Genomic DNA, 50,259 nt, shown 5'->3' on the forward strand with positions numbered 1-50,259 from the left:
CAACTGGTGGTCGATCGCGGACTTCACCGTGTACGACTGATCCCGGATTCTCATGGCCGGAGTGACACGCCTCGCCGAAGGTGTCCTCCGGCCATAAGCCGGTCTCCGTGACGCGGAAGCGCTACTTCTGGACCGGTTGAAGCGGCTGCGGAGTCGGGCTGCCCGTGCCCGTCCGGTCGGCGAAGGCCAGGTCCGTCACCGCCAGGGGGGCCTGGGCGGAGAGGTGGGGGCGGGGCAGGGCGATGGGCGGGTCGGCGCCCAGGCGTTCACAGGTCAGCGCGGAGACGAGGACCGCGTCGTCCACAACGATCGTCAGCACCTCCGGGTCGGCCGCGGCCAAGGCCCCCGGCGTGTCCAGCCCGTGGCGCAGTAGCGCGCCGAGCAGCCCGGCGGTGAAAGCGTCGCCTGCGCCGACGGTGTCCACCACGGCGACTTTGCGGCCGGCGCGGCTGAAAGCTCCCGCGCTGCCCGGGAACACGTGGGCTCCGTCGGGGCCGTCGGTGATGACGACGAGCAGTGCGCCGAGGTCCAGCCAGTGGGCGGCGATCTTCTCGATCTGCATGCCCGGGTAGAGCCACTCGACGTCCTCACGGCTGGCCTTGACCAGGTGGGCGAGGCCGACGCTGCGCTCGACCGCCTGCCTTCCGTGTTCCGGATCGCCCAGCAGGAGGGGGCGGATGTTGGGGTCGTAGCTGATCAGGGTTGTGCCGGCGGTGCGCAGTCGTTGGACGGCGGAGTGGATGTGGCCGTCGGCCGGCGGGGTCCAAGAGGCGACCGAGCCGAAGTGGAGCACGGCGGTGTCCGGCGGGACGAGAGCGGTCTCCGCCTCGGTCCACTGCCAGTCGGCGGTGCCGTCGAGGTAGAAGTCGTAACTCGCCCGCCCCTCCGCGTCCATGGAGACCACGGCGAGCGTGGTGGGTTCGGCGGCCGACGGGGCGTACGCCAGGTCGATGCCCTCCGCGGCGGCGTGGGTGCTCAGCATGCGGCCGAAGGAGTTGTCGGCCAGCCGGGCCATGAGCGCGGTGCGGTGGCCGAGGCGGGCCAGGCCGACGGCGACGTTGAAGGGGCTGCCGCCGGGCCGGGCGCGGTAGTCGCCGGGGGTGTCGAGCTGGACCAGGTCGATGAGTGCTTCGCCGATCACGGTCACGGCCGGGGGCTGCCCGAGGGCACGTATCGCTTCAGTCATGGCGCGGTCCTTCGGGGGCTATCTCGCCGGAGCCCCGCTCGATGAGCCGGGTCGGCACGGTGACGGTGTGGGTGGGGGAGTCGTCGCCGTCCAGTCTGCGGAAGAGTTTCTTGGCGGCTGTCCTGCCCAGTTGCTCGACGTCCTGGGCGATGACGGAGATCCCCGGGTCGAGGATGTCGGCCAGCGGAAAGTCGTCGAAGCCCACCTGGGCGACGCTGTCCTGCAGGCCGAGGGCACGCAGCGCGCGCAGGACCCCTATGGTCACGAAGTTCTGGCTGGTGAACAGCGCCGTCGGCGGGTCCGGCAGCGCGAGGAGCTGTTCGGTGGCGGCGACCGCGGCCAGTTCACTGGACCCGACATGGCAGACGATCCCGTCGTCGTACTCGATGTGCGCGACTTCCAGGGCGTGCCGGTAGCCGTCGAAGCGCTGGGCGGCGGTCGGGATGGACGCCTGGTCGCCGAGGTAGGCGATCCGGCGGTGACCGGCCTTGAGCAGGTGGTTGACGGCAGTGACGGCACCCTGCCGGTTGTCGGAGACGACGGCGTCCGCGTCCAGCAGGCCGGCCTCGCGGTCGACGAAGACCAGGCGGGTGCCGGAGCGCTGCTCGCTGATCAGGTAGCTCTGGTCACGTCCCGCGGGCACGATCACCAGCCCGTCGACCCGGCGGTCGATGAGCGCCTGGGCCAACTCCCGTTCCCGGGCGGGGTCCTCGTCCAGGCTGCCGACCAGCACCAGCACACCGCGGGCCCGGGCCACGTTCTCGACGGTGCGGGTCAGGGCGGCGGAGAAGGGGTTCGCGGCGTCCTCGACGAGCATTCCGATGGTGGCGGTACGGCCGTCGCCGCGGCGCAGGCTGCTGGCCGTGAGGTTGGGACGGTAACCCAGCTGGTCCGCGGCCTCGCGGACCCTGGCGACGATCGCCGGGTCGACGGAGGGGACCCCGTTGAACACGCGCGAGACCGTCTTGATGGCCACTCCGGCCAGCGCCGCGACCTCACGCATGGTGGGGCGGCTGCGGGTGGGCCGGGGCGCCGGCTCGCCCTGAGTCATCGTTGTCTCCAACCGATCGCACGTTACCTACTCGTTGCCCGCGCATGTCTATCAGCGTCTTGACGGCCTCGTCCATACGGGCCCAGTATCTCGCCCAGTCAACGTTGTCTCAACGTCGACCAAGGGACGGCTCCGAAAGGGATCACGCCATGAACATCTCCATCAGCCAGATGTCGAGCCGCCGCAGTCGGCGTACCCGGGCGGCGGCGATCGGCGTCACGGTGTGCCTCGGCGCCACGCTCGCGGCCTGCGGTTCTTCCGGTTCGAGTTCTTCTTCGTCTGCCTCGGGCAGCGGCGGGAAGGTGGGCGTCGCGCTGATCCTGAAGACGCTCACCAACCCGTACTTCGTGAGCATGGAGAAGGACGCCAAGGCCCAGGCCGCCAAGGACAACGTGGGTCTCACGGTGGCTGCGGGCAACAGCGACGGCGACACCCAGACCCAGATCACCGCCATCGACAACGCCATATCGCGTGGCGACAAGGGCATCCTCATCACCACCAACGGTGACGCCGTGAATGCCGCCCTCGGCCGCGCCAAGCAGGCCGGCCTCTTCGTGATCGCCCTGGACACCGCGCCGAACCCGGCCAGCACCGCGGATATCACCTACGCCACGGACAACGAGCAGGCGGGCAAGCTCATCGGCCAGTACGCCGCCGCCGCCCTGAACGGCAAGCCGGCGGTCATCGCCATGCTCGACCTGTTCAACAACCAGGTCGTCTCCGTCGACATCAACCGCGACCACGGCTTCCTGGAGGGCATGGGCATCGACCCGGGGAGCAAGACCGAGAACGGCAAGGAAGCCAAGTCCGGCAAGTACAGCGGCGGCAAGGGCGGCACGTACAAGGTCGTCTGTCACCAGCCCACCCAGGGCGCCATCGACGGCGGCCGCACCGCGATGGAGAACTGCCTGTCGGCCAACCCGGACATCAATGTGGTCTACGCCATCAACGAGCCCGCGGGCGAGGGCGCGTACAACGCGCTGAAGGCGGCCGGCAAGGAGAAGCAGGCCGCGATCTACGCGATCGACGGCAGCTGCTCCGGCCTGAAGAACGTCACCAGCGGCGAGTTCGCCGCCGACGCGGTGCAGTACCCGGGCAAGATGGCGGCCCTCGGTGTCACCTCGATCGCCAAGCTGGCCCGCGGCGGCAGCAAGCCCAGCGTGACCAACGGCAAGTCCTTCTACGACACCGGTACCGCCCTCGTCGCCGCCAAGGCCCTGGACGGCCTGACCGTGCAGTCCCCGACGCAGGCCGCCTCCGCCTGCTGGGGCAGCTGACACCGAGCCGGGTGCGGCGCGGGTGACCGCTGTGACGGCACCGGCGGCGCACCCGCACCCGCACCCCACGAGCCCGTACCAGGGAAAACACCGGAAGGACCCCCTGTGACCACCCACGTGGACAGTCAAGCCACACCGGCACCGGCGGAGGAGTTCCTCAACAGGCCCGCCACCCTCAGCCAGCGCATCCACTCGGTGCTGCACCGCCAGCCGGCCCTCAGCCCGGCCATCGTCCTGGTGCTCGCCGCCGTCGTGTTCTCCCTGGTGAACGAACGCTTCTACGCGTTGCAGAACCTCTCGCTCGTCGCCCAGCAGACGGCCGTCATCGGTTCGCTCGCCGTCGGGCAGACGGTCATCATCCTTACCGCCGGCATCGACCTGTCGATCGGCGCGGTGATGGTGCTCTCCTCGCTTCTCATGTCGAAGCTGGTCGCGGACAACCACTGGCCCGGCGTGTTCGCCTTGCTGGCCGGGGCGGTCGTCGCGATAGCCGCGCAGGCCGTCAACGGCCTGCTGGTGACCAGGATCAAGCTGCCGCCGTTTATCGTCACCCTCGGCACCCTCAGCGTCTTCACCGCGATCACCCTCATCTACGCCAAGGGCCAGACGGTGTCGCTGCAGCCGGGCAACATCCTGCTGTGGAGCGGCCAGACGGTCTCCCTCGGCCAGCTGAACCTGACCTACGGCGTCCTCCTCATGATCGCCCTGTACGCGGTGGTCGGCTACGCCCTGCGCTACACCGCCTGGGGACGTCATCTCTACGCGGTCGGCGACGACTTGGAGGCCGCCCGGCTGGCAGGCATCTCCGTCAACCGCGTGCTGCTCAGCGCCTACATGGTGGGCGGTTTCGCCATCGCCGTGGGCGCCTGGATCCTGGTCGGCCGGGTCGGCGGCGGCGACCCGAACAGCGGCCTCAACGCCAACCTGCAGTCCATCACCGCCGTCGTCATCGGCGGCACCAGCCTGTTCGGCGGACGCGGCGTGGTCTTCGGCTCGCTGATCGGCGCGCTGATCGTCCAGGTCTTCGTCAACGGCCTCGCGCTGGCCGGCATCGACCCCAACTACCAAGTCCTCGCAGTCGGCATCCTGGTGATCGCGGCTGTCTCCGTCGACCAGTGGATCCGGAGTGTGAAGTCGTGACGACCGCCACCGCCCCCGTTCTCGAAGCCAAGGGCCTGGTCAAGCTCTTCGGCAGGGTCGTCGGCCTGAACAGCGTCGACCTCACCCTCCACGCCGGCGAGGTCCTCGCCGTCATCGGCGACAACGGCGCCGGCAAGTCCACCCTGATCAAGTGCCTCTCGGGAGCCCTCGTCCCCGACCAGGGCAGCATTCTGGTCGACGGCAAGGAGGTGCACTTCAAGCGCCCCCAGGACGCCCGCGACGCCGGCATAGAAACCGTCTACCAGACCCTCGCCGTCGCCCCCGCCCTGGACATCGCCAGCAACCTCTTCCTCGCCCGCGAGATCCGCCGCAAGGGCATCCTCGGCTCGGTGTTCCGCATGCTCGACACCGGCGAGATGCGGAAGCAGGCCGCCGACCACATCAAGCGACTCGGCATCGGCACGCTGCAGAACATCAACCAGGCCGTGGAGACCCTCTCCGGGGGCCAGCGCCAGTCCGTGGCCGTCGCCCGCACCGCGGCCTTCGGCGGCCGGGTGGTGATCCTCGACGAACCCACCGCCGCCCTCGGCGTCCGCGAGACCGGCCAGGTCCTGAAACTCGTCCGCGACCTGCGCGAGCAGGGCCTTGGCGTCATCCTCATCAGCCACAACATGCCCAACGTCTTCGAGGTCGCCGACCGTATCCACATCCAGCGCCTCGGCGCCTGCGCCGGCGTCATCACCCCGCAGTCGCACTCCATGGAGGACGCGGTGGCCATCATGACGGGCGCGAAGAAACTCGCCCCCGAAGCGAGCTGAAAGGAACGGCAGGGCAGTGACCGCCGAGTACCGGATCGCCGAGGACCGCCTCGGCGGCGAGCCCACCCTTGTCGTCTCCGCACCGGACGGCTCGGCACGCGCCGTCCTCTCCCTGCGCGGGGCGACCCTGCTGAGCTGGCAGGTCAGAAACGAAGTGACCGGCCGGCTCACAGAGCTGACGGACGGCTACCGTGACGAGAAGGAACTCCTGTCCCAGGACGGCGTGCGCGCCGGCCTGCTGGCCCCCTTCCCCAACCGCGTGGCCGACGGCCGCTACCGCTACGCCGACCAGGACCACGACCTGCTCCCCGGCGACCACGGGGACAGACTGATCTACCACGGCTTCGCCCGCGAGGCCCCCTTCGAACTCGCCCACGCCACCACGGCAGCCGACTCCGCCCGACTGCTGCTGCACACCACGAGCATCCGACCGGGCCGCTACCCCGGCTACCCCTTCGCCCTCGACCTCACCGTCGAATACGTCCTCAGCGGAAGCGAGTTGGGCATCGAGATCCGCGCGACGAACGTGGGCGACACCACCGCCCCCTACGCGGCGGGCTGGCACCCTTACTTCACTCTGTCCCGCCCCATCGACGCGCTGACCCTGCAGATCCCCGCGCACACTCTGATCCGCACCGACGCAGCCCTCATCCCACTGGCCGGCGAGAACGCCCTGCTCTCCCTGGACGACTGCCCGGACATGGACTTCCGGACACCGAAACAGCTGGGTGACGCGGTCATCGACGCCTGCTACGCGGACCTGACCCACGGCGCCGTCGGCCAGATCGACACGGTGCTCACCGACCCGGCGACCGGTGAGGCACTGCGGGTGTGGCAGCACAGCGGCTACCTGCACGTCTTCACCGGCGACACGCTGGCCCGCGGCCGCCGCACCTCCATCGCCCTCGAACCCGTCGAGACGATGACCAACGCCTTCAACCGTCCGGAACACGCCGCCGTCCGCGCCCTCGAACCCGGCCGAACCCGCGCATTCGCCTTCGGCGTCGAGTACGTGGTCTCGTAAACCTGCGGTGCCGACGCGGCGTGCTGCGTTGTCTCTCCCCGGCGGTGGAGGTCACGGCGACAGCTTTCGCGTACATCCAGCGGCGACGTCGAGGTCCTGGCTGGGGCGGTTCACGAGGCGGTGTGCCCGCACGGCGTATCCACCGGTGAGAACCAGTGGATATGGGGAACCGAGCGCGATCACATCTGCCAGGAGCCGCGTGTGCAGCTCCGGCATGTCCGTCACGCGGCTGATCGGGTGCGGGAGGCGAGCTGGGGGAAGGTGTCTTCCCATACGGCGCGCACGGTGCGGCCGACGAGGGTGCGCAGCACTGGCCACATCTGGAGGAGCAGGTCAGGTCCTGGTTGAGGAAGCGGGGGAGGTCGTCGTGCAGGACGGTGCGGTACAGGCCCATGCGATGGCGAGGCTTGGCCATGTCGTACGAGGTCATCCCGGACCAGGCCATGTGCGGCGGAAGCTCCACGACCCCCTGTGCGGGGCCCTGCAGTTCGTCCAGCGACTCCGGCAGACGGCGGCGGTACAGCGCGAGATCCTCGGTGCCCGCGCCCGAGACGTCCCTCGGGGTGGGTGCGGGGTGCTGTGGGCTGGAAGGCATGAGTTCGTTATGGCGGCCGGAGAGGTGGTGCGGGTCATGATCGGGGGTCGGCGTCGGAGCGAGCAGGGGTGGATCTCTCGGGGGATCGGTTGCCGTAGTCTGTTCCGCCCTGAGCCGGATGGGCTGTCGGCCGTGACGCTCGTTTGACGCTCTGGGCGTCCGTACGCTGCGCGGCGAGCCGAGAAAGCCGCTCTGACCTGGTCTTTTCCGGGACTCGCTCAGGCCGACAACTTTCCGATGACGCACCATGTGGAGTGCGTTATGTGCGCTGTCGGCGTTACGGGCGATATCTTGACGCATGTTCGACGCACGTGACGCACGTTTCACGCACGTTCTGACGGGGCGTCACCCGGCTGATCGTGCAGGTCATGTGGGGCGGGATGGGCTTGATCCGCTTTGACGGACATCCGAGATCAGGGGTTCAGCCCCGGGAGGATGTCCATCATGGAGAGCATGGGGAAGAAGAAGCCTCGCCCTCGTCGCTTGTTCACGCCGGAGTTCAAGGCGGAGATCGTCGAGCTGTGCCGACGCGGTGACCGCTCGGTCGGCCAGATCGCCAAGGACTTCGAACTGACCGAGACCGCGGTGCGTGACTGGGTGAAGCAGGCCCAGGTCGATGCGGGCGAGCGGGACGGCCTGACCAGCAGCGAACGCGAGGAACTGGCCGCACTACGGCGGGAGAACCGCCGTCTGCGTGAGGACGTCGACATCCTCAAGCGGGCCACGGCTTTCTTCGCGAAGGAGACCCGGTGACGGTGCACCCGTTCATCGAGGCGGAGAAGCGTGCAGGTCACAGCATCAAACGAGCGTGTGAGCTGTTGAAGGTCTCCCGGACCGCCTTCTATGCCCGCCGCGGTGCCAAGCCTGGACCCCGCGCGGTCCGTGACGCCGAGCTGACGGAACAGATCGCCGACGGCCACACGAGATCGCGGGGGACCTACGGCGCCCCGCGCGTCCATGCCGTGCTCAAGCGGGCAGGCTCCGGATGCGGCCGCCGACGTGTCGCACGGCTGATGCGGGCTGCCGGCCTGCAAGGCCGACGCCGCAGACGACGGCACCTGACGACGATCCCCGATCCACGAGCTGCCCTGCGGCCCGACCTCGTCGTCCGGGACTTCCAGCCCGACCCCGCCGGCCTGGATGCCCGCTGGTGCGGCGACATCACCTACATCGCCACGGAGGAGGGCTGGCTCTATCTGGCCACCGTCATCGACATCGCCTCCCGTCGCGTGGTCGGCTGGGCGACGGCCGACCACCTGCGCACCGATCTGGTCGCCGATGCCCTCACCGCCGCCTGTCGCGAGCGCCGTCCCACCCGGCCGGTGATCTTTCACTCGGATCGTGGCTGTCAGTACACCAGCCAGCAATTCGCCATGCTGGCAGACCAGTTGGGGGTGCGTCTGTCGGTCGGCCGCACCGGACAGTGCTGGGACAACGCACTCGCCGAGTCGTTCTTCGCCACCATCAAGAGGGAGCTGCCCGGCGCCGTCTCCTGGCCCAGCCGGGCCGCCGCCCGCACCGCGATCTTCGACTTCATCGAGGGCTGGTACAACTTGCACCGTCTGCACAGCAGCCTCGGCTATCGCAGTCCCACCGAATACGAGACCGCACTCGCAGCCTGACCACCACACCGGTGGTGTCCGTCAAAGCGGAACAAGCTCAGATCAGGCTGCCCTCAGCTTCACCCGACCGCTGCGACGGCCAGGAGTCGAAGGTCTCTCACCCCCGCTCGACTTCAAGCGCCTCGTGGCGCACGGTGCGTTCTGCCCAGTCGATTCCGCAGTAGATCAAAGTGTTCCCTCCCCTACGTGCCGGGTGTTTGCGCTGGTCACGAGCGCATGCGGGCCACGCGAGCGACCCAATCCCAGGCCTCGACCGCAAGAGGGTCGGGCCGACACCTCACTAGCCGTTCGTGGCACCAGCGCACCTCACGGGCCTCGGTCTGCGCGGGAGCTCGACTGGCTCGGGCGTCACAAGGGGTCACCGTGCGGTTGGCTCGCACCACCAACACCAACGAGTGATCAAGCGGCGGGTGTTGACGCATGACGGTGTCGGATGGCACCCGGTCTCAGCCGAGGCCTGCTTGACCGTGCTGGCTTCAGATGTCCGCCCGGCACCGACGAACGTCGACACCCGCCTACTGAGTGGTGGCGGTCACGAGAGAGCCGGAGGTTGCGCGATCTCGCGCGAGGTACGGATTAGGAGCGGCCGAGACGTGGGCACGCGCCTCACGGACCTCCTGCGGTTGATGTGAACCAGCGGGCCCCGGACGACGGAGTACCGACCCGCGTGGGCCGGCCTTCAGGCCGCCATCAACTCGACGCTGCGCGAACAGTTCGTCGGGAGGCGCCATGACCGGACACTGATCTGGGACCAGCGCCATCTCCTTCACGCCCTGCGCGAATTCGAGATTTTCTACAACGAACACAGGCCGCACCAGGGCCTCGCGAACGCCCGCCCTCTGCGTCCGTTGCCCGAACCAATCGACGATCCACAGCGGATCGCGCGCCTCGACATTCGACGACGCGCGCGGCTCGGCGGCACCCTGCATGATTACGCGCATGCGGCCTGACCGGCATGGATGAGGTATTCGGCAAGAGCAGGGCGGCAGGATGCGGAGCATGACAACACCTGCAGCAGTGATCGTGGATGCCGCCGGGTCGACCTGCCCGCGCTAGGATGCCTTCGCCCTGGGGCCGGGCGGTATCGCCGCGGCGATCACTCTGAGCCTTTGAGCTGCGACCTGGAAACGGTGGCCGAAACACCAATCCAAAAGAGCGCCGTCGACGTACTGCATATAGGGCCGCAGCCTGGGGACGCACCCCCGGTGGGCTTGTTCCCGTGCGGCGGGGATCCCGGATGTGAGAAGAACTCCCCGCCGGTTGCGCAGGGCGACACCTTGTGGTTGCGGCCGTCCGTCTCGCGCCGCCGAGAGCCGCGCGAGACGATGGAAGGAAAGGTGTATCCATCATGCAAGCACAACGCGCGAGGCGCCTGGCCGCCGCATCCGCGGCCTGCGTTCTGATGTCTGGCGGCGCCGCGATCGGCGCGGCAGGTACGGCCGCGGCATCGGCTCCGGCCGCACACACCCAGGTGACCGACAACTGGTGCTTCCGCGGTGACTGGCGCTGCTTCGACCACGGCGGGTTCCGCTTCGACCACGGCGGGTTCCGCTTCGACCACAACGGGTTCGGCTTCGACCACCGCTTCGACGACGGCTTCAACAACGGTTTTATCGTGGTCATCGTGCGCTAGCGGCACCAAGCCCTCTGCCGGCGAGGAACCGCCGGCAGAGGGCTTGGTCGTGCGGGGCTCAGCAAACGCAAACAGAAGTACCTCCCCGCTCAGCAAGATCGCCAAGAGGGCCGTGATCAAAGTGGGTCTTCAAAGTTGAGCGGCGCGGAGGTGTCCGCGGGCTCGGCGGGTGGTGACGCAGCGTGTCCGCAGCCGCTGGTCGTCAGCGTTGCGGAAGCCGAACGCGTTGCGGGGAGGTGCCCTCACTGAGCGTAACGAAACGTCAGAGGCCCTGAGGAGACGCACCGCTCAAGATCGAGGACCCACCAATCGACGATCCACAGCGGATCGCGCGCCTCGACATACGACGACGCGCGCGGCTCGGCGGCACCTGCATGAGTACGGCGGTGACGCCGGTGATGTGCAGGCGCCTCGTGCCGTGCTCGAGGAGGGCCAGCGTGTACAGCCGTCTGCCGAGCACCGTCTCGACAGGGAAGAAATCGACTGCGACAGGTCGCCCACCTGCGCCTGTCGGGCGGAGGGGCCGTTGACGCCGATCACGCCGGATCCGCGCGGGCCTTCGATGACGTAGGTCGACAGCCGTGCGCCGTTGTTCAGGTTGACCAGGTTGACCTTCTCATGGCGTCGTATCCCGGCGGCCTCCAGCAGGTCGGCGTCGATGGTGATCGACCGACGTAGTTGAGGTGCGACTGGGTGACTGTGGCGCGGTGGATCTCACCGAGGCCGACCTGCCCGGCACGCTCACCCTGGCCGACCTGGCAGCTCGCGACACCGCCGAGATCACCGGAGACCCCGGCGAACTCACCGAACTCTTCGGCCAACTTGGCACACCCGACCCGGACTTCGCCATCGTCACACCGTGAACCGAGGCCCGGCGGCGGACCGACGAGCCGGCACGGGACCCGGCTTCATGTGGCGACCGCTTCCAGGGCTGGGTAGGCCGAAGCGTTCGCACGTCGGCGCGGGTCTGGTCACCGGGCTCTTCTCCATCCCGCAGGGCATGGCATACGCGTCGATCGCGGGGTTCAACCCGGTCGCCGGTCTGTACACGGGTGTCGTCCCCGCGATCGTCGGTTCGCTCACCGCCCGTACCGTCCTCATGGTCACCAAGCTGACCAGCGCCATCGTGCTCACCTCGACGGCAGACGGCACCCGCTCAACGGGCGGTGCCGAAGTCCTGGGTCCAGTAGCTGCCCGGCTGTGCCAGACCGACGCCGATCTCCTTGAACGTGCAGTTGAGGATGTTGGCCTTGTGGCCAGGGCTGGCCATCCAGCCCGCCATGACCTGCTCGGGAGAGGCGTAACCGTAGGCCACGTTCTCGCCGTAGGCGCTCCAGGTGTATCCGGCACTGGTGAGCCGGTCTCCGGGGGAGGAGCCGTCGGACCCGGAGTGCGACATGTTCTGGTGAAGCGCCATGTCCTTACTGTGTGCCTGTGCGACCTTGGCCAGTGTCGTGTTCAGGGTCAGGGCCGAACAGCCGACCTTGCTGCGCTCGGCATTGACGAGTCCCACGATGCGAGCGACGACTCCGGAGGCCGTGGCGGTGGCCTTCGGGGTGGTCGACGGCTTGGGGGCCGCGGAAGCGGCGGTGGTGGTGCTCCGGGGGCTGGGCGACGCGGTGGTGCTGGGCTTGGGAGCGGTGGTCGGTGCGGTGTGCCGAGGCGCTGTGGCCTTCGGCCTCGGCGCGGTGGTCTTTCCGGCGCTCGCAGGGGCGTGAGGAGTGCCGGCGCTCGCAGGGGCGTGAGGAGTGTTCGTGGCGCTCGGCGCCGCCGATGCCGTCCACGAGGGCTCGCCGGCCTGGTTGGCGTTCCAGGGGCGGCCCCAGTTCGCGTCGTTCCACCAGTCCTTCTTGTTCCACGAGTCCTTCGTTGCGCTGCTCTCGGCGCTCGTGGACCGGTGTCCGCCGCTGTCGGGCCAGTTGGTACAGGCCATGGCGGCGGACGGTATGCCCACGGTGCCCACGGCGACGGCAGCGATGACTATCCGCCGGTAATGCGTGTTCTTACGATGTTTACCCATGCGTAACCCGCTCCTGAGCTGCGACAGCGTCCTGCGGGTCGTCATTCTTAGGAAGCCTTCACATGGAGCGCAAAGGGCCTCGCTACTAGCTCGCTTCGTAGGATCGGGCGGCCCTTGTCATGGGAGTGCGGCGCGCTGGTCCGGGTTCCGGGGCCTCTGTGGAATTCTGTCGCCCCGTCAGAATCCCTACGTGTGCGCAGAACGGATGAAGGTGGCTCGCGGTCGGAAAGCCGTGAATCCAGGCGCGAGGCATGCGCGCCTCAAGCCGGACAAATCCCATATGTCGCCAGAGCGACCTCTACTATCCGGCACCCCTAGGTCCCGGATCCGCTGTGACGGATGTCACGGAACCATGTACGAGCGCGGGGCTCGAGGGATGAGCAGGGGGACGCCGGGACGAGGAAACGTGACTTCGACGAGAACGGGCCCGAGGTACCCAGCACCAGCAGGACGAGGGCGCCGGCGAAGATCACCAGTGGCAGAGGTGCACGGTCCAGGCACAGCAGACAGAGCAGCAGGAGGCTGACCACGATGATCGCCATATTCGTCGGATAGACGAAGCGGCCGCCGTGGAGGGGCGGGGCCTGCTCCGCAGCCTGCCACGACACATCTCCTCGGTCTGGGGCGCTAAATACGGACGGATTGCCGCACATCTGCTCCATCCGTCCACCGGTCGTACCGCTCTCGGCGCCTCCGCGCGTCCGGCGCGGAACCGCCGCCCCTCCCTCGGTACTTGGCTTGGTTCGCGCAGGTGCGCGTGCTTTCGGAAACACGCTTTCACCTCTACGTTCATCTGGACGTTCATCTCCAGGAGGTCTAGACCCTTACCGTCGCCCCCCATGAACGACCACCAGAACAACGGCGTAGCGGGTCTCTCCCGCCGCGGGCTCATCGTCGGCGCGGTCGCCGCGGGCCTCGCGGCCACCGGCGGCACCGCGACCGCCTACGCGAGCCCGCAGACCGGATCCGGGTGGCCCGGCAGCGAGTCCGGCACCCCGACCGTCACGCCTTCGCACTTCCCCGCCTTCCACGTGCCGCAGTACCAGCTCACCGTGTCCGGCGAGTCCGTCGTCGCGGGCCGTGTCGACTACCCGGTGGCGCCCGGGATCGTGCTCACCTCCTTCGACACCTTCGGCCGCACCGGCTGGACCCGGGTTCACGTCCTCAACGCCGACCTGGGCAACGAGTCCGTCGGCGTGGATCTGATCGCCGACAAGGTGAGCGAGGCGCGCCCGCTCACGCAGACCACGAACGCCCAGCACGCCGTCGCGGCCGTGAACGGCGACTACTTCGACATCACCGAGACCTTCGCGGCCGAGGGCCCGGAGATCCAGGACGGGCACCTGCGCAAGGGCACGAACCAGCACGCGACGGTCGCGGCCATCGGCGCCGACCGGGTCGCGCGGTTCGCCGACCTCGTCCTCACCGGCACCGTCACCGTCGCCGGCACCCAGCGGCCGCTGGCCGCCCTCAACTCCGCCTCCGTACCCGCCGACGGCATCGCCGTCTACACCCCGCTGTGGGGCACCGCGGACCGCACGCTCATCCAGGACGCCGGGCCGTTCACCGAACTCGTCGTCAAGGGCAGCACGGTGAACACGGTCAACAACCAGATCACCGCCACCCCGGTGCCCGACGGCGGCATGATCGTCCTGGGCCGGGGCGCCGCCGCTGCCCAGCTGGCCTCCGTCAAGCCCGGCGACACCGTCGCCGTGGCGTTCGCCCCGCAGACCGACGCGCCCGCCGCCCTCACCATGGCGCTCGGCAGCGGCGCGGTGCTGGTCAAGAACGGTGCGGCCGTCGACTTCCCGCCCAACAGCGGCAACGACGCGCTCAAGCCCCGCACCGCCATCGCCTGGCTGGACGGTGGACACCGCCTGCTGCTGGTCGCCGTCGACGGATCGGCCAACTTCTCCGCCGGCCTCAGCTTCGACGATATGGCCAAACTCCTGGTGCGCCTCGGCGCCACCGAGGCGTTCATGCTCGACGGCGGCGGCTCTACCGAGATCGTCGCACGCCACCCGGGTGACGCCGCCGTCAGCGTCGTCAACACCCCGTCCGACGGCAACGAGCGGCCCGTGCCCAACGGCGTCGGCCTGTTCGGCCCCAAGGGATCGGGCCGGCTGCGCGGTATCGACGTCCGCCCGCGGGCCGACCGTGTGATCACCGGACTGACGCTCGACCTCGCGGCCGCCGGTTACGACGAGACCTGGGCGCCCGTCGCCCTGCACCACGACACGGTCAGGTGGAGCGCCCACCCCGGCTCGCTGGGCAAGGTGCGCGACGGCGTCTTCCGCGCCGGCCGTCCCGGCGCGGGCACGCTGCACGCCCGCAGTGGTTCGACCGAGGGCCGGCACGAGGTGCGCGTGCTGGGCGACCTGCACCGGCTCACGTTCACCCAGCGTGCGGTCACCATCGACCCCGGGGCCGCCGCGAGCGTCCACCTGATCGGCTACGACGCCGACGGGTTCGACGCCCCGGTCGCGCCGCGCGACGTCGAACTCGACTACGACAAGACCGTGCTCACCGTGAAGGCCGACGCCGACGGCAGCATCCAGATCACCGGCGACGCAGACGCCGGCGGACGGGCCGCGAGCATCACCGCCACCGTGCAGGGAGTGACCGCCAAGCTCCCGGTGACGGTCGGCCTGATCGACGTGTCCCTGGCCGAGTTCGAGCCGAACGAGCAGTGGACGGCCCTGGCCGCGAGAGGCACCGCGTCCGTCGGGTTCGTCCCCGCCGCGGACCGCCCCGGCGCAACCGCGGACAACCATGCCCTGCGGCTGACCTACGACTTCACCGGTCAGACCAGCACCTCCGCGGCCTACGCCGTGGCAGGCGGCGGCCCGATCACGCTGCCCGCCGGAACCCGGCGGCTGGCCCTGTGGGTCAACGGCGACGGCCGCAACCACTGGCTGCGCGCCATGATCTCCTCGCAGGGCACCACGAACGTGCCGTTCACGTTCACCACCGTCGTGGACTGGACCGGCTGGCGCCGCGTCGTCGGCGACATCCCCGCCGGCTACTCCGAGCCCCTGACCCTGGTGCGCGTCTACATCGCCGAGACGTCGCAGACCAACAAGAACGCCGGTCAGCTCGACTTCGACGGACTCGCCGCGCAGGTCGGCCAGCAGCCGGACAACTCCGAGCGGCCGATGTCCGACCCGTACGTGGTCGAACAGGGCGGGCTGCCCGACCACCGCTGGACCTTTGCGGTCCTGTCCGACCTGCACGTCAGCGCCGCCGCGGGCCTGAACTCCTTCTCCGGACGGCAGGCCGCGATCGCGCTCGAGCAGGCGGTCGACAGCAAACCCGACTTCATCCTCATCAACGGCGACTTCGTCGACAACAACAACCCCGCCGACTTCGACCTGGCCAACGGGCTGCTGCACGAGCACGTACCGGCGGACCTGCCGGTGTACTGGACGCCGGGCAACCACGAGGCGGGTCTGTCGGCGACCGGCGGACTCGACGCGTTCCTCGCCGCGACCGGCCGTCCCAACAAGCAGATTCTCGATCACAAGGGCACCCGCTTCATCCTGCTCGACTCCCACACCGGTGACATGCGCACCTCGGACTGGGACCAGGTGCCGCTGCTCCAGGCCGAGCTTGCCAAGGCAGCGGCCGACCGCTCGGTGACGGGCGTGGTGCTCTCCTTCCACCACCCGCTGCACGACCCGACCGGAACCGGCGCCTCGCAGCTCTCGGACCAGTTGGAGGCCGCGCTGCTCCAGCGCTGGCTCGCCGACTTCCGTGAGAAGTCCGGCAAGCCGATCGCCCTCTTCAACGGCCACGCGCACATGGCGGCCGTCACCCGCACCGACGGCGTGCTGGAGGTCAACACCCCGGCCGTCGGCAAGACCCCCTACAGCTCGCCCGACCAGGGCGGCTTCTTCGGGTGGATGCACGTCGCCGTCGACCCGCGGCCGGCCCGGGTCAAGGCCGGTGAGCCCAGCCCGCAGACCCGGGAGTGGTTGCAGGCCGAGAGCGTGCCGCTGATCGACGGCATCGAGCTGTCGGCACCGCCGCGGATCGCCGTGGGCGCCAAGGGCCAGCTCGCCGCGACAGGCATCACCAGCGAGTTCGGTCTGCGGTTCCCGCTGCGGTTCCCGGCGAGCGTCACCTGGGAGGGCGGCGACGGCGTCGTCGTGCGGTCGGAGTCCGAGGCAGAGACCCTCGGCCGGGGCTCGTACACCCGGGCCCTGCTCGACCCGGAGGCCGGAACCCTCACGGCGGTCCGGTCCGGCACGGTCACCGTCAAGGTGACCGCCGGGGGACTGACCGCCTCGGCGACCGTCACCCTCGGCTGACCGTCAGGCCGGGAGACGACCCCACCGGTCGACTCCCGGCCGCTCCACACCGACCCGGGGGCTGCACATGGCGGCCGCGTCGGCCGATCAGCCGTGCACTGCACCCCTGCACTCAGTACGGCGTTGGAATGCCGTGCCGCTCCAGCGCGTCCTCGTAGCGCTTGAGCAGGGCGTCGAGGCCCGTCAGCAGGAGACCGGCGGAGTCCTGGACGTCGGCCATGTCGCCCCGCTCGCACGCCTCCATCAGCTCGGCCGCGTCACTGCGCAGGATGTGCAGCGAGTCGCCCTGGACCAGTACCCCCGGGAACCGCCGGCCCGGAAGGCGAACGACAGCGTCGTTGCCACCGTCGGTGAACAGCTCTGCCTCGATGTGTTCCATCACGTCATCCAACCCGACATCAGCGTCTCGCATCAACGATGTTGTGAGGAGGCGACCTTGAGTGATGGTGAAAGTGGTCCGGGACGGGCGCCGGGACGGTACGTGACCCTGCGGCGCCACCTCCTGGGCGGCGAGGGCGATCGCTCACGCCGGGGCGAGGGCTTCGTTGGGGGTGAGGCGGGAGGGGGCAGTTGACCAGGCCGAAACTGCATGAGCCCGACCAGGGTTCCCAATGATCAAAGATCCGACGTCCCGGCTGTCGGCGGGCTCCGGCATACTCCGCGGCATGTCGACTGCCGACATCACCCTCGACGAGTGGCTCCACTTCGACCAGAAGGTGGCCGCAGCCACCGCCGAGGCAACCGCTCGACAGGTAGGCGGTGTCGTCACATCCGTCCGTCTCCACGAATTAGCCGGACGAACCGCCTACAACGCGATCGTCGAGATCGACGGGAGACCATTCGCCTTCGTCCCCGGCGGACACACCCAGCTCCGCTTCGACCCCGAATCCTGGACGCCGACCGACGAAGAGGCTCTGTCCTGTCTCGGTAGCTACCGAGCGTTGGACCTGTTCCCCGAGCACGCCGACCTGGAGCCGAGTGACCGCGCTGAGGCCCGCCTCCACCAGACCGACAGCACGGTCGAGGAGGTCCGCGAGCACGTCGCCGCGATCACCACCGATGCGGGCCGCCACCAGGCCGCCTTGCTGGGGGAGCGGCTCCGTGGGGTTCCGCTGGCGGCAATCCACCACGGGCCTCTCGCCCGTGCTGAACAGACCGCCCGGTTGGTTGGTGAACGGCTCGACGGCGTTCCCCACCGTCGCTCCGAAGCGGCTGGCGACTACCTCCCCTACCTGCCGACACGCGAAGAGCTGCTGCCGGAGGCAGCCGACGCCTGGCACAAGTTCCTGGACCAGTTCACGGCTGAGGAACGCGAGCAGGGCCCTGGGCTCGCGGCGGCGGCGCTCGCAGATTTCACCGGACCTGTCGTCGGCGACGAACCGCGCCACGAGCTTGTCGTCACCCACAACTTCCTTGTCGGCTGGCTCGTTCGAGCCGCTCTCGACGCGCCGAAGTGGCGGTGGTTGGGCATCAACCATGCCAACGCGGCGCTGACCGTCATCCGCTACACACCCGACCGCCCCCCGGCGGTCCTCCTCTTCAACGACACCGGCCACCTCCCCACCGAGCTCCGCTGGACCGGCTTCCCGCCAGAGCTCCACATCTGACATAGCTGAAGGCCCAGTTGGACGCGGGTTTCCGCGGCCGTCCGGCGGTGCTCATCGGCAATCTGCACTGCCTTTGTTTCCGGCACGCAGTCGCTGTCAAGGCCGCAGGTGCATCGCACGACTGCGCGCCCGGTGGGGTCATGCTCGATCCATCCTCCCCGGTGGGTTCTGTCCGGGTGAGGGTGTGCACGCTTGTCGTGTGTTCCACCATGCGCCCATGCTGACGGCCGGGGCTCTGCCTGCCAGCATGACGCCTGCCGAGTGGGCGACCGCTGTGGGCCGGCCAAACGGGCATGCTCGCCGAGCCTGATGGAGGGGCAGACGGGCGTGTCGGCGACCAACTCGCCTGCGTGTTCGCCTATGACCAGGTAGACCACGCGCTGGGCCACCGACACCGGGTGGTCGGCGAACCGCTCGTGGTGGCGGCCGACCAGTGTGACGTCCACGGCGGCTTCCACGCCGTGCTGCCACCGGTCGTCCATGAGGTGCTGGAAGATCGTGCGGTGCAGCTCGTCCATGCGGTCGTCGTCCTTTTCCAGCTGGAGCGCGGCATCGACGTCCCGGGTCATGATCACTTCGGTGCCTGCGCCATCAGGCGCTGGGCGAGCCGGCCCATCTCCAGAATCGTGCGGAGTAGATCGCGCGGAACCGCCCGGTCGGCGTATCGCATCCGGGCCGGCTTGGCCACATGCTGGGCCAGGTCACCAGATCGTTCCAGGTCTGCGCTCATGCCGCAGCGAGGTGACTACGACCCGCAGATCCGTGGCTACCGGCTGCTGCCGTGCCAGCACCGCGATCGCTCGGTCGTTCGTCACCTGGAACGAAGTCGACGCCCATGTTGCCGGGCTTGCCGTGGCTCTTCGTGATCGAGCGTGTCGAGCTGACTTGCGCGACCTGGCGGCTACCCGGATCCGGGGGACCATGGAAGCACCGCGAGGTGTGTGGGACAGACCGCAGCCTTTGGCGGGGCAGGGCCGCGCGTCGCGCCGGGCAGGTGGAGGGAGTGCCTGGGATGAGGACAGCCGGCCTCTTCGGAGGCGAGGGCGACCAGGCTGGCGCCGGGCCGCCGCAGCGCAGTGGGCTGCTGGATCTGCTGAGTGTCGCGGCGGTGCTGCTGGATGCCGAGGGACGAATCGTGTTGTGGAGCCCGCAGGCCGAGGAGGTGTTCGGCTACACCGCGCCGGAGGCGCTGGGCCAGTACGCGGCACGGCTGCTGGTCGACGAGCAGAACCTGGAAATGATGATCAGGCTGTTCACCGAGGTCATGAGGACGGGCCAGGGATGGGCCGGCGCCTTCCCTGTCCGGCACAAAGACGGCACTACCCGGCTGGTGGAGTTCCGCAACATGCGACTGTCGGACGACCGGGGTGACTTCTATGCCCTGGGCATCGCCACCGACGAGGCGATCCTGCGCCAGGTGGAACGTGACCTGGCCCTGTCCACGCGTCTGGTGTCGCAGTCCCCGATCGGGCTGGCCGTCCTGGACACCGACCTGCGGTACGTGGCCGTCAACCCGGCGCTGGCGCGGATCAACGGCGTCCGAGCCGAAGACCACCTCGGGCGACCAGTCCGAGAGGCCCTGCCTTTCCTGGAGGTCGATGCGATCGAGGCCGCGCTGCGGCATGTCCTCACGTCCGGAGAGCCCCTGATCGACCAGCAGAGCGTGGGACGCACACCCGCCGACCCCGACAACGATCACGCGTGGTCAGCCTCCTACTACCGGCTCGATGGTCCCGGCGGGCGAGTACTGGGGGTAGCCGTCGTGCTGGTGGATGTCACTGATCGGCACCGTGCCCGGCAGCGCTTGGCTCTGATCGCCGATGGCTCCGCCCGTATCGGCACCACTTTGGATGTGGAACAGACCGCCCGCGAGCTGGCCGACGTCGCCGTCCCCGAGCTCGCCGACATCGCGGCCGTTGACGTCCTGGACTCCGTCCTGGACGACCGCCAGCCGACGGCACCCGGCGCCGGCCGGGCACTCTTCCGTGCCCTGGCCGTGAAAGCCGCGTACCCCACCGAGGCCGTCCGCGCCGCCGACCCTGCCGGCCACCTCGCCAGCTACGGCGCGGAGCGCCTGGCCACTCTATGCGTACGGACCGGCCGCCCCATTCTGATACCCCACGTCGGCGAGCGGGACCTGGCCCGCATCGCCCGTGACGCCGAGGCCGCCGTCATCCTGGCCCGCGCCGGCATCCACAGCTATCTCTTGACGCCCCTGATCGCCCGCGGTGAGGTGCTCGGCACCCTGGGCCTCACCCGTGCCCGCAACCCGCTGCCCTTCGACAACGACGACCTCACCCTGGCCGGTGAACTGGCCGATCGAACCGCGGTGTGCATCGACAATGCCCGCCTGTACCAAGGTGCACGCAACATCGCTGTGACCCTCCAGCGCAGCCTGCTGCCGGACCTCCCACCGCAGCAGGCAGGCCTGGAGGTCGCCTCCCGATATCGGCCCGCCGGAACGACCATCGAGGTCGGTGGCGACTGGTTCGATGTCATCCCCCTCAAGGAAGACAAGACCGCGCTGGTCGTCGGCGATGTGATGGGCAGCGGCATAGGCGCCGCCACCACCATGGGACGCCTGCGCACCGCCACCTCCACCCTGGCCGACCTCGACCTCCCACCCACCGAGCTGCTGCGCCACCTCGACAAGATCACCGCGGACCTGGAGCAGTACGCCACCTGCGCCTACGCGGTCTATGACCCGCACCGTGCCCTGTGCCGCATCGCTGTCGCCGGACACCTTCCCCCGGTGCTGATGCGTGACGGCGAGCCCCCCGAACTGCTCGACCTGCCCACCGGCGCACCCCTCGGGGTCGGCGGTGTCGCCTTCGAAGTCACCACCTTCGGCCTGGCCCCCGGCGACCAACTGGTCCTCTACACCGACGGCTTGGTCGAGACCCGCCACCACGCCATCGACGAGCGCCTGGACCTCCTCCTCCAACTGCTCCACAGACCCGACCGATCCTCGGAAGAAACCTGCGACCGGCTCCTGGAGGCACTGCGCGATCCGGACGACCACGACGACGTCGCCATACTCATCGCCCGAGCCCGACGCTGGCCCCGGCCCTAGATGATCGATTCCAAGGTTTGGTCGACGCCCGCTGCATGTGTTCGCGCTTCCGGTGCGAGTCGATCACCCGATGAGGGGCCAGCCGATGACCTGTTCCAGTTGGAGGTCGCGGAGGACAGCTTTGTCGAGCTTCGCGTCGGTGGCATTCGTCAGCCCGTGGGGTGGGGCACCGGTGAGGACCGGGCCGAAGCGGGCGCCGGTCAGGTCCGCGGCGCGCAGGTCGGCGCCAGTCAGATCGCAGCCCGCCAGGGTGACCCCCCGCATGGAGGCGCCGCTCAGATTCGCTCCGCGAAGATCGCATAGTTTGAAATGGCAGCCATCGAGAGTGGCTTGGCGGAGATCCGTCTCGCGAAATGTGCACCGCGTGAACCACAACGACTGCAAGCGCACCGAAGCGAGATCCGCGCCGTCAAAGGACTCCCGCTGGAGAGTCGCGTACTGACGGCGGGATGCGAGGTTCTCCTTCAGCGTTACCAGTCGGCTCATGCTGGACATCGTGCCAGCCCTTGAACGGGGCTGTCGTTGCTGGACAGGTCGGATGAACCTCCCCTCGGTGTAGGACAGTTCATGGCGACGTATTGCCCGTCCGTGATCCAACAGGCAGGGTCACTTGATGACAGGCTCTAGGTGTGACTGCCGCCACCGGGCTCGTTCAGGGTGATGTCGTCGGCGTAGTAGCTGCCCTGTGCGTACCAGCCGTGCACGTAGATCGTCGCGCTGGTCTGGGAGGCGCCTGTGGTGAAGGAGACGGTCAGGAGGCTGTATCTGGTGGGGGAAGTGGTCCAGGTGGATGCGCCGCCGTTCACGCCCAGGTAGACGTAGGAGCCGCGGACCCAGGCGCTGAGTGAGTAGGTGGTGTTCGGCCGTACCGTGACGGTCTGGTTGCACTGCGCGGTGTCGCTCGAACTCACCGTCCCCTGGAGGGCTTTGGAGCCCGCGTGGACGGGGGAGGAAACGATCGAGCCGGGGTTGCCGGCGCAGCTCCACGGCGAGAGGCCGCCCGACTCGAAGCCGGGGTTGGTCAGGGCGTCGGCGACCCCGACCGCGCCCGGGGCGGCCGATGTCGGGTCGGCTGACGCGCTCGCCGCGGGTGCGGTCGGGGTGGCTTCGGTAGGGCTGCGGATCAGGAGAGAGCAGCCGAAGCCCACGACGGCCGCCGCGGCGATCGAGATCACCACGGCCGCCCGGCGCTGTCCGGGCCCCAGGCGCGGGCGGTCCACGGCACGCGGCGGGCGGGTGTCGCCGTCGAGTGTGGGGAGTTCCTCCGTCTTGCCGCCGGGGGCACGCGGGAGTTCCTCTGTCTCGCCGTCGGTCGGGGTGTGGGGGATGGGTGCCACGGTTGCGCGGCCGCGGTAGTCCTTGTCCTGGCGTATGTCGTCGAGCAGTTGGGCCAGCGCGTCGGTGCGGCGCGGGCGCAGCACGCGGATGGGCTCCAGCGCGGTGTGGTCGTCCGGTGCGTCGGACGCGGACGGTGTGGACATGGTGCTCTCCTTCCGGCCCGTGGCATAGACCAGAGTTGTCCCTCGGAATTCATACGTAACGCCCGCTCCGGAGGTTCAGCCGGCACCGCATCCGGGGAAGCCACGCTCGACGCCCGTGAGATCAGGGACAGCCGTACGCCGACCGGGCGTTGACACGGGCGGGGCTGAAGTCCTGGCGTATCGCGAACGCCGTCCGGTTGTCCACGGCGAGCACATGGTCCTTGTCCCGCGTCGACATGACGCCCGCACCGAGCTGCCCGGCACGCGGCGGAGGCTGTGCCCGATCGGCCGGCGCATCGACACCCACTTGCCGAGACCACCAGTCCGCGGCAGGACTACCGGGTGACATCCTGCTCTGGCTCGCGGACAGTGGATACGCCTGTGCCGCCTCCTTCGAGGAGTTCGCCGGCCTGCCTCTCCTGGTCTCGGCCGCCAGCGAGGCCGACCAGTCGGGCTTCGTTGCGAAGCGCCAGACCGCCCCGCCCCCGCCGGCCAGCGGGCCATGGCGACCGCCTGGCGACTCCGGACGGCCGAGCTCCGTACCGCCAGCGCAGCGCCCTGGTCGAACCGGGCTTTGCCCAGCTCTTCCAGCGGTTCGGCCGACGCCTCGACAACCGAGGCCATCGAGCCGTCGATGCGGAGATCAAGCTTCTCGGCACCGTCCACAACCTCAGCAAACTCATCACGAGCACCACCCGATTCCGCTTTTGACTCGCGGCCGGGCGAAGTCGTGCGACAGCCTTCGAAGCTTGCTGCGAGCTGCGCGAAACTCCCGACCGTAACGTGGTCGGGTCCACGCTCTTCGGGGCGTGCTGACCGCAGGGCGGGTGACGTCACCGGGCTCACAAGTGCGCGAAGCTCCTGGCAGAGAAGGTTGTTCCTGTTTGATACCCCATCTACCAGGAGCTTCGCCGTTCTGAATTGCCAACCCACCATAATCAGGTTGAAAATCCACATTGATTCGGTACTGGGGAGGTGGCTATTCGGTTGGTGAGAAGGCTTGATGGCCGGTCGTTCCCATGGGTGGCGGTCAGCAGGTGAGGTTGGAGCCTGCGGGGACGCCGAGGACAGAGGTGAAGGAGAGGTAGTCGTTGACGCGGTCCTGCATCTCGGCGGTGTTGCCGCCGTTGCACTCGATGCTGCCGTTGATGCTGCGGATGGTCTCGCCGAAGCCCGCGCCGTTGACCATGGCGTTGTGTCCGGTCATCGTGCCGGGGCCGGTCTGGGTGTTCCAGTACCACAGGCCGGTCTTCCAGGAGATCGCCGAGTCGGAGGCAACCAGGCCGGGGTTGTCCAGCAGGTCGACGCCGAGGGCGTCGCCGGCGGCCTTGTAGTTGAAGTTCCAGCTGAGCTGCATCGGGCCGCGTCCGTAGTAGGCGTAGGTGCCGGCGGGGCAGCCGTAGGGCTCGCTCGCGCAGTAGTTCCCGGACTGGTCGACCTCGTTGATGTAGACGAGGCCGCCGGTCTCGTGGTCGACGTTGGCCAGGAACGCCGCGGCCTCCTGCTTCTGCACGGTGGCGCTGCCGGTGGTGGCGAAGCCGGGGTAGGCGCTGAGCGCGGCCACCAGGCCGCTGTAGCTGTAGAAGGAGTTCCGGTTAGGGAACATCTGGTTGAACTGGGCTTCGCTGACCACGAATCCGCCGGTGCCGCCGCCCGTGCCTCCTCCACCGGAGCCTCCGGTGCAGGTGTAGGGGGACCAGTACCAGGTGCTGATGGTGGGGTCGTATCCAGGGTTGTCGTGGGTGGCGATGTAGTACTGGCCATTGGGGGTGTACTGCACGATGGCGCCGGTCGCATAGGACTGTCCGGCCACCCAGGCGGGGTAGTTGCAGCTGCCGCCGCCGGTGCCTCCTCCGCTGGAGCCACCGCAGGCTCCTTGGTCGGCCCAGACTGCGGCGACGCCGGGCGTCTCGCCCTGTGTCCACCACTTGGCCTGCCAGTTGTCGCCGTTGTAGGAGGCAGTCATGCCGCCGGTGTAGACCGCGCCGGAGCTCCAGGCCGCGGCGCAGTCCGCTGCCGCCGCGGGGCTCGCGACGCCGAGGACGGTGAACGCGCTGAGGAGGCCGGCCAGGACGGCCAGCAGTGCTGTCATGTACCTGCCATAGGCGGGTCTGCGATGCTCGCTGGGCATGGTTGTGCTCATCTGCCACTCCAGAGGTAGGGGGTGAGTGGGGGACCCCAGCAGCAAAGCCTGATTGGTCCAGACCAGTCAACGGCTAGGTAAGGAGTTTTGTCATGTCATGGGCGATAGTTGCTTCCCTTGCCCCGTGGCGGGGCCGCAGGCGGATCGTGGCTCTTGTCTCACGGTCTCCGTACGGAGGGACCGCGCAGGTTTCGGATGGAGAGCGACGTCAGAGTAGAGAGTTGTCCGATCGGGCAAGTTCGTTCATCGGGCCGTACCTGCCGATCGGCGAGTAAGGCCCGTATCCCGAGTGGCTGAGGCAGCAGTTCGAGGGTGTGATCTGGCCCGGCCGATACGGTGGCCTGGACGGTGACCCGGCCCTCGCATGTCAACATCGACCTGCTCGTCGTCCGCCCGCGCGCCCAGGCCGCCCAGCACAAGGTGTACCGCGAACTCCGAGCCGCGGCCGGTGCGCGGTTCCCGGGGCTGGGCGAGGGCCGGTCTGCACGCGTGGCTACCGTGGGTCCGGCATCCACCGGCCCTACTCCTGGAGACCCCTGTGCCCGTATCCCTCGGCGAGAACGTGGTGGCGATGCTGCGACGCCCCAGCACCTGCTACATCGCCACGACGATGCCCGACGGCTCGCCCCAGCTCACCCAGACATGGGTCGACACCGACGGCGAGCACGTCCTGATCAACAGCGTGGAGTCGCATCAGAAGACCCGGAACATCGCGCGCGACCCGCGGGTGGCCCTAGCGGTCTCCGACCCCTCGGAACCGTCCTCCTACGTCCAGATCCGCGGCCGTGTGGTGCGGGTGACCACCGAGGGAGCGGGCGAGCACATCGAGGCGCTCGCGCAGAAGTACCTCGGCGGGCCCTACCCGTGGTTCGGCGGCCGCGACCAGGTCCGGGTGATCTACGTGATCCAGCCCGAACGGATCACCAGCCCCCGCGGCTGAGCTCGTGTCACGAGGCCGGGGTCCGCGGCACGTCGGGGGACCGCCGCGTCGCGTGGCCTCACACCTGGACCGGCTCCACCTCGGTGGCCGCCGGTACGGCGGCGTTCGCGGCGCGGCGGCGGGCGGGGACGCCGGAGTACCAGTAGCCGGCGACCATCAGGGCGATGACGACGACGGTCTCGGCGGTGCCCCACACCCAGATAATTCGGCTCTGTCTGGGATCTTGTGACGATCAGGGCGCCGAAGGTCTACTGATTCGCTTCGATATGAGCACTGGCACCGACTTCGCGGAGTTCGGCCACCATGGCGATGGCGACTTCTTCCGGCACGTTCTCGAGGACGCTCGCCGGCAGTTCACTGATGAGGGACTTGCAGCGCCACAAACTCAGCCCGGTTCGCCTGTGAAGCAGCTTCATGATCTCGGTGGCCTGGGGGCCGAAGTCAGACAGAACTACCGTGTGCGGCAGGTCGTCGCAGACGAGCAAGAACGATTCGCTCACCGTGTCTGACCCTCCATCAGTCCGCGGATGTCCTGCAGCATATGGCGAGGCTCGGCGATCACGTCCCGAGGAGAATGCGTCTGCGGAGCAGTTCAAGGTTGGCCCAGGCCGGCGGTGACGGCGTCCAGGTCTCGCTTCATACCGTTGACCAGGGAGTGGAGGGCGGGCACCGGGGGCGGCCTCGATCTCGACGGCACGGGCGTCATCCGGCGCCTTGGCGCACCCGGCTTTACTCCTTTGCCGTGCCGGTTCAGGCCCGGTGGAGACCGACACCATGCCCGACCCCAGAGCGCTGCAGGACTGGCCACGCGCGTTGGTGTCTGACACTTCGTCCAGGTCGCCGAATTCGTCAGCGGCCGGGGCGGGCTGGAGCGGCGCCTGCGGCCAGGCCCTGACGGCGGCGCGGGCGGGGGTACATGACGCGGCAGCACAGGGTCAGGCCGCGCAGTGCGAACGCGATAGGCAGGGTCCGGGCATGGACGGTGAGGGCGGCAGCGACTGGTCGGTTGCTGGGCTCGATGGCCTACTGGTGAAGAGGAGTTGTTCTGACCGTGCGCTGTTCGGTATCGCTGAAAGCGTGTCCGTGAACCCCTCTCGTGGTGTCAGCGGAGCGGTTGACGTATAAGGAAAACGAGTTGGGCACATGCGGGCTCTGCCCACAGCAGAAGCCTCTTGGCGTGATCGGGCCGCGCTGATTGAGTTCCGCCATGGAGCGCATGGAGATCCTGGTTCTCGGCGGTACGGCTTGGCTGGGCCGTGAAGTGTCCCGGCAGGCCCTCGACCGCGGCCACCACGTGACGTGCGTGGCTCGTGGCGACAGCGGGCCCGTGGCGGAAGGCGCGCGGCTGGTGGCCGCGGATCGGCGCAACCCCACCGCGTACGCGTCCCTGCCCAGCCGGGAATGGGACGCTGTGCTTGAAGTGTCCTGGCAACCCGGCTTCGTACGGAACGCAGTTGCGGCCCTGGGCGCGCGGGCACGTCACTGGATCTACGTCTCCTCGGTCAGCGCATACGCCTCCCACGGTGAGCCCGGCGCGGGCGAGTCCGCCGCCCTGCTGCCCGCCACAGACCACGAAGAGGTCGACCGTGACCAGTACGGCGAGGCCAAGTCCGCCTGCGAAACGCTCACCCAGACGGCCCTGGCCGACCGCCTCCTGATCGCACGCGCCGGACTCATCGGCGGGCCCGGCGACCACAGCGACCGCTCCGGCTATTGGGTCGCCCGTGCCGCCCGTGCCCCCCAGGCGCCGCTGCTCGTCCCCGACACCCCCAAAGCCTCGACGCAGACCGTCGACGTGCGCGACCTGGCGTCCTGGCTCCTCGACGCTGCAGAACACCGAACCACGGGCACGTACAACGCGGTTGGCCCGACTATGCCCTTCGCCGAGTGGATCGAGTTGTCCCGCAGCGTCGGCGGACACACCGGACCAGTCGTCACGGTGGCGTCCCAGCAGCTCCTCGCGCACGGAGTGGCCCAGTACATGGGCCCCGACTCACTGCCCATGTGGTTGGTCGAACCAGGATGGGAGGGCTGGGCAGCGCGTGACGGATCTGCCGCCACTACCGCGGGCCTGCGCCACCGCTCCCGCGCCGACCTCCTTGCCGACACACTGCGCTGGGAACGCAAGCAGGGACTGCATCGGCCACGCCGCGCGGGACTCGCCCCGGACAGAGAGCGTGAAATCCTGGCGTCCCTCGGATGAGAACCCGTCCCTATTGACGCGCCGAAGTCAGTACTGCAGGGGTGGCCGACGAGACCGTCGTGGCCGGATGTCGGACTGTGCCGCTGGAAGGTGTCACGGCACAGTCGTTCGATGAGGCCGGTGAGCGACTGTACGTGCCCATGGGTGGCGCTGCTCAGCCTTCGCGCGCGTCCCCGAGGGACACGGTGTCCCTTGCGGCGGGGGCCTTGACGGTGAGGGGCTGGTTGAAGTCGAGGAAGGTGACGGTCAGGTCCAGCGGACTGCGCCCGGTCTCGGGAAAGAACTTCTCGTTGTGCGTGCCCCTGAGGCGGAACTGCTTGGTGCGGCCGCTGCCGTCGATCCACAGGTCCATGGCGAGCGGTTCGGTGATCTCCAGCCCGACGAGCTGGTCCAGCCGGTCACCGGTCAGGTCGTCCGTCGTGACGGTCCCCGTGTAGTGGGCGCTGCTGGTGCCGGCGACCGTCTCGGTCCCGACCAGCTTGAGGTCCTTGGACCCGGTCAGCATCGCGGACTGCTTGATCGGGCTCTCCTCCAGTTCGCTCGGCAGCAGGCCGAACGCCTGGTTCTGGGAACTGCCACGTCCCCAGACGGCCGGAGCGGCACTGAGCCAGCCCTTGCCGTCGGCCCGGCGGGCGCGCAGCGCGCTGCCGCCGGCGTACATCGTGTCCTTGACGAACCGGAACTCCATCGGCCCGTGCCATGCCGTGCCGGACTCGGCCGTCACCTTCATGCTCATGGCCCAGGGTTTCGTGGTCATGGAGGCCTCGCCTTCCACGTGCCCCATCGACGGGACGGTCCCGGCGATCCGGTAGCGGAGCGAGGTGAAGGTCTCGGTGTGCTTGGCTGCCTTCGCCACCGCTGCAACGGGCTTCTCTCCGGCAAGGGCGTCGGTCCCCGTGGAGGTGGTGGAGACGGCCGCCGCCCGGGGCGAGGAACTGTCCGCGGAAGCGGCCGCGGAGTCCTTCGCGTCGGTGGCGCCGCAGGCGACGCTTCCTCCGGCGAGCAGCACGCCCACGCATGCGGCGCGCGTCACTCGTCGCGGCAGCATGCCGCGCGTCCAGAGCCGTACAAGTCCCCCATAGGGCAGAAGGTCCACATCAAGGCCACGAGGGAGTTCCGTGCTGTTCGGTGTGTCCTGCGGTCTGCTGGACGTATGTTCACCTCACATGAATCCGCTGGTCAAGTGGCTGCAAGGGCGTTGCCGCCGGCCAGGGAGCCTCGGAGGTGACTTCTTCGGGCCGGCACGGTGTGCAGGGGTGCGAGCCGGCCGGGGATCGGGCGGAGGCCATGGTGGGAAGTGTCCGCGGCGCAAAGACACCATCCCCGCCGTCAGTTAGCCACCGCAGCTGGAACCCAAACCGTGGGGCAGGTCAAAGATGTCACCCGATCGTGCAGCAGACCCCCTTGCCGGTCGTGGCGTGCTGTGGGGGCCTGCTGTTGTGCGGGCACCGGTGGTCGCAGTGCGACCGAAGCTCCTGAGCGTCTTCGGACCGTGGTGGCGAAGAAGGCTGATTGAGGTGTTGTCCTAGTCGTGATCGGTGGCAAGGGCAACCTGCCGCCAGGTGTCCATCTCTTTGCGGAAGGTGTCCAGCTTGGCGTCGAAGGCTTGCAGGGTGTCGGCTCCGAGCGGGAGGCGCAGGGGTGGTTCGGGGGCGGCGGCCATTTCGACGATGGCGCGGGCGGCTTTGACCGGGTCGCCGGGCTGGGCGTGGTTCAGGCTCGTGGCGGCTGCACGCATCGCGCCGACGGTGGGCGCGTACTCGTCGATGGTGTCGGGGCCGGTGCGCAGGCTGGCGTGGTCGAGGAAGTCGGTGCGGAAGAAGCCGGGTTCCACGAGGGTGACGTGGATGCCGAGGGGGGCCAGTTCGGTGTGGAGGGTCTCGGTGAAGCCTTCGACGGCGAACTTCGTGGAGGCGTAGATGCCCCAGCCGGGCGCGGTGGCGAAGCCCACGATGGAGCTGATGTTGATCACGTGGCCGGAGCGCCGGCGGCGCAGCACCGGCAGTACGGCGCGTTGGACGGCGAGCGGGCCGAACACGTTGGTCTCGTACACCGCGCGCACCGCGACGTCGTCGGACTCTTCGACGGCTGCGAGCAGTCCGGTGCCGGCGTTGTTGACCAGGACGTCGATCCGGCCGAACCGCTCGATCGCCGCGTCGACGGCCGCGTGGATGCTCTGCGGGTCGGTCACGTCCAGCGCCACGGTGAGCAGCATGTCGTCGGCGTCGGGAAACTGCTCGCGGACGGTTTCGGTTTTCCGCGCGGTCGCGACGACCTGGTGGCCGGCGGTGAGGGCGGCACGGGTGATCTCCAGGCCGAGGCCGCGGGATGATCCGGTGATGAACCAAACGCTCATTGTTGTCTCCGGTGTTCAGGCAGTGGGCAGTTCGAAGGCCGCGCGGTTCTGGGCGATGAAGCCCTCGACGCCGAGGGGGTCGCTGCCGCCGATCGTCTTCACGAGGTCGTTGGTGCCGGCGAAGACGCCGTTGCGGTAGTCGACGGCTACGGCGAGCAGGTGCTGGATCAGGTGGTCGGGCGCGCCGCGCCCGTGCAGGATGGCGGCGAATTCGTCGAGTTCGATGGGTACGTAGGTGACGTCGCGGTCCAGTGCCCGCGACATCTTCTCGGCGATCTCGTAGTGGTTGAGTTCCTCGGCTCCGTATAGCGGGTAGATCTGGCCGGCGTGCGGGGCGGGGTCCTCCAGGATGGCCGCGATCACCTTCGCCTGGTCGCTTTCCGCGATGGGGGCGTGGCGTCCGTCGGCGAACGGCAGGCGCAGTTCGCCGGTTCCGTCGGCCCAGGTGTCGATCAGCCATTGGGCGAAGAAGGTCGGGCGGATGTGGGTGACGGGAACCGGGGCGTGGTCCAGGACGCGTTCGGCGACCCAGTGCTGGCGTGCCGCGTTGCTGGCGGTGTTGCGGCGGGCGGAGATCTGCGACATGTTCACGATCGCCTGGACTTCGTTCTCTTCCGCTGCCTGGGCCACGTTCACGGTCGCGTCCATCAGGCCGGAGCGGATCGGATAGGTGAAGTACAGGGCGTCGATCCCCTTGGTCGCCCGGGACAGGGAGTCCAGGTCGAGGACGTCGCCTTCCACGACGTCGGCTCCGAGGGCGGCGAGCCGCTCGGCGCGCCCGTCGGGGCCGCGGACGAGTGCACGGACGCGGTGACCGCGCTGGAGCAGGAGTTCGGTGGTGTGGCCGCCGGTCTTGCCGGTGGCCCCGATCACGAGGAGGTTGCGTTCCATGAGGGTGATCTCCGTTTCTTGAGAGGGCGCTGGCGGGAACTCCAGCGTCAGTCCTTCGAGCGGGTGTCGCAGAAGATGAATGAGAGGCGGTGCGACGCCCGTCTGGCAGGGGGCTGTGGTTGCGGGCCCGGCGCGCATGGCCGCGCCCCTGCGGTCAGGGTGTGTCGCGGGGCCGGAGGGCGAACAGCGCGGTGGCCGCGGCGACGGCGGCGCCGGCCTGGACCGACCAGGCACGGTCGAATCCGGTGGTCGTGGCCTGGGGGGTGAGGGCGACGAGCAGGGCCACGCCCACGGCGCTGCCGATCTGGCGGCTCATGTTGAGTACGGCGCTGCCGGTGGTTGCGCGTTCGGGTGCGAGGGTGCCGGCGGCGGCGAACAGCGGCGCCTGAGCCAGACCGCCGGCCAAGCCGACCAGGATCAGGCCCGGGAACATGCCGCCCCAGTAGTCGGGGGTGGTGTGCACGGTCGCGAGCCAGTAGCCGGCGGCGAGTGCCATGGCCAGCGTGCCGGTCACGGCGGGGGTGGTGCGTCCGAAGCGGCGCTGGATGGGGCCGGCGTTCATCGCGAAGGCGATCGAGGCGAGTGGGGCCGGGGCGATGGAGACGCCGGCGCGCAGCGGGCTGAAGTGCCAGACCTCTTGCATGAACAGGGCGGTGCTGAGCAGGACGATGGCGAAGCCGACGGAGAACAGGAACAGGGCCACGGTGGCGGCGGTGAACGGCCTGCTGGCGAACAACTGCCTTTCGATCACTGGCGACTTGCCGCGCAGGGTGCGCTCGGCGGTCGCGGCCCCGGCCAGGACGGCTGCGCCGAACAGGGCCACGGTGCGGGTATCCGTCCAGCCCCACCCCGGTCCCTGGACGGTGGCGAGCACCAGCAGGCTCACGGCCAGCAGGAGGGCGAGAGCGGATGCCGGGTCCGGCACAGCGGCGCCTTTGAGCCGGCGCACCTCGGGCAGCAGCAACGCGCCGGCGACGAGGGTGGCGATGCCGACGGGAATATTGATCAGGAAGATCCACCGCCAGTCGAGGGTGACGAGCAGACCGCCGACGGGCGGGCCCGCCGAGGCCGCGATCGCGCCCACACCCGCCCACAGGCCCACTACCAGGGTGTGCTGGCGCGTGGGGAAGTTCGGGTAGAGCAGGCCGAGTGAGGTAGGCACGATCATCGCTGCGCCGACGGCCTGGAGAGCCCTGGCACCGACCAGCACGCCGAGGCTCGGTGCGGCGGCCGCGACGGCGGAGGTGAGGGTAAAGAGTGCCACTCCGGACAGCAGAATCTTCTTGCGCCCCCAGTGGTCCGCGATCCGACCCGCGGGCACGAGCACGGCGGCGAAGACGATCGCGTAAGCCGACAGAACCCATGACACGCTCGCGACGCTCGTGCCCGGGAACGACCGGCCGATCGCGTCGAGGCCGACGTTGACGACGAAGTAGTCGAGCTGTGCCATGAAGGCGACGGCGCCCAGCACCGCCATGATGCTCCAGCGGTGCGGGTGACGCGTCTCGGCGACGGCTGGAGCCGGGACACCGTGCGGTGCCGTCGCGACCGCCTGCGGTGCAGCCTGTGTGGACATCCTGTCCGCCTCCCAAAGGAATGGGCTTGGTAACCCTTTTTCGGCCTGCCTCCAGGAGACACTCCATGGAAAGGGTTGTCAAGCCCCTTGTTGCGTTACGATGGTCGCCATGACCACCACCAGCGAAGCGTCGGGCCAGAAGCTGACCGCCAAGGGTCTGGCCACCCGTGCACGCATCGTCAGGGCGGCCGCCGAGCTGATCTACGAACACGGCGCGCAGAACACCAACAACGAGCAGATCCGGGTGGCCGCCGGCGTCAGCGGCTCGCAGCTGACGCGCCACTTCCCCACCAAGGAGTCCCTGGTACGCGCGGTGCTCGCCTGGCAGGCCGACAGCATCGTCGCCCGCCACCAGGCGCCCGAGCTGGGCGAGCTGGACAGCTTCGCCGCCCTGCATCGGTGGGCCGACTCCTACATCGCCTCGCAGGACATGCTGCGTGGCGGGTGCACGTTCGGCTCCCTGGCCGCCGAGGTCGTCAAGAACGAGCCTTCCCATCGGGACGCGGTGGCCGACGGCTTCGAACGGTGGCAGGAGCTGTTCAGGCGCGGCCTGAGCAAGATGCGCGAGCGTGGCCAACTGCGGTCCGAGGCCGATCCGGCCGCGCTCGCCCACCTGCTCACCGCCGCGTTCCAGGGCGGAGCACTGCTGGACCAGGCGGCCGGTGAGTCGACACCCCTGCGTGACGCGCTGTACGGGGCCCTGGCCTACATCGAGTCATTCGCCGCAGAACGCTGACCGCACCGCGGAGCGCGGTCCTTCGAGTGGGCGGTGCTCAGGAAGCGCCTGAGGCGGCTGGGCGGAGCGCCTGCCGGGACCGGGCTCGTGCCGTGAGCGGGAGCCCCGTGAATGCTTGACCGGCGACGCGCTCCAGCGCGGCTGTGTCGAGGCCGCCCCTGGCCAGTACTTCCATGCCCCGGTTGATCGCCATGAGCAGCTGGCTGATTTCGGGGGCGTCCGCCTCGGGGTCGAGGTCGCCATGGCGCTGCGCGGCCTGAACGCAGTCGGTCAGTGACCCCTCGATTCTCCCCAGGGCCTGCTTGACACGGGCGGTGGCCTGCGGATCGTGGTCGGCTCCCTCGACGACGAAACCGGTCACCATGCAGCCGAGCCGGTCGGGGTCATCGTGCACAAATCGCGCTGACTTGACGAGGTATGCGTGGAGCCGTTCCAGCGCGGTGTCATCGGGGCCGTCGAGTACGGCCGCCCAGGCGCTCTCGGTGCGCCCGCAGTACGCCTCCAGTGTCCGCAGGTACAGCTGGCTCTTGTCGCCGAAGGCGGCGTAGAGGCTGCCGCGGCCCAGCCCGCCGGCCTTGGCGATGTCGTCAACGCTGGTACCGGCGTATCCGGTGCGGCGGAACTGTCGCTCGACGGCCTGTACGACCTTGTCCTTGTCGAATCCTGGTGGGCGCCCCATGGCAGCCAGCCTACAGGCGGCACGAGCATTCTTGACATTCCGTTCCACAAGTTCGTACGGTTCCTGACGGATCGGTCCAGAATCCTGGGTCGTTGCCCGCGGCTTCCCGCGAGTCCCGCAGAACGGATGAGACGTATGTCCTCGCATGGCGGAACCAATTCCCTCGCTACCGGTGACGGCAATCCCGTTGCGGCTCACAGCAACCGGACGGCGACCGACGTAGTCACCTCTGACCTGGTGTTTCGCCTCACGCGGGGGGTGGAGGGCAGCGGCCATACCGTGAGTTGCACCCCCATGACGGGCGAGATTGTCGCGGAACTGCCCGAGTCGACACCCCACGATGTGGAGGTGGCGTTCAGCAGGGCCCGGGAGGCCCAGCGAGAATGGGCCTCTCTTTCGGTGCGCAGGCGTGCGGCAGTACTGCTCCGATTTCACGACATCCTCCTGGACAAACAGGCCGAGGCGATGGACCTCATCCAGGTGGAGACAGGAAAGGCCCGCCTGCATGCACACGAGGAAGTGCAGGGAGTCGCCGTGGTGGCCCGGCACTACGGGCGCAGGGCCCCCGCCTACCTCCGGCCGCGGCGACACCTCGGCGCGTTTCCCCTGTTCACGAAAGTCACCGAGTGGCACCACCCGCGAGGCGTGGTCGGGCAGATCGTCCCCTGGAACTACCCCCTTGAACTCTCCCTGGCGGACGCGCTGCCCGCGCTCGTCGCCGGCAACGCCGTGGTGACGAAACCGGACACACAGAGCGCCCTGACGCCACTGTGGGCGCGCAGGCAGCTCATCGAGGCCGGGCTGCCGGCCGACATCTGGCAGATAGTCATCGGCGACGGCCGGGTCGTCGGGCCCGCCGTCGTGGATCGGGCCGACTACGTCGCGTTCACCGGCTCTGTCCGCACCGGCCGCGAAGTCGCAGCCCGCGCGGCGACCCGTCTGGTCGGCGCCTCACTCGAACTGGGCGGCAAGAACGCCCTGCTCGTGCTGGCCGACGCGGACCTGGACAAGGCGGTCGAGGGCGCGGTGCGCACGAGTTTCTCCTCGGCCGGCCAGTTGTGTCTGTCGACCGAGCGGATCTTCGTGCACTCCTCGGTCGCGCCCGCGTTCTTGGAGCGATTCATCCAGCGCACAAGAGCGCTCACCCTCGGCACAACGCTGAGCTACGGGGTCGGAATGGGTTCACTGGCGGGCCGGCGCCAGCTGGAAACGGTGTCCCGGCATGTCGACCAAGCCGTCGCCGAGGGGGCCACCGTCCTCACCGGGGGAAAGCCGCGCCCTGACATCGGCCCCTTCTTCTATGAGCCCACCGTTCTGGACGGCGTGGAGCCCACGATGGCCGTCCACACGGAGGAGACGTTCGGACCGGTCGTATCGGTGTACCGCTTCACCGACGAGGACGAGGCGATCGAGCAAGTGAACGCCACGCCGTACGGCCTCAACTCCAGTGTCTGGACGAAGGACACACGGCGCGGCGAACGCATCGCGGCCCGTCTGCAGAGCGGCACCGTGAACATCAACGAGGGCTACACATCCGCCCATGGCAGCGTCCGGTCCCCGATGGGCGGCATGAAGGACTCCGGACTCGGCCGTCGGCACGGCCTCGAAGGCATCCTCAGCTACACGGAGGCGCAGACCGTCGCCACGCAGCGGATACTTCCGCTGGCCCCGTCGATGGGCATGGACGATCAGCAGTACGCGGCTTTCATCAGCATGAGCCTGCGTGTCATGAAGGCACTGAGGCTCCGCTGATGACCGCACCGAGGTGCGCGGAGCCGCTCGCACGCTGTCATCGGCACGCCCGGCTGCTCGCCCTCTTACCGAACTGATCGCGACTGCGCACAACCCGCGGGTGAGGTGTACGGGCCGGTCGCCGAGCACAGCGGCGGCGAAGAGCCTGGCCGCCAGCCGGCACTTCGCCTTGGCCGCCTCCGTGGTCCTGGTCCACGTACCGACGGCCACGCCCTGAGAAAGTGAGATGACTCGAGTATGGCGGACTATTGCGCAACCTCGGCGGGAACGTCGCGGACGATCTCCGTCAGCTCGCCGGAATCGATGTCGTAGAAAAGGCCGTAAATCTCAACGTGCTTCGGGGTTCCTGGGCTGTTGCGGATCAGGCGCACGTCGTAGGTGAGCGACTTCTCGAAGTCGGTGATGGCGATGCCGTCCCAGTCGTACAACGACGAGATGTCGGAGTGCTGCTCATCTTTCCGAGCAGTTCCGTCCCGAAGCCAGCGGAGACGAGCTCGCTCCCCTGCGGGAGTGGATGCTCGACAACCTCGCGGCCACGTTCACTGTGGACGACCTTGCGGAGCGCGCCCATATGTCGCGGCGGACCTTCATCCGCCGCTTCCGTGAGGAGACCGGCACCACGCCGATGGCCTGGCTGACCGACGCGCGTATCGATCGGGCACGCGAACTACTGGAGGCGAGCGCTGCGCCCGTCGAGCAGGTCGGCCGCCTCACCGGCTTCGGCGCGCCCACTTCCCTGCGGGCCGCCTTCCACCGGCATCTCGGCACCTCCCCCCAGGAGTACCGGACTCTGTTCCGCCACAAGGCGGAGCCGGCGCAGACCTGACGGTGCGCCAGCCAGTGCCCAGCGGGCGCCCCATGGGGCCGGCTTGAAGGCCACCCGAGCATTCTTGACATGTCGTTCCAGAAATCCGTAGGGTTCTTGACAAGGCGGTCCAGAACTCTGCCGCCAGTTGTTCTCGACTCCCCTCGAAGCCCACGGAACGGAAAGAGACGCATGTCTTCGCAAGATCAGATGGCCCCTCCGCTAGCACAGAGGGGAGGTGAAGGATCCTCGAGCACCCGTCCGGCTCTCATCCTCACCGTGCTGGCCATGGCGAGTTTCCTCGGCCAACTCGACGTATGGATCACCAACGTCGGCCTGCCGAACATCGGGCAGGGCATCGGCTCGACCTCTCTGTCGGACCTGAGCTGGGTGCTCAATGGCTACGCGATCGTCTTCGCCGCCCTTCTCGTCCCTGCCGGGCGGCTCGCCGACCGCTTCGGACGCAAGAACGGCTTCCTTCTCGGCATGGCCGTCTTCGTGGCAGCGAGCCTCGGAGCGGCTCTGTCCGGCGACGTGTGGGTGCTGGTCGTCTTCCGCGCCATCCAGGCGGTGGGCGCCGCCCTGCTGACCCCCGCCAGCCTCGGCCTGGTCCTGACGAGCGCCCCCGCCGACAAGGTGGAGCGGTACGTCAAGATCTGGTTCACCGCAGGCTCACTGTCCGGGGTATGCGGACCGATCTTCGGTGGGCTGCTCCAGATCTCCTGGCGGTGGCTGTTCCTGGTGAACATTCCCGTCGGGCTGCTCGCCATTGCGATGGCTGCTCGGCTCGTGGCCAACGCCAAGCACGAACAAGACGCCCGCATCCCCGACCTGCTCGGCGGTGTCCTGCTGATCGTCATGGTCGGCGCCCTGGCTCTCGGCGTGGTCAAGGCGCCCGACTGGGGCTGGTCGGACACCCGCGTCATCATGTCTCTGGTAGTGGCAGTGGTCGGGCTGGCCGCGTTCCTGCTCCGCTCGTCACGCCACCAGGTGCCCGTAGTCGACCTTTCCCTCTTCCGTGACCGGATCTTCGCCTCGGGAAACCTCGCCGGCATGCTGCAAGTGGCCGCGTTCGGCAGCCTCCTGCTGTCGACGATCCTCTGGCTGCAGACGCACTGGCACTACTCCGCCATCAAGACCGGATGCGCCAGCCTTCCCGGCCCGATCGGCTTCGCGGTGGCCGCCACTGTCAGTGAAACCCTCCAGCGCCGATTCCGGATCCCGGCCGGCGTCATCGCGGCGGTCGGCAGCGCGATCGCCTCTGCCGGCATCCTTCTCTTCGCCGTTCTGCTGCACAACGACCCGAACTACGCTTCCGGAGTCCTCCCGTGCTGGCTGCTCTTCGGGTTCGGCGCCGGCCTGGCGCTCCCGACCGTCGTCTCTTCCGCGACGGTCGGCCTGCGCCCCGAGCAGGCCGCTACCGGCAGCGCCATCGTGACCATGTCGACCCAGATCGGTTCGGTCGTCGGCATCAGCATCCTGGTCGCCATGCTCGGCACCGCCTCCGGTGGAGCCTCTCTGGACACCTACCGTCACGCATGGCTGGTCACGATGGCCCTCATGGCCGCAGCTGCCGTGGTGTCGCTGGGCGTCTCACAGAAAAGGCCGGTGGCAGCACGATGACGGCATCCGTTCCGGCCCAGGCTTCCCGCGCCGCGGACTCCGCCGGCGGCCGGGCCCGCTGGCTCGGCCTCCTGGTGGTCTGCCTCGGCGTCATGATGGCCTTCGTCGACGTCACCTCCACCATCTCGGCCCTGGGAGACATACAGAGCGACCTGCACGTCACCGCGAGCACGCTGGTGTGGATCACCAGCGCGTACAGCCTTGCTGTCGTTAGCTTCGTGATGTCCGCCGGGACCTTCGGCGACCTCGTGGGACGTCGGCGCGTGTTCAGCCTGGGGGCCGCCGTCTTCCTGGCCGGCAGCGTAGTCGCTGTCTTCGCCGACAGCGCAGGCATGCTCATCACCGCACAGGCGATCGCGGGCCTCGGCGGGGCAGCCGTGCTGCCGACGAGCCTCGCGATCGTCAGCGCCACGTTCACCGACCCGCACGAGCGCACCGCCGCGATCGGCATCTGGGCCGCGTGCTCCGGAGTTGGTCTGGCCGTCGGCCCGATCCTCGCCGGAGCCCTGCTCGAACACTTCTCCTGGCACGCCGTCTACATCGCCAACATCGTCATCGCCGGCGCGGCCCTCCTCCTGGCCCCGGCCTTCGTGACCGAGTCCAAGCACCCCACGCGCAAGCCCGATCTCGCGGGCCTTGTCCTGGGCACGGTGATGACGGCCTCGGCCACTTACGCGATCATCCAGGGTGGCTCCACGGGATACACCAAGGCGCCGATCATCACCATGTACGTGGTCTTCGCGGTATCTCTGTTCCTGTTCGTACGGGTGGAACTCCGTCACCCCGACCCCATGCTGGACCTGAGGCTCTTTCGGAGCGCATCCTTCTCCGCCGTGATGGGCGTGGCCGCTGTCAGCGTCTTCGGACTGGTCGGTGTCGCCCTGCTCAGCGTGCTCTACATGGAACGTGTGGGACAGACCAGCCCCGTCGACGTCGGCGTGCGCCTGCTGCCACTGTTCGGAACGTTCCTCCTGGTCACCGTGGTGTCCGCCCGGGTGCTGGTACACCGGGTCGGCCTCACCCCCTTGATCACCGCGGGTCTGCTCCTCATCGGAGCCGGTTCCCTTGCGCTGCTCGCGACCGATGCGTCGGGAGGTTACGGAGTGATGTGGCCCGGGCTGCTCATCGCGGGCATCGGCGCGGGCCTGCTGACGGCGCCTTCGACGGCTGCCGCGGTCAACAGTGTCCCGCCTCAACAGGAGGGCATGGCGGCAGCAGCGGTGAACATGGCTCGTCAGCTGGGAACCGTGCTCGGCCCCAGTGTGCTCGGAACGATGGTCACCAGCCGCTTCCCCCGGAACCTGCACGACCGTCTCGTCGAGGCGGACATCCCCTCGCCGCAGGCGGACAAGATCGTGGAGGGTGTGTCACACGGCAGCGGCGCGACAGACCTCCCCGCATCCCTCGCTCGCGTGGTGGGAACGGCGGTACCGAGGGCGTTCACCGACGCCGTGCACCTGGGCAACGTCATAGGCGGAGTCGTACTGATCGTCATGGCCGTGCCTGCGGCGCTGTTCGTCCGCCAGAAGGTCCACGGCCCCCGGACATCCACCGAATCGTGAGCGGTACGTCGACGGGACGGCGTGCGGCGCCCACCGGGCATCTGGCCGTACAACGTCCCCTCGAGCAGCCGGTGTTGATCGCTGAGCGTAGCCATCGACACCGGCACCGCCTTCAGGAGGTGGTCTCGTGGGGGCGGGTGCGGCCGGAACGGCCTGGTCAGGCGCTGTTGGATTGTCGTGAGCGAGGTGTGGCGCAGCGCCTTGGGCGCGGGTGTCAGGCGGATTCCGGCGGGGTCTGCTCGTCGTGCGCCGCCGGTTCGAGTGTTTCGGCGGATTGGGGGGTGGTGTAGAAGACGGACCTGCCTTGCACGGTGCGCTGGGCGTGGCTCTTGGCGACGAGGCCTTCGAGTGTGGTGCGTACGACCGTTGTCTTGATGGCGCGCTCGGGGTGCTGCTCTGCCAGGGCAGTGGTGATTTCGGCAGCGGAGCGGGGTTCGCTCTGGCCTGCCAGGTGTTCGTGCACGAGCTCGACGAGCGTGGGTGAGGCTGCGGGTGCGGCGGGTGTCTGGGCGGACTTCTTCTGGCCGGTCCGCTTGCGGGCGGTGGCGGCGGGTTTCTTGGCCTTCTTCTGCTGGGGCGCGTCCGGTGCGTCCGCTGTCTTGTTGCGGGGAGCGGGCACCGCTGCTACCGGCTGGGCCGCGGGCTCGTCGGGTGTCGCTGGGATGCCGAGGGCCTGTTGGATGTTCACCAGGACGGTGTGGTCGTTTCGCAGGGCGGCCAACTGTGCGTGGAGTGCTTCGATTTCACTGTTGAGGCGGTCTTGCTCCTTGAGGTTGCGTTCGAGGTCGCCGGCTACCTGTGCGCTGTAGTGCGAGGTCAGCTCGGTGGTGTGGGGTGTGGTGTCGGGCATGGTGCTTACACCTTTCCTTGGTGCTGCGGCTGAAGAGCGGCGGGCTCGCGGTGTGTGCGCATTCCCGCGCGGGTGCTCGTCCGCCGGCTGTTGTGTGAGCAGTAGCAGTAGCAGTAGCAGTTGCTGCCGCACAGTGTGTCCTAGTGATAGTACGGAAGACACCTGTGTCGTTGTCCCGGGTGAGAGTCGCTCGAGTGGGTGGTCATTGTCAGGTTCCACCCCCGAGCTTATTTGTGCCCGGGGTTGCAGGCCGGGCTGACCGTGGTGGGGTGGAGTGTTGATCCAGGTTGGGCCGCCGAGGTCGAGGTGGTGGCGGGCGCGGTGACGGCGATGCAGGCGGGGCGGGCGTCGGTGTCGCCGACGGGTTCGGGGATGGGGCGTCCTTGTGCGACGTTTTGGGCGGTGTCTTTGGATGGCGGGAAGTCGTCCTTGATCCGGACGGTGGTCCATTCGCGGCCTGTGGCGCTGTGAGCGGTGGAGACGGTGACGTCGGCGCGCGTTTCGAAGGTGAGTTGGCGGACGGCGGTGAGGATGGTGTCGGTGCCGTCGGTGCCGTCGGTGCCGTCGGTGCCGTCGGTGCCGTCGGTGCCGTCGGTGCCGTCGGTGCCGTCGGTGCCGTGGGTGTCGACGAGGTCGGCGAAGAGCTGGCGGTCGTCTCCGGCGGGTCGTGCGCGGCGTAGTCCCCACCCTGTCGCCGTACCCCCACCGCTGGATCAGCTCCTGATCCACCTCGCCGAAGACCGCGACCGTGCTCTCGCGCTCGGCCCGAGCACCGACCACTCCTGGCTCCTGCCGGGCACCCGTCCGGGCGGCCCTCGCAGCCCCTGCCAACTGCGCACGCGCCTCGCGTCCTACGGCCTGCCTTCCGGGCGCGGACGCAACAGTGCACTGATGGACCTCGCCGCGCAGATGCCCCGGCCGTCCTTAGCGAGGTTTTCGGCGTCTTCATCGGAGCGGCCACTGGCTGGGCCGCCGCCGCGGGTGGCCCCCGCGCGCAGTACGCCGCCGAACTCAGCTGTCGCTCGAAGAGCAGAGACCAGGGCCGGATGCTTGCGGTGACACTCTCGAAGAACGGAGGCCACGGCGTGAGTGAATAGGGGGCATGCTCTTCGACTTCACGCACGACCACGACGGTGAACGGCTCAGTGGTGTGTACGGCGGTGATCCTGTCCGGGGCACCGCCGTGGTGCTGCATGGCGCAGGCACCAGCAGCACGGAGCGACTGCTTCCGCTGGTGCGGGAGTTCGTGGCCCACGACTGTCGAGGGGTCGCCTTCGACTTCTCCGGGCACGGCGAAAGCACCGGCAAACTGAGCGAGTTGAGCCTGCGGCGACGGTTCGAGCAGGCCGTCGCGGTGATCGATGCGTACGCGGGGGCGGACGGGCCGCTGGTCCTGGTGGGGTTCAGCATGAGCGGGCAGACCGTGGCCGATCTCGTTCGGCATTACGGGGATCGAGTGGCTGCGCTGGGGCTGTGCGCGCCCGCCGTGTACACGGCCGAGGCGTGGGATGTGCCCTTCGGAGACGGGAACGGCCGGTTCAGCGGGATCATCCGGCGGCCGGACAGCTGGCGGGAGGCGCCCGCGCTTGAGGTGCTGCGGGTGTACGAGGGCCGGGCGGTGCTCGCTGTGCCGGGTACGGACGCGGTGATCCCGCCCGCGGTGACCGAGGCGGTACAGGATGCGCTGGCCGCGCGCGCCCAGTACACGCGGTTCGACCTTCCGGACGCGCAGCACCAGCTGGGAATGTGGTTCCGCGATCATGGCGAGGACCGGCGGGAGTTCGTGGAGGCGGTGCTGACCGGCGTCGAGGACCGTGGCTGGACGGCCACGCGTGCGTGGGTGGCCAAGCAGCTCGGCCGCGGCCGGTCGGTCACCGACGTGCGTCTTCTGTCCGGTGGCTGGAGCTCCCAGATGCGCCGGCTCACGCTCGACGACGGCACGGACTTGGTGCAACGGACCTTCGTGAAGCCGTTCTTCCGCCACCACGGGCCCGGGCTGCTGGCCCGCGAGGCGTCCGTTCTGGCGCTGCTCGCCGGGCAGGAAGGCATCCCGGCTCCCGGGTTCGTCGCTGTGGACGCCACGGCCGAACACTGCGACCACCCGACTTTGTTGATGTCCGCGTTGCCCGGACGCGTCCGCGTGGACGAGGAGGACCTCGACCGTCGCCTGGACCTGCTCGCGGCCCAGCTCGTCCGCGTACACGGCGTCGTACCGGACGAAAGACCGCGCACGTACCAGGCGTGGACGTCCCCGGAGCGCGTCCGCACCCCGGACGGTTCTCTGTGGGAGCGGGCCGTGGACGTGATCCGCCGCGACCCGCCGCCGTACGAAGGGTGCTTTCTGCACCGCGATTTCCACCCCGGGAACCTGCTTTTCACGGGAGCCGGGCAGGGGCTGCGGATCACCGGTGTCGTGGACTGGGTCGAGACTTCGTGGGGACCTGCCGACCTGGACGTGGCGCACTGCTCGACCGCGCTCGCGCTGCTGCACGGGCCGGCGTACGGGCTGGCCTTCCGCGAGCGGTACGAGGCCCACGGCGGCCGGGACCTCGCCGACGACCCCGATCACTTGTACTGGCGGCTGCTCGACGCCCTGCACTACTGCCCCGACGCGGCGAAGCTGGCCGGGCCGTGGCGTGAACTGGGGCGGGTCGATCTGACGCCCGAGGTGCTGGCAGAGCGGCTCGAGGCGTACGTGGACGGATTGCTGCAACGATACGGCTGACCGGCCCTGGATCACTCGTCTGACACCGACCCGAGGAGGCGCCCGTTTGGCCGCCGTGGTGCTCCTTCATGGCCTGTATCACCGCCCCGATCGCGGCCGCTCGACGCGTTCTGCAACACCAAGAACAGCCGCGACACGGCCAATCCGACCGACTGCCCCGACGCCGCCTGTTACGCCCAGTACTGGTGGCACGAGTCCAACGTCACCTGGAAGTCTGACTGTGCCGCCAGCTGGGGCTTCGAGCACATCAAGCACCTGACCCTGGTCAGCGAGCCCGGCCGAGGTTACCGCCTCCACTACGGCACGCCCGCGTGTTCCGGCGCATCTTCGGGCGCGAAGGTCGTCGAGTCCGTACCGGCGGGAACCGGCACCTGGAGTGACTGCGGGACGACGGCGACAGTGGCCCGTTCAGAAAGGACCGACAGCGGCGGCGGGGCTCGCCCGTCGAATTTCCGCTGTCGCACGGTCCCGACCTCGTGTGCCTCAGCCGGTGGGCGCCCTCTAGTCTCGTGGTCATGGGTGGACGGGAGATCCAGGCGGAGAAGCGTGGGCCGGGGCGGCCACGTGAGGAGCGGGTCACGAGGGTGGTGCTCGACGCGGTGCTCTCCCTGGTCACGGAGCAGGGTATGGACGCGGTCACGATGGACGCGGTGGCGGCCCGGGCCGAGGTGAGCAAACCGGCCATCTACCGGCGCTGGCCGACCAAGCAGGATCTGATCCTCGCCGCCGCGGAGAGCCGGGTCGGCCCGGTTTCCGTCGCCGACCTCGGGGATTTCCGTGCCGAACTGCACGCTCTGCTGACGGCGCGTCTGGAGGTCTACCGTCTGCCCGGCACGGACCGTCTGCTGGCCGAGCTCATGGGTGCGGCGGCCAAGGCGGGTACCGCTCGGAGCGCGTACGCGACGTACAGCGCCCGCGTGACGGCGCAGACGCGTGAGATTCTGCAGCGCGGAATCGAGCGGGGGGACGTGCGGGCCGACGTCGATGTCGCGGCCGCGTCGACCCTGGTGGCGGCGCCACTGGTGTTCCGCCTGCTGGGAGAGCAGGAGCCGCTCGACGGACGTTTCGTCGACGAGGTGGTCGACCTGGTCGCACGTGCCGTGGCGGCGCGCCCCTGACGGTGACGCCGGGCCGCCCGGTGCGGCCGTGACGGTGACGCCGGGCCGCCCGGCGTGGCCGTGACGGCGACACCTGGCCGCCCCGATTCGTGAAATTCGTTGCCCCGAGCCCTTGCGGCCTCATGTCCAAATATCGATACTGCCGGTAACGAAATCAGCCGTTCCCACCGTGGAGGACTGCAATGGCCGGCACCACCGCCTCGACGCCCCACCCCGTGTTCGACAAGCCACTGATCCGGTTCGGCAAGCGCATCCTGGAGCGCACCGCACCCGGCACGGCTCCAGGCGAGTACCGGATCCTGGGCATTAACCCGCTCACCCCGCACATCGGCGCCGAGATCACGGGCGTCGACCTCTCCCAGCCGATCGGCGCGGACCTGGCCGACGAGCTCCGCCAGGCGCTGTCGGAGTGGAAGGTGATCTTCTTCCGCGAGCAGCGGGCCTTCGGCCCGGAGGACCACGCCGCGCTCGCCGGGCTCTGGGGCGAGCCCGAGGCCAACCCCTTCTTCCCCAAGGGCGACCGAGCCGGCGTCTCCCGGTTGGCCAAGGACGCCATGGCCGTGGGCAACGAGAACATCTGGCACAGCGATCACTCGTTCATGGCGGCCCCGGCCCTTGGTTCGGTACTGCGCGCCGTCGAGATCCCGGCCTCGGGCGGGGACACCCTGTGGGCCGACATGGGCGCCGTCTACGACAACCTCCCCGACGCGACGAAGCAGCGGATCGAGGGCCTCACGGCCGAACACGACTGGGTGCCCACCTGGGGCGCGACGATGACCCAGGACCAGATCGCCGCGCTGCGACAGACCCTGCCGGCGGTCGAGCACCCCGTGGTGGTCCGGCATCCTGCGACCGGGCGCCGGCTGCTGTACGTCAACGAACCGTTCACCACGCGCATCGTCGGACTCGGCGAGGAAGAGAGCCGCGAGTTGCTCCACGAGCTCGTGCTGCAGGCCCGGATCCCCGAGTACCAGGTGCGTTTCCGCTGGCAGCCGGACTCCGTCGCGATCTGGGACAACATCGCGGTCCAGCACTACGCGATCAACGACTACTACCCGCAACGCCGCGTCATGGAACGCATCGCGATCGCCGGGGTCCCGCTCTCCTGAGCACCGCCCGGACCCGCACCCGGGTCCGGGCGCACTCCGCCTCTTCCCCTTCGCCCCCTCCTCCCTTTTGCCCCCTCCTCCTTTCGCTCGTCTCCCGCGGAGCCCCTGTGACCGACACCGATGTCGTACCCGCTGTGCCCGCTCACCGCCCGAGGGCCGTGAGGAGCCCCCGACACCGCGCCTGGGTCGTCACCGCGCTGCTGGTCGTCTTCATGATGATCAACTTCGCCGACAAGTCCGTGCTCGGCCTCGCGGCCGATCCGATCCGCAAGGACCTCGGCCTGTCCTCGTCCGCCTTCGGACTCGCCAGCAGCGCCTTCTTCCTGCTGTTCTCCATCTGCGGCGCCGCGGTGGGGCTGCTCGCGGACCGCGTACGGCCCAAGTGGCTGCTGCTCGCGATGGCCGCTCTGTGGTCCGTCGCCCAGGCTCCTCTGGCCATGGGCGGAGGGCTCGCGGTGCTCATCACCTCACGTGTTCTCCTCGGTGCCGCCGAGGGGCCCGCTTTCCCCGTCGCCCAGCAGACCACCCTGTCCTGGTTCCCCAACCACCGACGCAACCTGCCCGGGGCTCTGATCGTGCTGGGGATCACCCTGGGAGTCCTGGTCGCCGCTCCCGTACTCACCTGGGTGATCCACCACCACGGCTGGCGCTCGGCCGTCACCGTGGTGGCGCTCGCCGGTGCGGTGTGGGCGCTGCTGTGGATCCCCCTCGGCGGAGACGGACCGTATGCGGCCACGTCGGACAACGACCTCCCGGTCTCGGCCGGACCTGGTGAGGGGACAGGGACGGCCGAGGGGGCAGGGGCTGGAGGGACGGGGACGGCCGCGCCCAGGAAGCTGTACCGCCGGATCCTCGCGACCCGTACCTGGATCGGTGCCACGATCGCCTATTTCGGCACCTACTGGGTCATCGCCTTTGGCCTGGTCTGGCTCCCTTCCTACCTCCACGACGGCCTGGGCTATTCCTCGGCCGCATCCGCCCGGCTGCTGATGCTGGTCTGGGGTCTGAGCGGCGTCGTGGTGCTCGGACAGGCGGGCGTGGCCGGGTGGCTGCTGCGCCGTGGCATCGCGAGCCGGTGGGCCCGCGGCGGGATCGGCGGCATCCTTCTGCTCGTAGGCGCCGCGGCGTGCCTGGCCCTGCCGTCGGCTCCGGCCGGTGCGGCGACGGTCGCGCTCCTGGTCATCGGTTTCGGGCTCACCGGAGCGATGGGCAGCGTCGCCGTCACCACTGTCGCAGAACTGGCCCCGGCCCACCGCCGCGGCGGGGCCCTGGGCCTCATGAACGCCGTGGTGACCACGGCCGGCCTGATCGCCCCGACACTGATCGGGCGCCTTGTGGACAGCCAGGGGCCAGCGGGCTACCAGCACGCTGTCCTGATCACCGGTGCCCTGCTCCTGATCGGCGGAATCGCAGCCATCACGCTCATCGACCCATCTCGCGACGCGCGCCTGCTGTCCGAGTGACGAGGCGGCGTCCATCGTGCCCCGGCGGGGTGCGCTGCCCGTCCCTCACCGCACGGAGCACGGTCCCGCCCGCCCTGACCCCCTTCTGCGAGGAATGACGTGACCTCCAGCGCCCTCGACACCGCTTCCCTCGACCGGGCCGTCATGGAACTGCGCAACAGCGCCGGGTCCTGGTCGGCCACCCCCCTCACCAGGCGCATCGCCCTCCTGGAACAACTGCTGCCCCGCGTGGCGTCCGGCGCCGCCGAGCTGGCCGCGGTGGGCGCCCACGCCAAGGGCTACGGCCCCGACACCCCGTGGGCCGCCGAGGACTGGAGCGGCGGACCGTGGGCCCTGGCGCAGAACGCCGCAGCCTATCTCCACGTACTGCGACGCATCGCGAGCGGCGAGGAACCCGTCGACCCGGGAGGCGTGCGCGAGGAGCACGGCCGCACCAAGGTCGGCGTCTTCCCTGCCACCGGCTGGGACCGGCTGCTCCTCAACGGCTTCACGGCCCAGGTATGGATGCGCCCCGGTGCCACCGCCGAGCAGGTACGCGACAGCGCGGCGGGCGAGTACCGGGGCCGGCCCGGGCGTCCCGCCGTCGCCCTGGTGCTCGGCGCCGGAAATGTCGCCGCCATCACCGCGCTCGACGTCCTGCACAAGCTCTACGTCGAGGGCCAGGTCGTCATCGCCAAGCTGAACCCCGTCAACGCCTACCTACGCCCCCACTTCGAGCGCGTCTTCGCCGATTTCGTCGCACGCGACTGGGTGCGGTTCGTCGACGGCGGCGCGGCCGAAGGAGGTTACCTCACACGCCACGAGGGCATCGACGCCATCCATGTCACCGGCAGTGACCGAACCCACGATGCCATCGTCTGGGGCACCGACGAGGACGCCGAGCAGCGCCGACGCGACGACCGGCCCCTGGTCACCAAGCCTTTCAGCAGTGAACTGGGCGGTGTCAGCCCGTGCATCGTGGCGCCCGGGCCGTGGCGTGACGCCGACTTCCGCTTCCAGGCCGAACACATCGTCACCAGCAAGATGAACAACTCCGGCCACAACTGCATCGCCAGCCAGATCCTGGTCGTGCCGCGTGACTGGGACGGCACTGAGCGGCTGCTGGACGAGATCCGGCGGGTACTGCGCGAGCTGCCTGCGCGCGCCGACTACTACCCCGGCACCGACATCCGCCTGGCCGCCGTTCTCGCCGCCCACCCACAGGCGGAGACCCACGGCGCCGACTGCCGACTCCTCGTCCCCGACATCACCGACCACGACGACGTCCTGATCACCGAGGAGGTCTTCGGAAGCGCCCTGGGCGTCGTACGACTGCCCGGCGCGACCATGGCCGAATACCTGCATCACGCCGTCGACTTCGCCAACAACACCCTCCCCGGAACCCTCGGCGCCACCCTGATCGTCCACCCCAGGACCGAGAAGACCGACAGGCCGACGGTGCAGACGGCCATCGCCGACCTGCGCTACGGCACCCTGGGCATCAACTGCTGGTCCGGCGTGGGCTTCCTGCTCGGCTTCACCCCTTGGGGGGCCTTTCCCGGCCACACCCGCCAGGACATCGGCAGCGGCACCGGCTTCGTGCACAACGCGTTCATGCTCGAGAACATCGAAAAGACCGTACTGCGCGCCCCCTTCACACCCGCACCACGCGGTCTGCTCACGGGCGATCCCTCGCTGTCCCCGCGTCCGCCGTACTTCGTCACCAACCGCACCGCACTGACCACCATCGAACGCGTCACACGCTTCACCGCTGCACCAAGCGTGTGGAAACTGCCCGGCATCCTCGCCTCCGCGCTGCGCGGCTGACCGCGTCCAGCCCCGCCACCGCCCCACACACCTTACGGAGACCCCGTGCTGAACCTCGCCGTCATGCTCGAAAGCAGCGCCCGTGCCGTGCCGGACCGCGCCGCGGTCGTACTCGGCGACGAGCGGCTGACCTACGCGGAGTTGGACACCGCCGCGCGCCGGGTGGCCAACCTGCTGCGTTCACGCGGTGTCGGGCCCGGCGACAAGGTAGCTCTGTCCTGCCCGAACCTGCCGTGGTTCCCGGTGGTCTACTACGGCATCCTCAAGGCCGGCGCGGTGGTCGTCCCGCTCAATGTGCTGCTCAAGGGGAGGGAGATCGCGTACCACCTGGCTGACTCGGAGGCCAAAGCCTACTTCTGCTTCGAGGGCGGCGCCGAGCTCCCGCTCGGGCAGGAGGGGTGGACCGGGTTCGGCGAGGCCCCGGGCTGCGAGCAGTTCTTCCTGATGACCGCCGCTCCCGCCGAGGACTCCCCGATCGCGGGCGCCCAGACGCTGACGGCCGCACTGGCCGGCCAGAGCGCCGACTTCGAGACGGTCGCCACCGAGGCGGACGACACCGCGGTCATCCTCTACACCTCAGGCACCACCGGCCTGCCCAAGGGCGCCGAACTCAGCCACTCCAACGTGATGCTCAACGCGCTCACCTGCCACAAGCTGTTCGGCGAGGTCGAGCACGAGGTGCATCTCATCGCCCTGCCGCTGTTCCACTCCTTCGGCCAGACCGTCCAGATGAACGCCGGCCTCGCCGCGCGGGCGACCCTGGTGCTGATGCCGCGCTTCGACTCCGCCTCGGCGCTCGCCCTGATGCAGCGTCATGCCGTCACGTTCTTCGCGGGCGTGCCCACCATGTACTGGGCACTGCTCGGCGAGGACGCCACCGACGTGGACCTGGCGCGGATCGCCGGGAACCTGCGCATCGCCGGCTCAGGAGGCTCCGCGTTGCCGGTCGAGATCCACCGCCGGTTCCACGAGCGGTTCGGGATCACCATCCTGGAGGGGTACGGCCTGTCGGAGACCAGCCCGGCGGCCACGTTCTCGCCGCGCGGCGGGACCAGTGGCCCCCCCCGCCGCGGCCCGCGCCGACGGGGGGGGGGGGGGTTGAAAGGTCTGGCACGGGGGGGCCC

At 69.1% G+C, this 50,259-nt stretch carries 42 protein-coding genes and 8 pseudogenes (1 of these 50 cut by a window edge); 30 read left to right on the forward strand and 20 right to left on the reverse strand.

Features of this window, described 5'->3' with window-relative positions:
• On the forward strand, nucleotides 1-40 hold the final stretch of the coding sequence (locus ACWGJB_RS40670; protein WP_453385052.1) for a hypothetical protein. Its footprint begins 338 nt before the window's first position; only the last 40 of its 378 coding nucleotides appear in the window; its start codon lies off the left edge, out of view; its stop codon occupies nucleotides 38-40.
• Nucleotides 41-121: 81 nt separating this feature from the next.
• Here ACWGJB_RS40670 and ACWGJB_RS40675 read toward each other — a convergent pair whose 3' ends face one another.
• Nucleotides 122-1,186, reverse strand: coding sequence for a carbohydrate kinase family protein (locus tag ACWGJB_RS40675; protein ID WP_453385053.1), 1,065 nt, complete (start codon nucleotides 1,184-1,186; stop codon nucleotides 122-124).
• On the reverse strand, nucleotides 1,179-2,237 hold the full coding sequence (locus ACWGJB_RS40680) for a LacI family DNA-binding transcriptional regulator (RefSeq protein ID WP_453385054.1): 1,059 nt from the start codon (nucleotides 2,235-2,237) through the stop codon (nucleotides 1,179-1,181). Before ACWGJB_RS40680 ends, ACWGJB_RS40675 begins: the two co-directional genes overlap by 8 nt.
• A gap of 149 nt (nucleotides 2,238-2,386) precedes the next feature.
• Between ACWGJB_RS40680 and ACWGJB_RS40685 the strand changes: the two genes are divergently transcribed.
• The 4 genes from ACWGJB_RS40685 (at nucleotide 2,387) to ACWGJB_RS40700 (ending at nucleotide 6,457) form a co-directional block, all read left to right on the forward strand.
• The gene (locus ACWGJB_RS40685; RefSeq protein ID WP_453385055.1) at nucleotides 2,387-3,514 is read left to right on the forward strand and encodes a substrate-binding domain-containing protein; all 1,128 of its coding nucleotides are present in this window, start codon (nucleotides 2,387-2,389) and stop codon (nucleotides 3,512-3,514) included.
• A gap of 105 nt (nucleotides 3,515-3,619) precedes the next feature.
• Entirely contained in the window at nucleotides 3,620-4,654 is a 1,035-nt protein-coding gene (locus ACWGJB_RS40690) for an ABC transporter permease (RefSeq protein WP_453385056.1), read from the forward strand.
• Nucleotides 4,651-5,433, forward strand: a complete 783-nt coding sequence (locus ACWGJB_RS40695) for an ATP-binding cassette domain-containing protein (protein ID WP_453385057.1) — start codon at nucleotides 4,651-4,653, stop codon at nucleotides 5,431-5,433. The genes ACWGJB_RS40690 and ACWGJB_RS40695 overlap by 4 nt, the downstream gene beginning before the upstream one ends.
• A gap of 16 nt (nucleotides 5,434-5,449) precedes the next feature.
• Nucleotides 5,450-6,457 carry an aldose epimerase family protein gene (locus ACWGJB_RS40700; RefSeq protein WP_453385058.1) on the forward strand — a complete coding sequence of 336 codons (1,008 nt, stop codon included), beginning with the start codon at nucleotides 5,450-5,452 and terminating at the stop codon, nucleotides 6,455-6,457.
• 221 nt (nucleotides 6,458-6,678) lie between these two features.
• Here ACWGJB_RS40700 and ACWGJB_RS40705 read toward each other — a convergent pair.
• Nucleotides 6,679-7,052 (reverse strand): annotated as a pseudogene (locus tag ACWGJB_RS40705) (hypothetical protein).
• Between the two features lie 444 nt (nucleotides 7,053-7,496).
• Between ACWGJB_RS40705 and ACWGJB_RS40710 the strand changes: the two are divergent.
• The 4 genes and pseudogenes from ACWGJB_RS40710 to ACWGJB_RS40725 all read left to right on the forward strand — a co-directional run bounded on the left by ACWGJB_RS40710 (nucleotide 7,497) and on the right by ACWGJB_RS40725 (nucleotide 10,307).
• Complete coding sequence (locus ACWGJB_RS40710; protein WP_453385059.1) at nucleotides 7,497-7,805, forward strand: transposase; 309 nt, start codon at nucleotides 7,497-7,499, stop codon at nucleotides 7,803-7,805.
• A complete protein-coding gene (locus ACWGJB_RS40715) occupies nucleotides 7,802-8,674 on the forward strand; it encodes an IS3 family transposase (RefSeq protein WP_453385060.1) in 873 nt (290 codons plus the stop codon). The genes ACWGJB_RS40710 and ACWGJB_RS40715 overlap by 4 nt, the downstream gene beginning before the upstream one ends.
• Before the next feature lie 722 nt (nucleotides 8,675-9,396).
• Nucleotides 9,397-9,624 (forward strand): annotated as a pseudogene (locus ACWGJB_RS40720) (integrase core domain-containing protein); the annotation flags it as partial.
• 398 nt (nucleotides 9,625-10,022) lie between these two features.
• Complete coding sequence (locus tag ACWGJB_RS40725) at nucleotides 10,023-10,307, forward strand: hypothetical protein (protein ID WP_453385061.1); 285 nt, start codon at nucleotides 10,023-10,025, stop codon at nucleotides 10,305-10,307.
• 474 nt (nucleotides 10,308-10,781) lie between these two features.
• Here the strand turns inward: ACWGJB_RS40725 and ACWGJB_RS40730 are convergent.
• A pseudogene (locus ACWGJB_RS40730) lies at nucleotides 10,782-11,020 on the reverse strand (aspartate 1-decarboxylase); the annotation flags it as partial.
• On the opposite strand from ACWGJB_RS40730, the gene ACWGJB_RS40735 reads away from it, so the two are divergent.
• On the forward strand, nucleotides 11,015-11,170 hold the full coding sequence (locus tag ACWGJB_RS40735; RefSeq protein ID WP_453385062.1) for an alkyl sulfatase C-terminal domain-containing protein: 156 nt from the start codon (nucleotides 11,015-11,017) through the stop codon (nucleotides 11,168-11,170). The pseudogene ACWGJB_RS40730 and the gene ACWGJB_RS40735 sit on opposite strands and share 6 nt — an antisense overlap.
• 47 nt (nucleotides 11,171-11,217) lie before the next feature.
• Nucleotides 11,218-11,379, forward strand: a pseudogene (locus ACWGJB_RS40740) (SulP family inorganic anion transporter); the annotation flags it as partial.
• An 84-nt stretch (nucleotides 11,380-11,463) separates the two neighbouring features.
• On the opposite strand, the gene ACWGJB_RS40745 reads toward ACWGJB_RS40740, so the two are convergent.
• Together ACWGJB_RS40745 and ACWGJB_RS40750 are read right to left on the reverse strand one after the other, a co-directional pair.
• On the reverse strand, nucleotides 11,464-12,327 hold the full coding sequence (locus ACWGJB_RS40745) for a CAP domain-containing protein (protein ID WP_453385063.1): 864 nt from the start codon (nucleotides 12,325-12,327) through the stop codon (nucleotides 11,464-11,466).
• 314 nt (nucleotides 12,328-12,641) lie between these two features.
• Nucleotides 12,642-12,935, reverse strand: a complete 294-nt coding sequence (locus tag ACWGJB_RS40750; protein ID WP_453385064.1) for a hypothetical protein — start codon at nucleotides 12,933-12,935, stop codon at nucleotides 12,642-12,644.
• A 231-nt stretch (nucleotides 12,936-13,166) separates the two neighbouring features.
• Between ACWGJB_RS40750 and ACWGJB_RS40755 the strand changes: the two genes are divergently transcribed.
• Nucleotides 13,167-16,637, forward strand: coding sequence for a phosphodiester glycosidase family protein (locus ACWGJB_RS40755; protein WP_453385065.1), 3,471 nt, complete (start codon nucleotides 13,167-13,169; stop codon nucleotides 16,635-16,637).
• A 112-nt stretch (nucleotides 16,638-16,749) separates the two neighbouring features.
• On the opposite strand, the gene ACWGJB_RS40760 is transcribed toward ACWGJB_RS40755, so the two are convergent.
• Nucleotides 16,750-17,016, reverse strand: coding sequence for a DUF6959 family protein (locus ACWGJB_RS40760; RefSeq protein ID WP_453385066.1), 267 nt, complete (start codon nucleotides 17,014-17,016; stop codon nucleotides 16,750-16,752).
• A gap of 676 nt (nucleotides 17,017-17,692) precedes the next feature.
• On the opposite strand from ACWGJB_RS40760, the pseudogene ACWGJB_RS40765 reads away from it, so the two are divergent.
• Nucleotides 17,693-18,244 (forward strand): annotated as a pseudogene (locus ACWGJB_RS40765) (histidine phosphatase family protein); the annotation flags it as partial.
• A 320-nt stretch (nucleotides 18,245-18,564) separates the two neighbouring features.
• On the opposite strand, the pseudogene phoU reads toward ACWGJB_RS40765, so the two are convergent.
• Nucleotides 18,565-19,047 (reverse strand): annotated as a pseudogene (gene phoU, locus ACWGJB_RS40770) (phosphate signaling complex protein PhoU); the annotation flags it as partial.
• A gap of 209 nt (nucleotides 19,048-19,256) precedes the next feature.
• On the opposite strand from phoU, the gene ACWGJB_RS40775 reads away from it, so the two are divergent.
• Nucleotides 19,257-21,317, forward strand: coding sequence for a SpoIIE family protein phosphatase (locus tag ACWGJB_RS40775; protein WP_453385067.1), 2,061 nt, complete (start codon nucleotides 19,257-19,259; stop codon nucleotides 21,315-21,317).
• Nucleotides 21,318-21,380: 63 nt separating this feature from the next.
• Here ACWGJB_RS40775 and ACWGJB_RS40780 read toward each other — a convergent pair whose 3' ends face one another.
• Together ACWGJB_RS40780 and ACWGJB_RS40785 are read right to left on the reverse strand one after the other, a co-directional pair.
• On the reverse strand, nucleotides 21,381-21,803 hold the full coding sequence (locus ACWGJB_RS40780) for a pentapeptide repeat-containing protein (protein ID WP_453385068.1): 423 nt from the start codon (nucleotides 21,801-21,803) through the stop codon (nucleotides 21,381-21,383).
• A 149-nt stretch (nucleotides 21,804-21,952) separates the two neighbouring features.
• Nucleotides 21,953-22,465 (reverse strand): annotated as a pseudogene (locus ACWGJB_RS40785) (carbohydrate binding domain-containing protein); the annotation flags it as partial.
• 714 nt (nucleotides 22,466-23,179) lie between these two features.
• Between ACWGJB_RS40785 and ACWGJB_RS40790 the strand changes: the two are divergent.
• Nucleotides 23,180-23,509 carry a transposase gene (locus tag ACWGJB_RS40790; protein ID WP_453385069.1) on the forward strand — a complete coding sequence of 110 codons (330 nt, stop codon included), beginning with the start codon at nucleotides 23,180-23,182 and terminating at the stop codon, nucleotides 23,507-23,509.
• Between the two features lie 319 nt (nucleotides 23,510-23,828).
• Here the strand turns inward: ACWGJB_RS40790 and ACWGJB_RS40795 are convergent, their stop codons facing one another.
• On the reverse strand, nucleotides 23,829-24,941 hold the full coding sequence (locus ACWGJB_RS40795) for a glycoside hydrolase family 19 protein (protein WP_453385070.1): 1,113 nt from the start codon (nucleotides 24,939-24,941) through the stop codon (nucleotides 23,829-23,831).
• 327 nt (nucleotides 24,942-25,268) lie between these two features.
• Here ACWGJB_RS40795 and ACWGJB_RS40800 point away from each other — a divergent pair.
• Both ACWGJB_RS40800 and ACWGJB_RS40805 read left to right on the forward strand, forming a co-directional pair.
• Nucleotides 25,269-25,373: pseudogene (locus ACWGJB_RS40800) on the forward strand (oxidoreductase); the annotation flags it as partial.
• A 106-nt stretch (nucleotides 25,374-25,479) separates the two neighbouring features.
• Complete coding sequence (locus ACWGJB_RS40805; RefSeq protein WP_453385071.1) at nucleotides 25,480-25,881, forward strand: PPOX class F420-dependent oxidoreductase; 402 nt, start codon at nucleotides 25,480-25,482, stop codon at nucleotides 25,879-25,881.
• Nucleotides 25,882-25,939: 58 nt separating this feature from the next.
• Here ACWGJB_RS40805 and ACWGJB_RS40810 read toward each other — a convergent pair whose 3' ends face one another.
• Complete coding sequence (locus tag ACWGJB_RS40810) at nucleotides 25,940-26,077, reverse strand: hypothetical protein (protein ID WP_453385072.1); 138 nt, start codon at nucleotides 26,075-26,077, stop codon at nucleotides 25,940-25,942.
• 52 nt (nucleotides 26,078-26,129) lie between these two features.
• The gene (locus tag ACWGJB_RS40815; protein ID WP_453385073.1) at nucleotides 26,130-26,381 is read right to left on the reverse strand and encodes a ribosomal protein L7/L12; all 252 of its coding nucleotides are present in this window, start codon (nucleotides 26,379-26,381) and stop codon (nucleotides 26,130-26,132) included.
• Between the two features lie 716 nt (nucleotides 26,382-27,097).
• Between ACWGJB_RS40815 and ACWGJB_RS40820 the strand changes: the two genes are divergently transcribed.
• Nucleotides 27,098-28,084, forward strand: coding sequence for an NAD-dependent epimerase/dehydratase family protein (locus ACWGJB_RS40820; protein WP_453385123.1), 987 nt, complete (start codon nucleotides 27,098-27,100; stop codon nucleotides 28,082-28,084).
• Between the two features lie 154 nt (nucleotides 28,085-28,238).
• Here the strand turns inward: ACWGJB_RS40820 and ACWGJB_RS40825 are convergent, their stop codons facing one another.
• The 4 genes from ACWGJB_RS40825 to ACWGJB_RS40840 all read right to left on the reverse strand — a co-directional run bounded on the left by ACWGJB_RS40825 (nucleotide 28,239) and on the right by ACWGJB_RS40840 (nucleotide 32,907).
• Nucleotides 28,239-29,132 carry a hypothetical protein gene (locus ACWGJB_RS40825; RefSeq protein ID WP_453385074.1) on the reverse strand — a complete coding sequence of 298 codons (894 nt, stop codon included), beginning with the start codon at nucleotides 29,130-29,132 and terminating at the stop codon, nucleotides 28,239-28,241.
• A 477-nt stretch (nucleotides 29,133-29,609) separates the two neighbouring features.
• Nucleotides 29,610-30,440 (reverse strand): oxidoreductase, encoded by an 831-nt coding sequence (locus tag ACWGJB_RS40830; RefSeq protein WP_453385075.1) that lies wholly within the window; start codon nucleotides 30,438-30,440, stop codon nucleotides 29,610-29,612.
• Nucleotides 30,441-30,455: 15 nt separating this feature from the next.
• Complete coding sequence (locus ACWGJB_RS40835) at nucleotides 30,456-31,331, reverse strand: NmrA family NAD(P)-binding protein (protein WP_453385076.1); 876 nt, start codon at nucleotides 31,329-31,331, stop codon at nucleotides 30,456-30,458.
• Nucleotides 31,332-31,485: 154 nt separating this feature from the next.
• Nucleotides 31,486-32,907, reverse strand: coding sequence for an MFS transporter (locus ACWGJB_RS40840; RefSeq protein WP_453385077.1), 1,422 nt, complete (start codon nucleotides 32,905-32,907; stop codon nucleotides 31,486-31,488).
• 109 nt (nucleotides 32,908-33,016) lie between these two features.
• On the opposite strand from ACWGJB_RS40840, the gene ACWGJB_RS40845 reads away from it, so the two are divergent.
• The gene (locus ACWGJB_RS40845) at nucleotides 33,017-33,643 is read left to right on the forward strand and encodes a TetR/AcrR family transcriptional regulator (protein WP_453385078.1); all 627 of its coding nucleotides are present in this window, start codon (nucleotides 33,017-33,019) and stop codon (nucleotides 33,641-33,643) included.
• A 37-nt stretch (nucleotides 33,644-33,680) separates the two neighbouring features.
• On the opposite strand, the gene ACWGJB_RS40850 is transcribed toward ACWGJB_RS40845, so the two are convergent.
• The gene (locus ACWGJB_RS40850) at nucleotides 33,681-34,322 is read right to left on the reverse strand and encodes a TetR/AcrR family transcriptional regulator (protein WP_453385079.1); all 642 of its coding nucleotides are present in this window, start codon (nucleotides 34,320-34,322) and stop codon (nucleotides 33,681-33,683) included.
• Between the two features lie 126 nt (nucleotides 34,323-34,448).
• Here ACWGJB_RS40850 and ACWGJB_RS40855 point away from each other — a divergent pair, with 126 nt between their 5' ends.
• Nucleotides 34,449-36,074 carry a succinic semialdehyde dehydrogenase gene (locus ACWGJB_RS40855; RefSeq protein WP_453385080.1) on the forward strand — a complete coding sequence of 542 codons (1,626 nt, stop codon included), beginning with the start codon at nucleotides 34,449-34,451 and terminating at the stop codon, nucleotides 36,072-36,074.
• 245 nt (nucleotides 36,075-36,319) lie between these two features.
• On the opposite strand, the gene ACWGJB_RS40860 is transcribed toward ACWGJB_RS40855, so the two are convergent.
• On the reverse strand, nucleotides 36,320-36,502 hold the full coding sequence (locus ACWGJB_RS40860) for a hypothetical protein (RefSeq protein WP_453385081.1): 183 nt from the start codon (nucleotides 36,500-36,502) through the stop codon (nucleotides 36,320-36,322).
• 86 nt (nucleotides 36,503-36,588) lie between these two features.
• Between ACWGJB_RS40860 and ACWGJB_RS40865 the strand changes: the two genes are divergently transcribed.
• The 3 genes from ACWGJB_RS40865 (at nucleotide 36,589) to ACWGJB_RS40875 (ending at nucleotide 40,064) form a co-directional block, all read left to right on the forward strand.
• The gene (locus ACWGJB_RS40865; protein ID WP_453385082.1) at nucleotides 36,589-36,900 is read left to right on the forward strand and encodes a helix-turn-helix domain-containing protein; all 312 of its coding nucleotides are present in this window, start codon (nucleotides 36,589-36,591) and stop codon (nucleotides 36,898-36,900) included.
• 267 nt (nucleotides 36,901-37,167) lie between these two features.
• Nucleotides 37,168-38,502, forward strand: coding sequence for an MFS transporter (locus ACWGJB_RS40870; RefSeq protein WP_453385083.1), 1,335 nt, complete (start codon nucleotides 37,168-37,170; stop codon nucleotides 38,500-38,502).
• On the forward strand, nucleotides 38,499-40,064 hold the full coding sequence (locus ACWGJB_RS40875; protein WP_453385084.1) for an MFS transporter: 1,566 nt from the start codon (nucleotides 38,499-38,501) through the stop codon (nucleotides 40,062-40,064). Before ACWGJB_RS40870 ends, ACWGJB_RS40875 begins: the two co-directional genes overlap by 4 nt.
• A 214-nt stretch (nucleotides 40,065-40,278) precedes the next feature.
• On the opposite strand, the gene ACWGJB_RS40880 is transcribed toward ACWGJB_RS40875, so the two are convergent.
• Nucleotides 40,279-40,914, reverse strand: coding sequence for a hypothetical protein (locus ACWGJB_RS40880; RefSeq protein WP_453385085.1), 636 nt, complete (start codon nucleotides 40,912-40,914; stop codon nucleotides 40,279-40,281).
• A 467-nt stretch (nucleotides 40,915-41,381) separates the two neighbouring features.
• On the opposite strand from ACWGJB_RS40880, the gene ACWGJB_RS40885 reads away from it, so the two are divergent.
• The 7 genes from ACWGJB_RS40885 to ACWGJB_RS40915 all read left to right on the forward strand — a co-directional run.
• Nucleotides 41,382-41,594 (forward strand): hypothetical protein, encoded by a 213-nt coding sequence (locus ACWGJB_RS40885; RefSeq protein ID WP_453385086.1) that lies wholly within the window; start codon nucleotides 41,382-41,384, stop codon nucleotides 41,592-41,594.
• A gap of 422 nt (nucleotides 41,595-42,016) precedes the next feature.
• Nucleotides 42,017-43,639 (forward strand): alpha/beta fold hydrolase, encoded by a 1,623-nt coding sequence (locus ACWGJB_RS40890; protein ID WP_453385087.1) that lies wholly within the window; start codon nucleotides 42,017-42,019, stop codon nucleotides 43,637-43,639.
• 515 nt (nucleotides 43,640-44,154) lie between these two features.
• On the forward strand, nucleotides 44,155-44,757 hold the full coding sequence (locus ACWGJB_RS40895) for a TetR/AcrR family transcriptional regulator (protein WP_453385088.1): 603 nt from the start codon (nucleotides 44,155-44,157) through the stop codon (nucleotides 44,755-44,757).
• A 182-nt stretch (nucleotides 44,758-44,939) separates the two neighbouring features.
• Nucleotides 44,940-45,866, forward strand: a complete 927-nt coding sequence (locus ACWGJB_RS40900) for a TauD/TfdA dioxygenase family protein (protein WP_453385089.1) — start codon at nucleotides 44,940-44,942, stop codon at nucleotides 45,864-45,866.
• Between the two features lie 158 nt (nucleotides 45,867-46,024).
• A complete protein-coding gene (locus ACWGJB_RS40905; protein WP_453385090.1) occupies nucleotides 46,025-47,329 on the forward strand; it encodes an MFS transporter in 1,305 nt (434 codons plus the stop codon).
• Between the two features lie 99 nt (nucleotides 47,330-47,428).
• Nucleotides 47,429-49,135: an aldehyde dehydrogenase family protein gene (locus tag ACWGJB_RS40910; protein ID WP_453385091.1), complete on the forward strand. Its 1,707-nt coding sequence runs from the start codon at nucleotides 47,429-47,431 to the stop codon at nucleotides 49,133-49,135.
• Nucleotides 49,136-49,180: 45 nt separating this feature from the next.
• Nucleotides 49,181-50,259, forward strand: a 1,079-nt coding sequence (locus ACWGJB_RS40915) for an AMP-binding protein (protein ID WP_453385092.1), incomplete at its 3' end; no start/stop codon positions are given.

It is taken from the genome of Streptomyces sp. NPDC054813 (genome assembly GCF_053611365.1).

Coding starts and splice junctions, on each gene's coding strand:
- ACWGJB_RS40675 (WP_453385053.1), bottom strand. CDS start 1,186: ATGACTGAAGCGATACGTGCCCTCGGGCAGCCCCCGGCCGTGACCGTG.
- ACWGJB_RS40680 (WP_453385054.1), bottom strand. CDS start 2,237: ATGACTCAGGGCGAGCCGGCGCCCCGGCCCACCCGCAGCCGCCCCACC.
- ACWGJB_RS40685 (WP_453385055.1), top strand. CDS start 2,387: ATGAACATCTCCATCAGCCAGATGTCGAGCCGCCGCAGTCGGCGTACC.
- ACWGJB_RS40710 (WP_453385059.1), top strand. CDS start 7,497: ATGGAGAGCATGGGGAAGAAGAAGCCTCGCCCTCGTCGCTTGTTCACG.
- ACWGJB_RS40725 (WP_453385061.1), top strand. CDS start 10,023: ATGCAAGCACAACGCGCGAGGCGCCTGGCCGCCGCATCCGCGGCCTGC.
- ACWGJB_RS40745 (WP_453385063.1), bottom strand. CDS start 12,327: ATGGGTAAACATCGTAAGAACACGCATTACCGGCGGATAGTCATCGCT.
- ACWGJB_RS40755 (WP_453385065.1), top strand. CDS start 13,167: ATGAACGACCACCAGAACAACGGCGTAGCGGGTCTCTCCCGCCGCGGG.
- ACWGJB_RS40760 (WP_453385066.1), bottom strand. CDS start 17,016: ATGGAACACATCGAGGCAGAGCTGTTCACCGACGGTGGCAACGACGCT.
- ACWGJB_RS40775 (WP_453385067.1), top strand. CDS start 19,257: ATGAGGACAGCCGGCCTCTTCGGAGGCGAGGGCGACCAGGCTGGCGCC.
- ACWGJB_RS40780 (WP_453385068.1), bottom strand. CDS start 21,803: ATGAGCCGACTGGTAACGCTGAAGGAGAACCTCGCATCCCGCCGTCAG.
- ACWGJB_RS40795 (WP_453385070.1), bottom strand. CDS start 24,941: ATGAGCACAACCATGCCCAGCGAGCATCGCAGACCCGCCTATGGCAGG.
- ACWGJB_RS40820 (WP_453385123.1), top strand. CDS start 27,098: ATGGAGATCCTGGTTCTCGGCGGTACGGCTTGGCTGGGCCGTGAAGTG.
- ACWGJB_RS40825 (WP_453385074.1), bottom strand. CDS start 29,132: ATGCTGCCGCGACGAGTGACGCGCGCCGCATGCGTGGGCGTGCTGCTC.
- ACWGJB_RS40830 (WP_453385075.1), bottom strand. CDS start 30,440: ATGAGCGTTTGGTTCATCACCGGATCATCCCGCGGCCTCGGCCTGGAG.
- ACWGJB_RS40835 (WP_453385076.1), bottom strand. CDS start 31,331: ATGGAACGCAACCTCCTCGTGATCGGGGCCACCGGCAAGACCGGCGGC.
- ACWGJB_RS40840 (WP_453385077.1), bottom strand. CDS start 32,907: ATGTCCACACAGGCTGCACCGCAGGCGGTCGCGACGGCACCGCACGGT.
- ACWGJB_RS40845 (WP_453385078.1), top strand. CDS start 33,017: ATGACCACCACCAGCGAAGCGTCGGGCCAGAAGCTGACCGCCAAGGGT.
- ACWGJB_RS40850 (WP_453385079.1), bottom strand. CDS start 34,322: ATGGGGCGCCCACCAGGATTCGACAAGGACAAGGTCGTACAGGCCGTC.
- ACWGJB_RS40855 (WP_453385080.1), top strand. CDS start 34,449: ATGAGACGTATGTCCTCGCATGGCGGAACCAATTCCCTCGCTACCGGT.
- ACWGJB_RS40865 (WP_453385082.1), top strand. CDS start 36,589: ATGCTCGACAACCTCGCGGCCACGTTCACTGTGGACGACCTTGCGGAG.
- ACWGJB_RS40870 (WP_453385083.1), top strand. CDS start 37,168: ATGGCGAGTTTCCTCGGCCAACTCGACGTATGGATCACCAACGTCGGC.
- ACWGJB_RS40875 (WP_453385084.1), top strand. CDS start 38,499: ATGACGGCATCCGTTCCGGCCCAGGCTTCCCGCGCCGCGGACTCCGCC.
- ACWGJB_RS40880 (WP_453385085.1), bottom strand. CDS start 40,914: ATGCCCGACACCACACCCCACACCACCGAGCTGACCTCGCACTACAGC.
- ACWGJB_RS40890 (WP_453385087.1), top strand. CDS start 42,017: ATGCTCTTCGACTTCACGCACGACCACGACGGTGAACGGCTCAGTGGT.
- ACWGJB_RS40895 (WP_453385088.1), top strand. CDS start 44,155: ATGGGTGGACGGGAGATCCAGGCGGAGAAGCGTGGGCCGGGGCGGCCA.
- ACWGJB_RS40900 (WP_453385089.1), top strand. CDS start 44,940: ATGGCCGGCACCACCGCCTCGACGCCCCACCCCGTGTTCGACAAGCCA.